Here is a 57671-nt window from a genome sequence, read left to right on the forward strand (position 1 = left end):
AAAATAAGGCAGAGACAATATTAAATTGCCCTGCCTAACGTGCATGGAATAAATTCCTGCTTCTGAAAGCGTAATTTATAAAAATATTTAATCTTTTACTTGACTTTTAACACAGCACCTTGGGTTAATTTTTTCTCTACGCAAAAATAATTCCGGCCATATCACTAACCCAAGGTTTCAACCTTGGGTGGCCAGGACTTGGCGTGAGCCAGGCTTTAGCCATCTACATTTTCACCCGAACTCCAAAAAGTAATTTATTAACAAGATAATCGTCCTGAAGAATTATCTTTGCAGGAAAGTTTCTTTTGAATAAATACCATCAACATGCTTACCAGAACCGTAAAAATCAGCAATGTTACCAACCTGTCTGACGCCCGTTATTGCGCTGGTATGGGTGTTGAAATGCTGGGATTTTCTATCGATCAAGATTCCCCAAATTATATATCTCCAAAAAAATTCGAAGAAATTTGTTCGTGGCTGGCTGGTGTACAGCTGGTTGCCGAAACAAGTCAGACTGATCCCGAATTACTTATAAAAGCACTGGCCGATTATCCGGTACATTATGTTCAGGTTGAATCTCCGGGCCTGTTAACTTATCTGCAAAGTGAATTAAGTTTACCTTTAATTCTGCGGGTTAGTGTAGATACATACGATACCAGCGATATTTATTCCATTTTAAGCCGTTACGGAGATTCCGTTGCCTATTTTCTTTTGGAAAGCGATGCCAATACACCGGTGACTGAAGAGTGGATTCATGTTTTATCAGAGATTTCAAAAGAATATCCAATATTGATTGGTTTTGGCCTGGATGATGAAATTACTGTTAATAAACTAACCGAAACTTTCCCCGAGATTGGCATAGCCCTGCGTGGCAGCGAGGAGATCAGACCAGGTTACAAAGATTTTGGCAGTATGATGGATATTCTGGAAGCTTTGGAAGAAGAATAATCTTAATAATATTTGCATTACCTGATTGAATCTCATTGGTTAAACAAAAAGTTTGGGTGATAATTAAAGTCGGTTTATCATAAATCACTTCAAATTACCATTTAACACGATTACTAACCGATAATAAACTTCCCGCTTGCAGTATCTTGTATAACCCACTACCTTTGATTACAACATAAACGTAAACAACGAAATGGAAAAGAAATTGCACCGCATACCCGATCAGGCAGTATTTGGAGGAGTTGCTTCCGGAATTGCCCAATATTTACAAATAGATGTAGTTATCGTTCGCGTTTTATTTGTAGTTATGTTATTTCTTCCAATACCCCCAAGTTTTGGATGGACTGGAATTCTATATATAATTTTGTGGGCCGTACTACCGACAGGAACGGCAGATGTGCACAACTTTGATACCATAGCAAGCAAGCCTCACGATCCGGAAGCGGAGAAAAAGCGCTCAGAACAGACTATAAAAATTCTGGGCGGGGCTTTGGTACTTTTTGGCATTTTCATGCTGGTTGATGATTTTCCTATCTGGTATGAAATCAAACCATACTTTTGGCCGGTAGCATTAATTATTGTTGGCGCATTTCTAATTCTTCGTCAGAGAGATAAGGAACACGAAGCGAATTCAACAGTATATCCTACTACACCACCACCGACAGAACCTGTGCAACCAGATCCGTTCACTCCAACACCTGATCCGAAGCCTTATACGCCATTTGGAACAACGGAATCGACACCACCAAACACTTTCCCCCAGGACCCTAACAATCCAAAGGAAAACGGAGATGATGATATTATAAAAGTGAATTAAAAAATTGAGTTGAAAAACTTCAGAATAAGGCCGTAGCTCTGCTACGGCAAAACTCTCAACCCGGCGGCAACCGCTTTCCACTTTCAACCATTCAGCCATGAACTTTAAAAATATTTTCTGGGGCATAATTCTCATCATGATGGGATCCCTTTTTCTGGTCGAAGAATTGACCGGCTTTGATTTCAAAGGCTTTTTCTGGCCTATAATCCTGATTATTTCCGGAGCATTATTGCTTTTGCGGAATTACATAAACTCCGATACTAACCACTCAAATATTTAATTGTTATGAAAAATTCAAAAAGTATTTTCTGGGGTGGAATGCTCATCATCATTGGTATCGTTTGGCTGATGAGGAAACTTGATATCTTTTTCTTTCACTGGGATGCGATCTTACCATACTGGCCGGTTCTGCTAATTTTGGCCGGGATTTTGTTAATCCTGACAAATAAATACACGGCTGCCAGAGGCCTTGTCGGGTTGCTGATTGTGCTTGCAGTATTTGGTGGCTTAACAAGTCGCACGAGCAGGGTTTTTAACAATGACCGGGATGACTGGAATTTCAATTGGAATGATCATGACAATAATTGGGATCACGACGATGACGACGATGATGACAATGATGAAGGTGATAACGACGAAGATAAAGACAGCGACTACGAGGAAGACAGTGACAGCCAAAAAGAGGGAAGCTACAAAAAGCCGGTGAACAATTCGTACCAATATGAAATGGAAGATTTTATCCAGAAAGCAAATTTTAACCTGGAAGGCGGAGCTGGTACTTTTACTTTGAAAGGAAATACAGACAAGCTGTTTGAAGCGGATACCCGTTCATCTGTGCTTGGTTTTTTATCAAATACTTCCATTAATAAACTGGCGAATTCCGCTACGGTTAATTTAAAAATGGAAGACGGTAATGTTAAACTTAACAAAGGTGAATTGAGCAACAAGGCTGATATTGAGTTAAATACAAAACCTGTCTGGACGATAGACCTGGGCCTTGGTGCCGGAAGCGGGGATTTTGATTTGAGTAATTACAAAGTTGAAAACCTGAAAGTCAGTACCGGAGTAGCTGATCTGGATATTCGTCTGGGAGACAAACTTGATAATTCAAATGTTAAAATTGATGCCGGCGTTGCTTCTCTCGGACTTGAAATTCCAAAAACCGTCGGTTGTGAAATCAAACTGGATGGCGCACTTAATCTGACTTCTTTTGACGATCTTGAAAAGATCAATGACAAACTTTACCGTTCTCCGGGTTTTGATCAGGCAACGAAAAAAATCATGATCAGTTTTGACGGAGGTTTATCAAAAGTTAAAATAAAAAGATATTAATATTGAGAAATCCTTCCGGTCGCGGGAGGATTTTCTTTTTTAATTATATGATTGCCGGTATATGCAGTTTTACAAAATTTTGGTTTTTCTAGGTTTTTCAATTTCGTTTCCACTATCAGCTCAAAAAAAACCAGCCGGTAAGATTTCATCCGTTGAGCAAAAAATACTTGATCAGGGACTGGTGAATATTCAAACGGAGAATCCTGATATCCTGGTTGAACTTAAATATGCCACTCCCGACAACTTCATGAAAAAGAATGTTTACGGAGAGCTTACACACGCTTACCTTCAGCCTGAAATGGCTCAACGACTTTCCAGGGCAAGCTCATTTCTCCAACAGGAAAAACCGGGTTATAAATTACTGGTATATGATGCTGCGCGTCCAAATTCTGCACAATACAAACTTTGGGATGCATTGGACGATTTAAAAATTCCTGCACGATCAAAAACCCAGTATGTGGCGGATCCTGAAATCGGTTCCAATCATAATTTTGGCTGCGCTGTTGATTTGACCGTTGTAGATGAAAAAGGCTCGCCCCTGGATATGGGGACGAAATATGATTTTTTTGGCCCTCTCGCCTATCCCCGCTCCGAACAGGAAATGTTAAAACAAGGAAAGCTTACATCAAAACAAATCGCTAACCGGAATATTCTCCGGAAAGCGATGATTAAGGCAGGATTTACTGTTAATACGACGGAATGGTGGCATTTTGACGGCATGTCAAAAAAACAGGCACGCGCCAGATACGGGATGATAAAATGATGATTTCATGGCTAATAAATTCTTGAAAAGGTAAAACATCCTATTCTTAAATCAGGACAACCAGTCCCGACTTTACCCCTATTCAACAAAAAATTTATTTCTTATAGGGGTAAAAGCATTTCCGCTTGTCATGTTTAAAAAGAAATTTAAACCGTGGCAGCAACCGCTCTTCTCAATCCGGATTTTATAATCGAAAGAGATTATCTACTTTTGGCCGAAAAACAAAAGAAGAAAACTGTGCAAACTTCTGATCCGGAAATTGTCCAAGCTATAAGACGTGGAGATGAGGCTGCCTTTGAGCGGACTTTCCGTTTCTATTATCAGCGTTTATGCAATTATGCCAGTTCTTTGCTCAAAGATGCAGAGGACGCGGAAGAGATTGTACAAACCGTTTTTATTACAATCTGGGAAAAACGTGAAGATCTTGAAATTACACTTTCACTGAAATCATATCTATACCGCGCCGTTCATAATCATTGTCTGAACCGCTTTAAACATGCAGCCGTAAAGGACGCTTACCGGGAATATTCGGTTAATTATTTGCCTCAGTCATATGAATCCGTGACAGAAGTTATTCATGCCGACGAGCTTTCAGAAAGGATTGAAAAGGCAATACGTAAACTACCCGAACAATGTCAGAAAGCTTTTCGAATGAGCCGCTTTGAAGAATTGAAATACCAGGAAATTGCTGATCAGCTCAATATTTCAATCAAAACTGTTGAAAACCAGATCGGAAAAGCACTCAAAATATTACGTTCCGAACTGGCCGATTATCTGCCTTCTTTGCTTGTGCTGGTTTATTTTTTATATCAACAGTTAATCCAATCGTAACCATGAACAATTCTCATGACCACATTTCGGATGAGCTGTTAGCACGCTTCCTGGCCAAAACTGCCACACCGCCGGAAATTGCTGAAGTAAATGACTGGCTGAAAAGCGCTCCTGAAAATCAAAAAGAACTTGCTGCTTTTGAAATAATCTGGGAGAAAACTGCTGCCTTACATGATGACCATATCAAGGTAGATATAGATGCGGCATGGAACAGGGTGCGCCTGCAAATGAAAGCAAATGGTTCTGCGCCGGCATCAACAGAGAAAAAAAATGATGTTTCAGATCAGGAAACGATCATCAGAGATTTCCCTGCAAAGAAAAAATTCTATTTCCCGGTATGGATGGCTGCGGCTGTTTCCCTGACTGTGCTAGCTTTGGGGTGGTTTATTTTCAAAACGCAATGGAATAGGCCGGAGCAAATTCAGAGTGCTACAACAAACAATACCGGCGAAACTACTTTACCTGACGGCACCAGGGTATTTTTGAATTACAACTCTTCAATAAGTTATCCTGAAAGTTTCTCGGGAGATCTGCGGTCTGTCACTTTAAAAGGCGAAGCATTTTTCGATGTAAAACCAGACGCTTCTCATCCCTTTGTTATTGACGCAAATGGAACAATGGTCCGGGTTTTAGGAACATCTTTTAATGTTAAGGCATATAAAAAAGAACTTGTCAGGGTGGATGTAAAAACAGGAAAAGTACGGGTATCCAAAAACGACAAAAAGATTGAACTTGTGAAGGGAGAGAGCGCGGAAGTGCTGAATGACACACTGAAAAGTATGCGCGCCGATGTCAATATTATGGGCTATAAAACGCAGGTTTTCGATTTCAATGCAACGAATCTCGGCGATGTAGTAAATACGTTGAGAGAAGGTTATCACTCAGATATTCGTTTATCAAATCAAAAACTGGCACAATGCCGGCTCACGATCAGTTTTCAGAAAGAGCCGCTTGATGCAACCCTGTCGGTTATTGCAGAGACATTGGAATTACACTTGCGGAAAGAAGGGAAAATTTACTGGCTCGAAGGTGCTGGCTGCCAGTAAAAACTTAGTAAACCTGCAAAATTTCTGATGTATTGAAGACATTTTACTATATAATATTCCTGACCATTACCAGTTTTTTTACCCTGGCCACTACGAAAGTCCAGGCGCAGGAATTGCTGGAAAAACGTATTTCAATACGTGTAACAAATCAGCCTCTTGACAATGTCTTACGACAGATAGAAAGTCTTGGTGGATTTAGTTTTTCCTATAATCCGGATATTATTGAAATTAAAAGCCGGGTTTCTATTAACGTTACAAATCAAAGTATACGCGAGATCCTGAATGATCTATTTAAGGGGAAGGTGATTTTCAAGGAGCGGCACAAGTATATAATCTTAAACAGAAACACAAAAAAAGAAGATGAAACTCCGCCAAATTTTAATTTGAACGGCTATATCATAAACAAAAAAACGGGTGAAAAACTAGCCAATGCCAGTATTTATGAACCCGTCACACTAGCCTCGACCATTAGTAATCAATATGGCTATTACCGGATCCGTCTGCCAACAAGTCCCGCATCTGTCCGTCTGGAAATCAGGAAAGATCAATTTATTGGGCAATCCGTAATTATTTCAAACCGGAGAAATACTTATCTGCCGATACTGTTAAACCCGGACACGCTTAAAGCACTGTCATTTAGACAATTAAATATCGTTACAAAATCTGATTCAATTAACAGTCCAAAAATAGAAATTCCCCAGTTTGAATATATTTCAACAACTTATGTGTCGCCTGATACCATAATAGAAACTGATTCGCTTCGCTTACAAAACAAATTACGCGTGACCTACCACCGCGTCCGTAAGGATTTCAGCAGTGCTTTTGCTTCCGCGAAACAAGCAATTAATACAAAGAATATCACGGATACCTTGTATCGGCCTGTTCAGTCATCCATTTTACCATTTATTAGTACCAACCGTGAGCTTAGCGGGAATGTTGTAAACGATTTTTCATTCAATATTTTTGCCGGCTACTCGCTAGGAACAAATAAATTGGAAATCGGTGGATTGTTTAATGCAGACCGCGGACACGTGAAAGGCGTTCAGCTGGCTGGGATCGGCAACTTCGTAGGTAACAATGTTACAGGATTTCAATATGCATCAGCGCTCAATGTTGTCATGGGCAATGTGATAGGGCTTCAATATTCAACCTTATTGAACTTTACAGGTGGCAATTTTAAGGGCGTCCAGTGGGCTGGTGTAGGAAATGTAATGTTGGGAGAATTACGAGGATGGCAAATTTCGGGTGCTTATAATTATGCAAAAAGAGTGAAAAGCGGTCATCAGCTTAGTACTGTCAATTATGCTGATTCCTCCGAAACCACACCCATTGGTTTTTTTAGTTATGTTAGAAAAAATGGTTACCGCCGATATGAGGTTTCCACAGATGAATTCAATTATTTCAATACAACATTTAAAACGGGAATGAAGGCGTTCTATAACGTTTTCACCATAGGATTTAACTGGAAAATTGCAAACAAACCTTTTGGCAGTATTGGTTATGGATTTGGAACGGCCGCTAATCTGGGACGTGGATGGATGTTTAACGCAGATATAACAGCCAATGCTGTTGCCATTGATAAGGCTAATTTAAAAAGTCACAACGCCGCAGGTTTATTCCGGCTGTCTACTGCCATTGAAAAGAAAACCGGCAAACGCTTTTCCATTGCATTCGGACCTTCTCTGAATTTGTTAACAGGAAATGAATTTGGGACTTCTTACGACACCAGAAATCGTTTATCAACCTTTTGGATTGGCGGAAAACCTGATCCTGGGAAGAAGAATTATGGGTGGGTAGGATTTCAGATTGCTATAAGGTTCCGGGATAAGTTATAAGATTTTTAAGGTTTCACGCAGAGCATAAAAGATAAAACGGAAAGGGCGCAAAGTTTTAAATTTCTGTGCCCTTCCCGTTTTTTTATCTTTGCGTCTTTGCGTGAAAGCGTGAAACCCTTTAAAACCCAATTCTACCTCTCCCATATCTCCCTCTACTTCCATTCGCATAGTAACGCAGCTCTTCAAGTTCTTTCTCAAAGCCACCGGAAAGAATCGGGAAACGGCACCAGGAACGTGGGTCAAGATTTAAATCATCGAGATGGAAAGATGGCGCATAACGCTCACGTTTCCACTGATTCCGGCTCCATAATTTGAAAAACCGCTCTGTCCAGCCAAGTATCTGAGATTCAGAATAAACTTCCTTGTATCTGACAATCATATTTTTGTAACAATCAACCGGAGATTTTTTATCTCTTATTGCCACTTTCTCCAAAGCATCCAGAAAATCATACGGCATAAGATCAGCTTCATCCGTTTGGTTTAATTCCAGTGGACGAAGTTCCGCAGTTGGTTGTAAAGAATTTACCTTTTTAAGGCCTTCAATCCTGATATGTTTTCCTTTCACCTCACAACCAACCGTTTCCAGCCAGCGCAGCCATTGACGCAGATAATGTTTGTCGATCCCGGCAAGAGGACTTATACTTCCGGCTGTATCACCATCCATGGTCGCATAACCAACGGCAACTTCCGAGCGGTTTGACGTCGCAAGAAGTAAATGATTTGACAAATTGGTAAGCAACCAAACGCCCGGAGCACGCACCCTCGCCTGAATATTCTGCAACGCAATGTCGTCAGTATCCCAGGACAATTTTCTGTTAATCTGGTCTTCAATTAATCCTTTATAGGTTTCAACCAGTCCGTTTATGTTGATATTATAAAAAGTGGAACCAATGGATTCTGCGAGTGTCTGCGCAGATTCCAGCGTATCACTGGAACTATTATCCGTTCCCTGGTAAATATTATGCACCAATGCCAGCGCCAGTTCTTCCTCCGTTTTGGCCAACTGGATTTCCTTGATATAAGAAAGTTTTTCCTTAAACCGCTCCAAACCGATACTTTCATCAGCCAGGCGAATCATCAAACCGCACAATGCCGTACAGGCACATGAATCTGCACCACCGGAAAGCGAAATTGTAAAACCATTTGACCGGCTCTTTCTTAAATAATCAAAAAGTCCTAAGGAAACTGCGCGGGCAAATTCTTCTTCTTTCAACGCACCGCCTTTTTCAAAAGCTTCCAATTCAGCAATTTGTTGTGGAACAGGATCGATTTCAGGAAAGTCGAAACGAGCCGGAACACGCCAGGTTTTATCTTTTATGGACGAAGAAATTTTATTTTGAAGCTGATTTAAACGCGTATTGTCAGTATCGACAACCGCGGTAATGATCAAATGATCCTCATAACTGAAACGATCGCTGGTAACAAGCATTTCGCCGTTGGAAGCAATCATCGCATCACCATCATAAATGGCTCTTCCGGCTTCATTTCCCAATAAATTGGTATAAATATAGCTGCAACCAAAAGATCTGGAACCATCTAAAACAAGTCGTTCACGTGTCAGAAATTTATGGAAAGCAAAATGACTTGCACTTGGATTTAAAATAATATCAACACCTCTTTCATAGTGACGGCGTCCCGGACGGTTAGAAACCCAGGCATCTTCACAAATTTCAAAGCCGATTTTCACTCCCGAAAGATCGAAAATAACATCACCGATAGGATACAAAATCTGATCAATTTCAATACTTTCTACCAAACCAGCAGGCCAGGGACGAAACCAGCGTGCTTCATAATGTATTCCATTATTAGCCAGATTTTGCTTGCAGTAAAAACCGATGATCTGTTTATTGGCAATCAGGCAGGCCGTATTATACAAGCTGTTATTATGGCGGACCGGCAAGCCAACCGCAACAACAATTCCAGCCGTTTCACTGACAATTTCATGCAGACATTTAAGTGCTTGTTCTGCCAGATCGGCGGCGAAAAAATAGTCTTCACATCCATAACCGGATATACACAATTCTGGCAAACAAATCAGGCTCACATCCTGCTTTTTAGCCTCTCCTATCGCCTGAATAATATGTTTGGTATTGGATTCCCACGCCATAGGTGTTTGATTAACAACACCCGAAGCAACTTTTACAAATGACATAATGAATGATCCGGTTTGTGATCTGCAATTTGGACTCTACAAATCTAATTTTCTCCCAACATAACAAAAAAAAGATGAGAAGAATTGAATAATGCCACTTCAATTAAATAGGTAAAAAACAACGATGTACAGTTTGATATAAATAATCATAATAAATAAAATAATAATTATAAAATGATTATTTTTATACCAATATGTCTCACCAATCTTTCACACTTATGAAACCATCATTATGCCTGCTTTACATTTTGTTATTTTTGTGTGTAACGCTTTCCTGTACTAACGAAGAACCGGAATTAAAAAAAACAGTATTTACGAAAGATGAAGCGCTCCGTTCAATCCAGTCACAATATCTTCACGTAACCAAAATTGAAAGAAAAGCAGGTAATGAAACAGTTGATCTGACAAATGCGCCAGAATTTGAACCTTACCGAAAAGCTCTTTTTTTTGTATTCCGACAAGGATTTATTCTTATTTTATCAGGTAGTGAAATACCAAACACCAAATTTGCTCCATCAGCAAAAACATTTTTTTTCTCAGATAAAATCCCACTGCCTTTAAACCTCGAATATTACTGGGACGACGCAGCCGGAACCGTTGTAACAAAAAGCAATATAGGTTCAAGTACGGTTCCTATCCCGTTTGAGAACCCTGCAAAACTGGATTTGGCAAGTATTGTGACCTATCCCACACTCGCCGCTGCCCAGGCCGCTGCAATACCACCCAGTCTTAAATTTACTGTGGATCTAACAGACCCAAAACTTGGCCCTGTAACTTACGCATATACTCTGAAACCGGTTTGGTCGTATGAAAAAGTTGGTGACATACCTAACTATTATAACTTCGTGATGTTTTAAGTAATATTACTTTTTTTGATTATCGTGCAGCATAATAATGTTTCATAAAATATGAGATCAGCCAACATCGGCTGATCTTTTTGTTAAAACCCGTAAAATCAATCTTCTTTTAACCAACAAAAACTCCCTGATCACGGAAGCTGTTTTCATCTCGCTCTATTTTTTACCTACTTTTGCAGATATCTAAATTTAACCAGTCCGATTTCTTTGCAATTTCCTTCTTTTATCGCCAAACGCATCCGGAATAATGAAGCCGGCTCATTTTCAGCAACGGTCTCACGGATTGGTGTGGCCAGTATTGCTATCGGCGTCGCAGTTGGTATTATATCCTTCGCAGTTTTAATAGGTTTTAAAAAGACCATTCAGGAAAAAGTTTTTCTATTTGGTGCCCATATCAATATAACGGCTTTTGCCCAGGGAAATGCTTATGAAGAAGGTGCAATAAATATCAAAAATCCGGTTTCTGATGCCTTGAAAACAATGCCGGAAGTCAGTCACTGGCAGGCTGTGGCGCACAAATCCGGAATTTTAAAAACGCCCGATGAAATCAAAGGTGTGGTATTAAAAGGTGTAGGAAAAGATTATGACTGGAGTCTCTTCAAAACTTCATTGGTCGAAGGAAGATTAATTGGCTCAAAAGATTCCTCTTCTATCAAGTACGGCTATTCTTCCGAAATTCTGATCAGCCGCAAAATTGCTTCACAGTTAAGGTTAAAATCAGGTGACGAAGTCATTATGTATTCCTTACAGGATCCGCCAAGACCGAGAAAACTTACGATTACCGGCATTTATGATACCCAAATGGAGGAATTTGATGACAGACTGGTTATAGGTGATCTCAGACTGGTTCAGCGACTGAATGGCTGGGGAGCAGATTCCATTGGTACTTATGAGATTTATTTAAAAGATTTCAAACAACTGGATCAGGTTGCTTTTGAACTGAAAAAAATACTTCCACCAGCAGTTTATCTTCAAAAGGTAACAGACACATTTCGTCAATTATTTGACTGGTTATATTTGCTGGATAAAAACACAGCCGTTTTTCTGACGCTCATTTTATTTGTTGCCTGCTTCAATATGATCTCCATATTACTGGTCATGATCATGGAAAGAACGCCGCTAATCGGACTTTTGAAAACACTTGGAAGTCCAAACAAGCAAATCAGAATGGTGTTTTTGCGCGTGGGATTGTTTATGGTGCAGCAGGGATTATTGATCGGGAATATTGCAGGACTGGCCTTTTGCTGGTTACAGCATCAGTTTAAAATCATACCTCTGGACCCGGTTAACTATAATATGGACACTGTCCCTATCGTTTTTGACTGGCCAACTTTTTTGTTGATCAACATAACAACGATCATCGTTTCCGCACTCATTTTGATGATCCCGACATTGATCATTACCAGAATCCAGCCAATCAAAGCGCTTCTTTTCAAGAAATAACTGTTGGGTTACACAGAGAGCCACAGAGTTTAGGCGAGATACACAGAGTTTTTTATTGTCTCAAATTATAACTCTGTGTACCTCTCATTTTCTCTGTGGATCTCTGTGTAACCTAAAAAATCACCAGATCACCTTATTTAATAACTCAGCCGCCTTCAGAAGCGTGTCGTCATTTTTGGCGAAACAAAATCTTAAAACCCCGAAATTAGTTTCTTCACCATAAAATGCTGAAAGTGGGATCGACGCCACGCCGGCTTCCTTTGTAAGTCTTTCAGCCAAAAACAGATCATTTTCTTCCGACAGATTTCTGTAAGATACATTTTGAAAAAAACTGCCTTCTGATGGTTTTAAAATAAATCCTATATCTTTTATCGCATCGATAAAAATGTTCCTTTTCCTTTCATAAAAAGCCGAAAGACTCAAATAATGATCAGGTTCTTTCAGGAATTCTGCGATGGCAAATTGAAATGGCGTGATGACACTGAAAACCATAAACTGGTGTATTTTTCTGAATTCAGCAGTAAAATCTTTTGGAGCCAGGCAGTATCCAACTTTCCATCCCGTCACATGAAATGTTTTCCCAAACGAACCGCATAAAAATGTTCTGGATGCCAATGATGGGATCGACGCAGCAGAAACGTGTTTTATATCATCAAAAATAATATGTTCATAAACCTCATCGCTTATCACAAATAAATCATTTTCCTCGGCCAGTACTGCAAGCTGTTTTAAATCCGGTTCCGTCCAGACTTTCCCGGTCGGATTGTGTGGTGTATTAATAATGATCGCTTTTGTTTTAGTCGTCACTTTTGACCTGACAATCTCCCAGTCGATATGGTCATATTGCGGATCCAGCTTTACGAAAACAGGAACTCCACCACTCATTTCTATGGCCGGGACATAACTATCATATGCCGGTTCAAAAACGATCACCTCATCTCCCGGATTTACAACCGTAGATATTGCCACGTAAAGTGCTTCTGTTGCGCCGCTGGTTATAGTAATTTCCGATTCAGGATGATATTCTGTGTTTGTTGCAGCAAAAACCTTCTGCGAAATCGCCTCCCTTAATCCCATCACACCGGCCATAGGCGCATACTGGTTTTTGCCCTGGCGTATATATTTATCAACCAGTTTCTGCAAATCCGGAGAGCAATCAAATTCCGGAAATCCCTGTGCAAGATTTATTGCCTTATGATCTTCGGCAAGTTTAGACATGCGGGTAAAAATAGTAGTACCAACTTTGGGCAATTTTGACTGAACTGCTGATGAAGCGGAAGGCATAAATTTGATGGCAGATTAATTGAAAACAGAACCGGCAATCCGGCCCGTTCAAATATAATTGAAACAGCCAGACCGCCGGTCCCGGAGGATATATTTAATGAATTTATTTTTTCTCTTTCCAGTAATAAACCGATTTCAATAATTCTTTTCGGTCAGGCGTACCGTCAAAATTGTCATCAACAAAAACATAGGATACTTTTCTATCCTTTCCGATCACAAATAATGAAGGGGTGAAAACTTCTTCCGAAATTCCTGCAATACGATCCCAGATCGGAGAGGTTTCTGAATATACGCCATACGATCTTGCGACATTGAAATCCTTATCATGGATTATGGTAAAGTCGAGATTCAGCTTTTTGGTAATACGTGCAATTTCCTTTGGAGATTCATTGGTTAGTACCAAAAGTCGTCCGCCAAAAGCTTCGATTTGCGGAGCAAGTTCCTGCAAAGCTGCCAGATGTTTTGGCGCATAACTTCCCCAGCACGGACAGTAGAAACTCAAAACAAGCGGATTGTATGCAATCAATTCCATTAATGATCTGGAATCGTCAGCAACAGAAAATCCGGAAACGGAAGTTACCTGCACTCCGTCGACTGATTTTAAGTAAAAAATTGGAGCAAAGTCGCCGGCTGCCAAATCCTCCGCACGCTCTTCCGATTCTCTTTCTTTTAGCTGAATGGTAGAAATATTACCCAGCTCGTCTTCGATTTCGTAATACATAATCGTTAGGGTTGTGTACCTGTTTGAGTTTCTGATTACAAATGTATTATTAATCTATTTAATCTACAATATTTATAGACTTTTAATTTGCAAAGTTTTTTCCTAGTAGAAAGAAGATTCATTTTTGTTTACATATTATTAAAAGTGCCAGCAAATAATATCAACCCTGCCTACCATTTTATCTGACACCAACATTATGAAACGTAAACTTCTACTACTCACTTTTTTTGTTCTTAATCTTTCATTTATAAGTCATGCACAATCCGTAAACTGGCGGGAAATTTATCCGGGTGTCTGGAAAGGTGTTGTTGGCAAACCGGATGTTTACAATTTGTTAAATTCGGTAGAAGTTCAGCCATCAGCTGCGCTTCAAAAATTATCAAAAGCCCCTTTTCCACTTAAAAATGAGGAAATAGTTGTCGAAGTAAAAAACGGTAAAACCTATCTGCGTTTTCCTTTGGAACGAAATGAGCAGCTTTATGGCTTCGGTTTAAACTTCCAGACTATCCACCAGCGCGGCAGAATCATGCAGCTGCATGTCGATCATTATGGAAAGTCGGATAACGGTAGGACCCATGCCCCTACCCCCTTTTATATTTCTTCTCTGGGTTATGGCGTTTTCGTTAATTCGTCGAAATATATTGATGTGTATGCCGGTTCTTCGGTCAGGAAAGACAGTAAAAATCCGCCGGAAGTACAGGACAGAAATACGGATGACAACTGGAGTGCGCACCCTTATTCTGATGCGGTAGAAATGCTGGTTCCGGCAGAAGGGATTGAAATGTATGTATTCGCAGGCCCAAAGCCGGTTAATGTTATTGAGCGTTTTAATTTGCTTGGCGGCGGTGGGTGTCTGCCTCCAAGATGGGGACTGGGATTTACTCAGCGCGTCAATCGTTTGTATACCGACGAGCAGGTAAAAGCGGAAGCCAAAGCATTTAAGGACAAAGGTTTCCCGCTGGATTTTATTGGACTGGAACCTGGCTGGCAAAGTAAATCCTATCCTTGCACCTTTGAATGGGACAAAACACGTTTCCCGAATCCGGAAAAATTTGTAAAAGAAATGGATGCGGTGGGTGTGAAAATCAATTTATGGACGAATCCCTATGTATCGCCAGATGCGGAAATTTATTCAAAAATAAAACCTTTTACAGGATCACATACAGTTTGGAATGGTATTGTCCCGGACCTTTCCATGCCGGAGGCCAGAAAAATATTATTTGATCAGTTTGAAAAAGAACATGTAAAAATTGGTGTGAGCGGTTATAAAATTGATGAAGTGGATGGCTACGATTCCTATGTTTGGCCGGATGTTGCGACCTTTCCTTCGGGTCATACCTCTGAGCAAATGCGCCAGACCTACGGACTATTGGTTCAGAAATATTCCTATGAAATGTTCAGGAAAAATAACCGCCGGACTTATAGTTTAGTGCGCGGTTCCAACGCAGGCGGTTCTTCTTTTCCCTATGTGATCTATAACGACAATTACAGTCATGAGGATTTTATAACAGCTTTAATCAACAGCGGTTATGCCGGCGTGTTATGGACGCCGGAAGTACGTGCATCAAAAACAAGTGAGGAATGGTTGCGAAGATTTCAGACCGTTTGTTTTTCCCCTATGGCGATGATCAATGCCTGGGCGAGCAGTACCCAACCCTGGACTTTCCCCGAGGTGGCTGAACAGGTGAAAGAAGTTGCGCAGCTCCGGATGCGGATGATGCCATACTGGTACTCCACTTTTGCAAAATACCACTACGAAGGAACGCCTCCTTTCCGTGGTATGAGCCTGGAAGAAGGATTTGGAAGCGATTTTACAAAAGAAAAAACCGCTACAAATCTGGAAGAAAATCCATACGAAGAAGCGACTTCCAAAGAAGTGAAAGACCAATATATGGCTGGTGAATATTTGCTCGTGGCACCGATGTTCACCGGCCAGACTTCAAGAAAAGTAATATTGCCAAAAGGAAAATGGTATGATTTCTACAATGGAAATTTTGTAGGTGATGGCCAGGTTATCACGATTACGCCCGGACTTGACAGAATTCCTGTTTTTGTAAAAGAAGGCGGAATCATACCAATGATGCCACCTTTGTTACATGCGCCAAAAGCTGGCGAGAAGGTAGATCTGGAAATTCGTGTTTATGGTAAAAAACCTGGCGTATCCAGATTGTATGATGATGACGGCGAAACTTTTGCTTATGAAAAAGATCAGTATTCCTGGCGGGATTTGATCGTTGAAGACAAAAACGGAGTTTTGAAAGGAAGAATTTCAGAACCTGAAAGCGGCAAACCCAATACGATCGGTAGAGTGAAATGGCACTTTATTACCAAATCAATCAAATAATATTCAGATTTTTAAAATTAAGCGTGATATGCTGAATAGAAGAATTATTGCGTAGCACATCTTTGGTAATAAATTCCGGATAAATACTTCCGGGATTTATTGTCTCCACTTCTTCCCAATGAAACAATAGCTCCGTCTTTTCCTCAATAACAACAAAATCATCCTGACTTTCGAGACCGGGGATTTCCATCTGGTAATAAAAACCGATTTCATGATGTTTGATGCTGTTGTATTCGAAAAAATTTTCAACAACCCAAAGCAGATTTCCAACACGAACGGATTTGCCAATTTCTTCCATCATTTCACGTAAGAGCGTTTCTCTGGAAAATTCAAACATATCAACCCTACCACCGGGAAGACTCCAAAAATTATCCGTTGGCGTTTTATGAAGTAATAACTTTCCATTTTGAACAGCAACACCGGCTACCCGAAAATTAAAAAGTGCATTTTCAACAGGAAGACAAATCGTGGAAGAACCGTTCATGCATTAATTTGTACTAGGAAACATTTACCGTTTTTCCGGCAGTAGATTCGCGGATGGTCAAAGAGGTTTTCAACGATCTGCTTTCGAAAATAGCAGGTTTTTTAGGATGTTCAATCAATTTGATTAAAAGCTCAGTCGCCTGATTTCCCATATCCATAGCTGGTTGAACAACGGCTGTCAGCGGCGGATTCAGCAATTCGGCTACACCAATATTTGTAAATCCGACGATAGCGATTTCGTCCGGAATCCGGATATGTTTACGGTGTAAAACAGAAAGACAACCTGTGGTAATCCTGTCGCTGGCTGTGAAAATTGCATCCGGCACTTCATCCATATCAAGCAATTCCTGAACGGCCGTTTCATTTTCAGTCACAACCATACCGCCGTGGTGGCAGTATTTTACATAAGATTCATCAAAAGGAATACCATGATCCTCCAATGCTTTTTTATAACCCGCGAGCCGCTCCATCGTGATCGACAAATAGATTGGGCTCGTAATATGTGCTATTTTCCTTTTGCCGGTTTTTATCAAATGTTCCGTGGCCTGATAACTTCCCCCAAAATTATCCGCAACAATTTTATGTGTATCAACTTTTTTGGGGACGCGGTCGAAGAAAACAATCGGAAGACCTTTATCAAGCAATTCTTCAAAATGTGAAATATCTGTTGTCAAACTTGATAAAGAAACCAGCAAACCATCAACTTTTCTGGAAACAAGATAATTTGTATTGGCAACCTCACGCTCATAAGATTCATGACTTTGAAAGATCACAACATGATAACCCATATTGTAGGCAATCGACTCAATGCCATTAATCAGCTGGGAGAAAAAATTATTGGCAATTTCAGGAAGAATGACACCGATGGATTTGCTCTTACTGTCACGCAAACTTAATGCAATGGGATTAGGCCGGTAATTCATTTTCTCGGCATATTCCAAAACGAGTTTTTTGGTTTCAGTATTGATCTCATAACTGTTCCGCAACGCACGGGAAACCGTGGAAGTGGATAGATTTAAGGCTCTGGCAATATCTTTTATGGTAATTGTTTCCAAAGAATATATATGTTTATTGCAATTTATTCCTGAATTAACGCTACAAATCCTTTTGATTAGTGAAGATACAAAATAAGACAGTCAATCTGCAACGATCCTTTTGCAAACTTCTGATTTGAATCAATGGTAACGTTCCCGATAACGATTGCACAAAAAAAGGCTTGTCATTATTTGATGTTACTGATTATTAAATCTAAACTCGTTAAAATTCATATTTGTTTTCCGGTACATTCTTTTTTAATAATCGAAATATTGGAAAAACTACAAGACCCATTTAGATGAATAGTACAAATTTATTTGACCTGACCGGAAAAACTGCGCTGGTAACAGGTTGCAACCGGGGAATTGGCAAAGCAATGGCCGAAGCATTGGCCGAAGCAGGCGCAGATATCATTGGTATTTCGTCATCTCTTCCCACCACCGAAAGTGAAATCCAGAAATCAATCACAGCAATCGGACGAAGATTTTTTGCATACCAGGTTGATCTGGGAAATCGTGAGAGTCTATATTCTTTCATTAAAAAAGTAAAAGAAGAACATAAGACAATCGATATTCTGGTGAATAATGCCGGTATCATTCTTCGTCAGCCTGCCGCGGAACATTCGGATGAATACTGGGATCAGGTTTTGAACATTAATCTGGACGCACCTTTTATCCTTTCGCGTGAATTGGGGAAAGAAATGGTCGCCAGAGGTTATGGTAAAATTATTTTCACCGCTTCCCTTCTCACTTTTCAGGGTGGAATTAATGTGCCTGGTTATACAGCTTCCAAAAGTGCGATCGGCGGTCTGGTGAAAGCCCTTGCCAATGAATGGGCTGGAAAAGGTATCAATGTCAATGCCATTGCTCCTGGATACATCAACACGGATAATACCGAAGCATTAAGAAATGATCCGGTTAGGAGTAAATCGATTTTAGACAGAATTCCTGCCGGAAGATGGGGAATTCCGGAAGATTTTAAAGGGCCGGTTTTGTTCCTTGCTTCCGATGCTTCCAACTATGTAAACGGAACTACTTTGACAGTGGATGGTGGATGGATGGGGCGATGATTTTGAATGAGTGAATGATAGAATGAGTGAATGATAGAATTTTGGCTCGGCCGAAGTAGAAGATACTAGAATTTATATAAAGTGCTGTTTTGTAAAAAGCTAACAGCTAATTACTAACAGCCAAAATCTAAAATTATGGAAATCAGATTTGAGAGTAGCCGTAAGGAAGTTTCGCAGATGGATACTGAAACTTTACGTGAGAATTTTTTAATTGAAAATATTTTTGAAAGTGATAAAATAAGCTGGGTTTATTCGCATTATGACCGCGTCATGATCGGCAGTGCCATTCCGGCCACCGCTCCCCTGACTTTGGAAACTTTTGATTCCCTGAAAAGTAATTACTTTCTGGAAAGACGGGAAATTGGTATAATCAATATCGGTGGCGACGGAAAAGTCACGGCTGACGGAGAAGAAATCGCCATCAGTAAAATGGGTTGTATTTATATCGGAAAAGGAACGCAGAAAGTGACATTTTCCAGTGAAGACAGTGCAAATCCGGCTGCATTTTATTTGTTGTCATCTCCTGCGCATCATACTTATCCAACCCGCTTGTTTACCAAAGAAGATGCAACGCCGGTAACAATCGGAAGCCCGGAAACTTCTAATCACAGAACAATTTACAAGTATATTCACCTGGACGGAATTCAAAGTTGTCAGCTTGTGATGGGACTTACTGTATTACAAACGGGTAGTGTTTGGAATACCATGCCGTCGCACGTCCATGACCGAAGAATGGAAGCATATCTGTATTTCGGCGTCCCCGCAAATCAGAGGGTTCTGCATTTAATGGGTGAGCCTTCTGAAACACGCCATTTGTGGGTTGCCGATCGCCAGGCCATTATTTCGCCGCCATGGTCAATACATTCCGGATGCGGAACTTCAAATTATTCTTTCATTTGGGGAATGGCCGGAGAGAATAAAGATTACACAGACATGGACGCAGTTGCCATAAGCGATTTGAGATAATAATCCAGAAACGGAAAGAGTTTGGAAAGTCTGGTGACTTTACCAAACTCTTTTTTATTGGTTTAATACCAAATACATTTTTTTCAATTTGAGCATATTTTTATTTAAGAATACAACTTCGGTTCTGTTTGGAGATAAAATAAAAAATCATCCAATAAAATTAAATGACTGGCAACGTTCCCGATAACGATTGCGCAATAAAAGACAATTTTTTATTTGATAATTATAATTAATAGCTCTAAACTAGACATCTTCGATTATTGACCTATTTATAACGGCATTGTGAGTTATAGGAAAAAGTCAATTATAACATTGTGCAGAACACCACAATAATCGTAGAAACGAGCAATAAACTTGTGTATATGAAAAAGTTGCAGCGCACCGAAATATTTACAGAACACGCAATAAACTTTCAAAATCAGAAAGGTGCAGCGCACCAAGATACTTGTAGAAAAAGCAACCAAGATTTAAAAAATCAAAAAGGTGCAGCGCACCGAAATATTTGTAGAACACGCAATAAATATTCAAAATCAAAAAGGTGCAGAGCATCAAAATTCTTATAGAACACGCAATAAATACTCTAAATCAGAAAGGTGCGGAGCACCGTAATACTTGTAGAACACGCATATAAACTTTCAAAATCAGAAAGGTGCAGCGCACCGTAATACTTGATCAACCAACCATGGACCAAAGAGGAAAACAATTTATAACCGATTCAGATATCGATTGGGAAGATTTGGGCGGAGGCGTGAAACGAAAAATTATGTCTTACGATGAAAATGTAATGATGGTAAAAGTCGCATTCCAAACAGGCGGAATTGGCTCCCTACACAATCATGTACACAGACAAATCAGTTATGTGGACAGCGGCATTTTTGAAATTACAATACAAGAAAATAAAAAAATCCTGAAACAGGGAGATGCTTTTTTTATCCCACCCAACCTTGTTCACGGCGCTTTTTGCATTGAAAAAGGAACGTTAATTGACATTTTCACCCCATACCGTGAAGATTTCATATCGAAATAATCTTACTACTCATCATTTGACACTTAAAAATGAAATTCACTATCCAGATTCTCAAAACATCGCTTTTTTGTTCAATACTTTTTCTTTCGGCGACACAAACCTTCGCGCAAAATACTCAGGCCAAAGCAGCCAATGGAAAACAATTTATTGTGGATGCGGACATTCCTTGGCAAGACCTTGGCGGCGGATTGAAGCGCAAGATCATGTCTTATGACGAAACGATGATGATGGTGAAAATTGATTTTCAAAAAGGTGGAATAGGAACACCACACAAACATGTACATACCCAAATGAGCTATGTTGTCAGCGGCGTTTTTGAGGTTACTATCGGTGATAAAAAACAAATTATAAAACAGGGCGATGGCTTCTATATTCCTTCCAATGTGATGCACGGGGCAGTTTGTCTGGAAGCGGGTGTTTTGATTGATATGTTTACACCCATGCGTGAAGAATTCGTAAAATAAAATCCTCCTCTACGCATTTATCAGATTTTAAAAGAGCAATATTATTCCTTTCCGCATGAAACCAACGCTTACATTTCTACTTTTTTGTTTTTTATCAATAACAGCCAATGCTCAGGCTCCGTGGTCACAACGGATGGCAGATTCCTTTATTACCCGAAATAAAGATTCAATTCTGGTAGGAAAAAGTACACTTACGCGCTGGGATTACGAACAGGGATTGATGCTGAAAGCAATAGAAAAAGTTTGGTACAGAACAGGAGAAGGTAAGTATTTTGAATATATCCGTAAAGATCTTGATCAATATGTGAAAGAAGACGGAAGTATCAGAACTTACAAGCCTGATGATCTGAATCTGGATAATCTTCCTCCGGGCAGAGCTTTATTAACTGCTTATCAACAAACACAACCGGGTAAAGAAAAATATAAAAAAGCGGCAGATCTTCTTTGGAGACAACTGGAAGAGCAGCCCAAAACCAAAGAAGGCGGATATTGGCATAAAAAACGATATCCAAACCAGATGTGGCTGGATGGGCTTTTTATGGCGGAACCGTTTGCGGCAGAATACAGTCTGCTGTTTAATCATCCTGAACATTTTGACGACATCGCCAGACAATTTGAGTTGATTGAAAAACATGCCGTTGATACAAAAACGGGTTTAATTTATCATGGTTACGACGAAAGCAAAGAACAGAAATGGGCAGATAAAAAGACCGGAGTTTCGCCGCATTTCTGGGGACGGGCCGTCGGCTGGTATGCAATGGCCCTTGTAGAAGTGCTGGATTATTTCCCAAAAGACCATCCCAAACGCGCTGAATTGATAAAATACCTTCAAAGGCTGGCACCGGTCCTGGCAAAATATCAGGATAAAAGTTCAGGCTTATGGTATCAGATTGTTGATCAGGGCAGTCGTAAGGGGAATTATTTTGAAGCTTCTGCATCCTGTATGTTTGTTTACGCTTTGGCAAAAGGAGTGCGGCTAGGATACATTCCCGCCACATATGCCGCGACCGCCAAACGCGGTTATGAAGGAATATTGAAAACATTTATCGTTAAAGAATCCGACGGATTGATCACTATTGACAAAACCGTTAGCGTCGGCGGGCTTGGCGGCACACCTTACCGCGATGGCTCATACGAATATTACCTCAGCGAACCGATCCGTAAAAATGATCTGAAGGGAGTCGGGCCATTTATTATGGCCAGTGTTGAAATGGAAATCGCTGCTGAAAACAATATTGGAAAAGGCAAAAAAGTGGCTCTGGATTATTACTTCAATCACGAATTCAGAAAAAATGCTACGGGCAAACAAGAGCCGTTTCATTATACCTGGGAAGACCGCCAACATTCCGGCTTCTGGCTGTGGGGAAATATTTATCGTGATCTGGGCGCTGAAACGGTATCCATCCCGGCCGCTCCAACGACTGAAAATTTAAAGAGAATCGATGTGTATATCATCGTAGATCCAGACACAAAAAAAGAAACGAATGCGCCAAATTTTATTCAGCAAAAAGACATTACGGAAATCGAAAAATGGGTAAAAGCAGGCGGCGTTTTAATGCTGATGGCTAATGATACTTCAAACTGTGAAATACCACATTTCAATGAATTGGCGAAAGTTTTCGGTATTCAGTTTACTAATAAGAACAGGAATATGGTGCAGGGAACGCAATTCGAACAAGGACGAATTGACGTAACTACGGACCGGAATATTTTCACTTCGGCAACGAAGTTATACATCAAAGAACTATCACCGCTTTCCTTAACAAATAATGCAAAATCTGCCTTGACAGATCATGGAGATATTATTATGGCAGTTTCTAAATACGGGAAAGGAACCGTATTCGCGATTGGTGATCCGTGGATCTATAATGAATATCTGGATGGAAGAAGAATTGACAACAGCTTTCAAAACTTTGATGCTGCGAAAGAACTTTCGATCTGGTTGTTAAAACAATCTGTAAAAAATTAAAAATGAGCCGTTTATCATGATCAAGATTTACAAATTATGAATCAATTATTTCGTGAACATTTACGGCGGCTGCGGAATAATCCTGACGTGATCGTCCCGGATGACTCTATTTTTCAATTACCGGAGAAAATCATTCAGTTTGGAACTGGTGCATTTCTCCGTGGATTGGCCGATTATTATGTAGATAAAGCCAACCGTCAGGGAATTTTTAACGGCCGGATTGTCGTCGTTAAATCAACAGATCAGGGTGATTTAAAAGCTTTTGAACGGCAGGATAATTTGTATACCCTTGTCATGAAAGGCGTTCAAAATGGAAAGCTGGTAGAGGAAAACATTATTTCGTCTTCAATCAGCAGAGTAATTTCAGCCAAAAACCAATGGTCGCTGGTGCTGGATTGCGCAAGAAATCCGGCTATCAAAATTGTATTTTCCAATACCACAGAACTTGGCATTCAATTAGTTCAGGACGATATTTATCAATGGCCACCAGTTTCGTATCCGGGAAAATTGCTTGCGTTCTTATATACCCGTTTCAAAGCATTTGGTGGAAATCCGGATGCCGGACTTGTCATAGTTCCTACTGAACTGATCTCTGACAATGGAAAAAAACTGGAATCCATTGTACTGGAACTTGCTCATAGAAACGGACTGGAAAGCGCCTTTATCGACTGGCTCGAACAGTGTAATTCGTTTTGTAATTCTCTTGTGGACCGCATCGTTCCGGGCAGGCCGGATGATTTTGTAAAAAAGGAAATTGAAGAGCAACTTGGTTACAAAGATGACTTGATGATCATCTCGGAATACTACGGACTTTGGGCGATTGAAGGTGATAAAAAAGTAAGAGAAATTCTATCATTCAGTCAGGTAGATCCGGGCCTGATCATAGAACCCGATATTGAGTTATACCGCGAATTAAAACTTCGGATATTGAACGGAGTGCATACTTTGGGCTGCGGACTGGCGTATCTCAGCGGTTTCCCAACGGTTGCCGAAGCCATGGAAGATGAATTATTTTCTGCTTTTATAACCAATTTAATCCATAACGAAATTGCTGTCGCTATTCCTTATCCGGTTAGTACCGAGCGGACACAAAAATTCAGCAAGTTGATTCTGGATCGTTTCAGAAATCCGTATATCGGGCACAAATGGATTAATATTACACACAATTATTCTGCAAAAATCACTTCCCGGGTTGTTCCCTCATTTATTGAATTTCACAAAGAATATGGCGTTGCACCTGAATATATGACTTTTGGTTTGGCAGTGTATATCTTTTTCATGAAGGCTGCCAGAAAAGACGGTGACAACTATTACGGACTTTCCAATGGAAATTATTATCTGATCCATGATCAAAAAGCCGCTTATTTTTACCAAAAATGGCAACTATCTTCCTTATCTGAAATGGCGCATCTGATACTGAAAGATGCATTTGTTTGGGGGACTGATCTTACAAAATTGGGGGTATCTGAGGATAATGTCGTCCACTATTTAGAATCTCTGGTCACCTTTGGCACTGCCCAAACATTGGCTGAGTTTCTAACAAAAGCTGAATACGCCAAAATATAATTTATAATTCCAGTCACTCTATCCCGTCGCAATTATGCTTACAACCGAAATTCCGAAAATGGAAACCCAAATGACGAAGTACCGATGGCGTATTGTAGCTCTCTTGTTTTTTGCCACTACGATCAATTATCTGGACCGACAGGTTCTGGGCTTATTAAAACCAGCACTTGAAGCTGATTTTGCCTGGACGGAGAAGGATTTTAGTCATATTGTAATGGCTTTTCAGGCTGCCTATGCGGTTTCACTTATTGGTTTTGGGGCTATTATTGATAAAATCGGTACCAAACTTGGTTATATTATTTCGGTTATAGTATGGAGTATAGCGGCCATTTTACACGCTGCCGCTACCGGGACAATGAGTTTTGGGTTTATGCGTGCCTTACTTGGATTGGGAGAAGCGGGGAATTTCCCGGTCGCGATCAAGGCAACGGCAGAATGGTTCCCCAAAAAAGAAAGGGCACTGGCAACGGGTATTTTTAATTCAGGAGCTAACATTGGAGCTGTTGTCGCACCCATCATGGTTCCTTGGTTATTGGGATCATATGGCTGGCAGGAAGCGTTTTTGATCACCGGAGCACTTGGTTTTGTGTGGTTAATTTTCTGGTTTATTTATTATGAAGTTCCGGCAAAACAAACCAGGATCAACCAGGCTGAATTTGAATATATTCATAGCGATAACGAACCGGACACCAGCAAGGAAGCTCCCGTAAAATGGCTTGATCTTTTCAAAGTGCGCCAGACCTGGGCTTTTGTTTTTGGTAAAATGCTGACGGATCCAATCTGGTGGTTTTTCCTTTATTGGCTTCCTTCTTATTTTGCAGAGGCATTCAAATTAAACCTATCCAAGCCAAGTCTGGAACTGGTAATTGTTTATACTGCAACAACCATTGGAAGCATCGGCGGTGGTTACCTGTCAGGAGCATTGATTAAAAAAGGCTGGCCCATTTTTCGTGCGCGAAAAACTTCTATGCTGATTTTTGCATTTCTGGTTACCCCAATTATGCTGGCTCAATATACAACCAATATATGGCAGGCAGTATTTCTGATTAGTTTGGCTGCGGCCGCTCATCAGGCCTGGAGTGCTAATATTTTCACAACAGCTTCTGATATGTTTCCTAAAAAAGCAGTGAGTTCTGTGGTTGGTATCGGTGGAATGGCCGGATCAGTAGGCGGGATACTTTTTCCGCTTATGGTAGGTATTATTCTCGACAATTATAAAACGGCAGGAAATATTGGTGCCGGTTATAATATTATTTTCATAATTTGCGGTTTTGCATATCTGCTTGCCTGGACTGTAATGCACTTTTTTGCACCAAAAATGGAACAGGTTAACATTTAGTATAGCTCTAAGCAAACGCCTTTCATTCCTGAGTTTAAAAACATTTTAACGAATTATTTTTTTGTGAAATTATGAAAAAAACATTTTTTGTTGCTGCATTTTTCTTGTTTTCAACTCTGATCACATTTGCACAAAGTGCTGATGAAAAAGCGGTTGGCCAAGCGATTGAGAAATTAAGAAAAGCAATTGTAGATGCAGATGGGGCAACTTTAACCAAATTAACATCTCCGTCATTGTCTTACGGACATTCAAGTGGCCTTTTGGAAGATCAAAAAGAATTCGTTCGCGCCATTACCAGTGGAGAATCACATTTCACACGTATTGAACTTTCAGATCAGACAATCTCAATTTCAGGTGATGTTGCCATTGTTCGTCACAAATTAATGGGTGATACGCATAATAAAGGTAAAGAACCGGCCGCAGTGAAGCTGGGCGTATTTTATGTTTGGCAAAAAATGAAGGGGAACTGGATTTTACTTGGAAGACAGGCGTTTAAGTTGTCATAATTTATCCAGATCGTTGGGCAATTCGTCCTCGTTGGGGCATCAGTAGGGGCAATCCCTTGTGGTTGCCCTGGTTCCAGTATCCAAAAAATTATTATTAGCAGTTGGGGAAATCCCTCGTGGTTGCCTTGGTTCCAGTATCCAAAAAATTATTAGCAGTAGGGGCAATCCCTCGTGGTTGCCCTGGTTCCAGTATCCAAAAAATTATTATTAGCAATTGGGGCAATCCCTTGTGGTTGCCCTGGTTCCAGTATCCATAAGGTTATTTCGGTATACGTATTATCCAATTCAATATCTTTAGGGGATTGAGAGATTTGGGCGACCACAAGGGTCGCCCCTACCTGAATCTATCTTCATTCCATCTTTTTGGATTTTCAATGATGTAATTGGCTATGTTATTTAATGCAATTTCGTTTCGGATTATATGTTCGTAATAATTACGCTGCCATAATCTTTTATTAAATTTTGGCCAGTTAGCGGTTTTCACACCATGAATGTACTTTACGGTCGTGATGGATTTAAAAGCGGAAATGATGTCTCCTATCGTTGGGGCAGTCACTTGGGTATCCGCTGAGGTATCCGTTGGGGTGATCCCTTGTGGTCGCCCTGGCCCTTTCTCTTCGAAATTGTGGTTGCTTGTAGGAATATCCGGAGAATTCCGGGCGACCACAAGGGTCGCCCCTACCAATTCCAAAATCGCATGAAAATGGTTTGGCATTATGACAAAATCGTGCAGGCGGATATTAAGAAAACGATCAGACAGATTCATCCATTCCTGTTCAATCAGTTTTCCAGCTTCATTTAGAATTAATTCACTATTAATTATTTCGCCAAAGAAATATTCACGATCCTGGCAACAACAGGTTACAAAGTATAATCCTTCCTGGGAATAGTCGTACGTGTCTAGTCGTATTGACCTGCGGTGATGAATTTTTGGATCGTAGTAACTCATACATTTCACAAATTTGAAACAGTAAAAGTTACTGACGCAGATTTGTCAAAAAGTAATGACTTTCTGATTTAAACACTTAACAGTTATACTCAATAAACCTCTTCAAAAATCTATTTTTCATCATACACTTTCAACGCTCCCTTGTAAAATCCTGTCAGCTGTTTACCGGCGAGATCTTCTTTACAATCGAACGTGATGGTGTAATCATTCCCATCTTTTTTTACGATAACTTTCCCTGACATAATTTCGTGGAATTCACCTTGTGAAGTGGAGTAATTGGCGTTAAAAACGGTGTAGGAGTTATTAAACGTCTTTTCTTTATAAGTGAAATATGGGTCGAATGTATATTCGCCATCACCTAATATGGTAGAAGTGGGACTGAATATTTCAAAATACACCGTATGGCCTATACCAGATGTTGAATCAATTTTCCCTCCGCTTTCGTGAATTTTTATACCAGAGGAGTAAAGGAATAAAACCTGTGCATTTACTTGACTTGATGATAATTGACCAAAGTACAGAATAAGACCGCTGGATAATTCAAACTCAGTACCATCATAAGTAACGATATTTTTAGGAACTATCTCATCGTCTTTTTTACATCCAAAAAAGATAAAACAGACAAGGACAAGCAGATAAAATGATTTAGTAAAGTGCAACATAGCGTAATGTGGGTTAGAGATGAGTAATGTCAAGCGTACTGTTTAGTATATATAAGAATAGAATTCTTTTAGTACTTCACTCAATCATCTTCTAACATTCTGCTTCTAATCCGGAGCTCTTTCCCAATGTATGGAGATGTAAAAAGGCATTCGGATTGTAATAATTCTAACAATCTGAATGCCTGGAAAATATTTGAAATATATGTTAATGAGCCATAAATTATACTAATATACTCATTTACAAAATCTTAATATTAAAACTTATAAGATAATATAGTTAATGTGAAGGCCTGTCTGGGGCGGGAGCCGAAGCATGGTAGTCATTCTGAATAATTTCGGCATATTTATCCAAAAGCTCAATCACCTTATCTCTTTGTTTTGAACGGACCACCAAACCAACATGATATTCTTCATCCATTCTCCAAACAATTTCCGGATCATTAAAAACCGACATATCCGGCCATTGCTGACGGGTAAGTGATATGATAATTCCTGAATATTCTTTCCGAACCGGTGGCAATTTGAAACTTTCGCCATTTGCTTCAGCTGTTTCCATCTTCGCCCATTCTTTCCATAAATTGATGCCGGAAGAAGCCTCAACCATTTCGGATAAATGCGCGCCTCCGACACGGGAAGAAGTTTCTAAAAAATAATATTTCCCGTCATCTTTTGAGCGGATCACCTCTGTATGTGAGGCGCTGTGTCTCAATCCAAAAGCTTTCAAAACATCAATAGAAATCGTTTCCAGTGCGTGTGCTTCTGAGGAATCAAAAGGAACTGTGACCGATCTGAAGATTCCGCCACCATGCGCTACGTCAAACGGAGGAGCCAGATATTTACTGTTCCATGAAAAAATCACCCGCCCATTCATCGACAGAGAATCAACATGATAGACATCCCCCGGTTTGAATTGTTCCACCAGATAGGCATGACGCTTATCACCAAGCTCATGAATTGTCTCCCACAATTCTTCGCGGTTATGCATTTTTTTAATACCCGTAGCCGAAGCTTCTGAACGAGGTTTGATCATCCAGGGACCCGGATGTTCGTCTATAAAACGGTTGATAATATCATCATTAAAAAGCGCACAAAAACCCGGGACCAAAATTCCTGACTCCAACGCCTTGGTACGCATGGCCAGTTTGTCACGGAAATATTTCCCGGTGGTTTGTCCCATACCCGGAATCCTGAAATATTCACGGATCAGAGATGCTTTTTCTACATCAAAATCATCAAGCGCCACTACGCGATCAACCATTCGGCTGCGCATGACATACGCAAGGCCGGTGACGACCTCGTCCATATTATATGTTTTATCTTCTCCTTCTTCTATGTAAAAAAACTCGTCGACCGATTCACGCGCCCAAGGTTTTTGATCCAGTTTTTTAGCCGTCAATAAGTAAACCGTATTACCTGCATTTTTGCAGGCTCTCAGAAAATCATTCCCTTTGAAATAAGTGGAAATACATAGAAAAGTTAAAGGACGCGCCATAAAAGTAGATTAATGTGATAGGTATGTATGCCAAATTTTCCAGCTCCGGAAACTTTGCATGAAAAACTTCCTTTCTCAAATCTAACAAAAACAAGCTACTAATCAAGTAAAGCCGCAGTTAAATTTACGTCATTTTAAAATTTAGAATAATAGTCTGAAATAATTGAAATTAAAGCAAGCCATTATTTATTTTTAACCAAACGTGTATTACAAGGCTGATAAATAATTTCTTAATAAACGGATACCAAACGCTGTTCCGGCTCTTCCCGGAGCAAATTCTGCTTCGCCAAAAGCCATTCCGGCAATGTCCAGATGCGCCCATTCAAGATGCTCATCTGTAAAGACTTCCAGAAATTTCGCAGCTACGATAGCACCAGCCAATGGTTTTCCATGATAGTTTTTCAGGTCAGCAATGTCCGAAGAAATCTCTTCCTTATATTCATCCCAAATCGGTAAACGCCACAAACGCTCACCTGTTTTTTCTCCTGATTTTATCAAATCGGCAGCCAGATTATCACTTGAACTAAAAAGTCCTGCTGCCTCATAACCAAGCGTTTGAATGACACTTCCCGTCAAAGTCGCAAGGTCAATGACTACATCCGGCTTAAATTCTCTTACGGCATAACTAATTCCATCCGCCAAAATCAACCTTCCTTCCGCATCCGTATCAATCACTTCAATTGTTTTTCCTGCGTAGGAATTTATTACATCACCCGGTTTCATGGAGGAGCCGTCTGTGGAATTTTCGGTGGATGGAATTATGCCGATAATCCTGACAGGTAATTTCAATTGTGCGGCCAGTTCAACCATTCCCAGCACGGCCGCCGCACCGCCCATGTCACTTTTCATCAAGTGCATACTGGCAGAAGGTTTGATGGAAATACCTCCGGTATCAAAAGTGACACCTTTTCCAACCAGCGCAATTGTTTTTTGATAAGATTCCGGTTTATATTCGCTGACGATCATAACCGGCGGAACATCACTTCCTTTACTGACCGAAAGCAACGCTTCCATGCCAAGTTCTTCCAGTTTATCTTTATCAAAAACGGTAACCTTGTATCCGTTCTTCTCACCGGACTCAATGGCCCAGTCACCCAATATTTCCGGGGATTTGTAATTTGAAGGGGCATTCATCAAATCCATGATTCGGATTTGGGTCAACGCCGTTTTATGTGCAAGATTTATGGCTGTTTCATTTTCCTCAGAAACTTCATCAACCAAAATGAAAAGTTTGCCAGTTTCTTCAAAAAAGTTACTGAAAACTTTCGGCTCTGATTTGTAAAGCTGAATGTTATACCCGCCTAAAATTAAACCGTTGACAGCGGCTTCAATCCAGTCTGCGGATTTACCTTTTGCATCCAGAACGATCTGTTCCGGCCAGCGGTCTTTACGTTTAAAGAAGAGCGAACGGAAGATTTTCAGGATGGCAGGAATTTTCGGAGTTTTCCCCAGACCTAACCAGATTTCACTTTCCAAAGGCCACCAGATTTCTCCTTTCTCAGCCTTAAAAACCTGCTGATTTTCCGGCTCTGAACCGGACTCGAAAGTGCGAAGTAGAAGTATGTTGGCTTGTGCTTCTATGGTTTGTATCAAATGCATATCAATTCAATTTGTAGTTTGGCATTAATTCAAAGCTAAGCATAGTCCTGGCTTAATTTAAATTTCATGAAAATTTATTGAAACAAACAGGAGAGTACGGGAATGTAAGCAAACTTTAAAAGATCACATTTGTGATTAGAAATAATACCATTTTTGACTAATAACCAAGAAAATATATGTGTGCAAAATGTCTATCAAAACAATTTATATACCAGGGAATTATTCTTTCCTCATTATTGGCCGGGTACGCACAAAATGCTGTTGCTCAAAGAAATGAAACAAAGGCGAATGATTCCAATACACCATTACACTTATTACAGCCGGATTATCCGGTGCCTTATGGTTTGGTGAAAAAAGAAAGTATCGTCAATGATTTAAATCGTATTCATGCATATTTAGACAAGGTCACGCCTACTGCTTTTGTTGATACAAAAACAGGAAAAACAGTTACAGATCTTACCAAAATCGATCAGAATACAGCGTTGCAAAAAGGTGATTACCGGATTGTGAGTTATGAATGGGGCGTTACCTATTCTTCTATGCTACTGGCGAGCCAGGTTACCGGCGATCCAAAATTTAAAGAATATGCGGATAAGCGACTTCAATTTATTGCAGAATCTGTTCCTTATTTCAAAAAGACAAGTGCAGAACACGCCGATTGGGGTACAGCCGGACCGCTGCGGGGATTAGTAAATCCACATGCGCTGGACGATTGCGGTGCCATGTGTGCGGCGATGATCAAAGCAACCAGAGCCGGAACAACGGGAGATTTCCGTCCGTTGATCGATAGCCATATTGATTATATTTTAAACAAAGAACACAAGTTGAAAGATGGTTCGTTGGCCAGAAACAGACCTCAGCCAAATACGATCTGGCTTGACGATTTATTCATGGCGGTACCGGCTTTGGCACAAATGGGAAAATTGACAGGAAATAAGAAATATTATGATGAAGCCGTAAAACAGGTTTTGCAAATCTCCGGCAGAATGTTTGACAAAAGCAAAGGTGTATATATGCATGGCTGGGTAGAAGGCATGACCGAACATCCGGAATTTCACTGGGCCCGTGCAAATGGCTGGGCGATTCTGACAAAAGTGGAGTTGCTGGATGTACTGCCTGCAAACCATCCCGGACGGCCAAAAATTCTTGAACTATTAAAAGCACATGTCCGCGGCCTGGCTTCTTACCAATCCGGTTCAGGTTTCTGGCATCAATTGCTGGACAGAAATGATTCATATCTGGAAACTTCCGCAACTGCGATTTATGCTTATGCCTTTGCAAAAGCAATCAACAATGGCTGGATCGACGGCCTTACTTATGCGCCGATGACACTTTTGGCATGGAACGCCGTTTCCACAAAAATTAATAAAGAAGGGCAAGTGGAAGGCACCTGCGTTGGAACCGGAATGGGATTTGACCCTGCATTTTATTACCACCGCCCCATCAGTCCCTTTGCAGCACACGGTTATGGCCCCGTAATCATGGCCGGCGCAGAAGTGATTACATTATTGACCAATAAGGCATTTGAAATCAATGACAGTTCTCTTCAATTGTTACAGAAAAAATGAATTCGTGTAACCTATAAAGAGCCAAAAAGGGAGCCAGACGCAAAATCTGGCTCCCAGTATATCAGAATATTCTAAAAAATATCTCGGCAAATCATTAACCCTTAACAATTAATCGCACCGGCGACCCGGCCTTAATAATTATTATTCAACTCCGCCTTTCCGCGTAGGGCTCTTAACCGCTGGCCAGACACCAGGCTCACCTTTTGCATTAGAAGGAAGGACACTTTTTTCGCGGGAAGTTCTAGCAGGATCTTCACTGGCCTGATAAGCCATAATGGCTGCTAAAATTGCATTGCTGCGGACATCATCAAAAACGATTTTGTCATAAGTATCACGGTTGGTATGCCATGTGTAATTTCCGTAAGACCAGTTTAAAGAGCTCAAAGAAAACGCAGGAGCACCAGCTGCCACAAACGAAGCAAAGTCAGATCCGCCAGCGCCCGGGGCACCAGGAAATTTCGTTTCAATCGGAGCTTTGATTGCATCCGGAACCTTCGACAACCAGCGTGTCAGATAATCATAAGCATTCAAAAATCCTTGTCCTGATAAATTGACAACACGGCCCGTTCCATTATCCTGATTGAAAACCGCCTGAATGTTTTTAACAATTTCAGGGTGATCTTCAACAAAAGCGCGGGAACCATTCAAACCTTGTTCTTCACTTCCCCAATGCCCAACCAGAATCGTTCTTTTTGGATTTGGATATACTTTTTTCAAAATACGCATGGCTTCCATCATCGTCAAAGTTCCGGTTCCATTATCTGTTGCGCCGGTACCGCCATCCCATGAATCAAAATGCGCGGAAAGTATTACATATTCTTCCGGATTTGTGCTTCCTTTGATTTCGGCAATGGTGTTGAAAGTTGGTACCAAACCGTTTTCCTTTGAATCAGCCTTTACACTGATTTTTGGTGTATGACCAGATTCTGCCAGACGATATAACAAACTATAATCTTCCAGGGCGATATCCACCGTTGGAATCTTCTTGGTTGATGCACCAAAGATTTTATTAACCCCAAATCCTTTTGACCATAATGACCCAACAACGCCTGCTGCGCCGGCTTTTTCCAAAGCTGCCGGAAGTGTACGTCCATTATATCCGGTTTTGGCAATACGTTTTGTCCAGGCTTCCGTCTGTGCATCACGTTCTTTTTTCATTTTGTCAAAAGATTCCTTGGTTGCAAATTCCTGCCAGTTATAGTCGGGACGGCCTGTGGGCTGCAACATACTTGTCATCACAAATTTGCCTTTAACAGAAGGAAGCCATTTTGCAAAAGCAACAGAATCAGCCAGATCCGGAATTATGATAACCTCAGCAGTTACCGTTTTCCCTCCTGTCGAAGGGCTCCATGCCAGCTGCGTTCCTTCCAGAGATTTCACTCTCGGGTAAACCATATCAATGTGCGAAGCGCCCCGCTCCCAGCCTCTCCATTCTCCCCATTTTTCATTTTTCGCAGAAATGCTCCATTCTTTGTATTTCGCTACTGCCCAGTCGTTTGCCTGCTGCATTTGTGGCGAGCCGACGAGGCGTGGCCCAATCACGTCCATTAATTCGTGCGCCAGTTTTTCCAGCTGCGAATTTTCTGTCGCTTCTTTTACAATGCCTTCCACAACAGGATCTTTTGTTTGCGCCTGTGTTAATGTGGAGGTGATCAATAGTAACCCCAGTGAAAGCCCGGATAGTTTTTTCATTCTTTTATGATCTTTTGGTTTTGGTTTATGTTTCTAAATTATGAATATTGTTTCAACAACCAATTGATTCCCCGAATGTTACTTTTTCGTCATTGAATAACCTTATTCTTGCTGTAAAGTTGGAGTGAAAATATCCGAATTTTCCTACCACGCAGCTCATCAAAAAGTGATAGAAAATTTTTCTGCCCTTCTGCTTTAATTTAACAATGCGCGTGTTGCCACAAAAAAGGAGAATCTCTCGTATTCCTATTTATCATAAACCAAAGATTTTCCTATGAAAGAGCAAATCAGGACATTATTGGCAACGAATTCCGGCCTGCCGTTTCAATCTATCACAGACGATGCCAATCTTTCACGTGATCTGGGACTTGACAGCCTCGATACCGTTGATTTAATTTTACAGATGGAAGATCAATTTAAAGTTTCTATTCCTGATGAAGATTATCCCAAGCTGCAAACGGTGAAGGAAATCAGTGAATATCTGCAAAATAAAATGGCTGTTATTGCTTAATATAATTGAGGCTTATCCTGAATCGGGTAAGCCTTTTTTCGAAAATTTCGGTGGTTTTTCCCAGAAAAAGCTCCAAAGTATTTAATCCCTTTTTACAAATTTTGTACTAGCCAGATGGCTTAGCCGTCACCTGTTTATTGCATGAATTCAGTACTTCCAGGTCCAACTCCGTCAGGAGTTTCCTTATCCTTAAATCATCTTATTAATTGCGATAACACAGATAATTCCAGGAGGCTCCGAAAGGAGCCAGGAAAGATCTCTTGTTCCCGTTTTCTATAAACAGGAGGCTCCAAAGGAGCCATTAAGATGTTTAATTTGGTTAATGTTTATAAATCAGTCTTGAAAGAATTCCAATTCCAATCCATAAATTTAAAAGTTGCAAGACGTCTTAGCCGTCACCTGTTTATAGCATGAATTCAGTACTTCCCAGGTCCAACTCCGTCAGGAGTTTCCTTGAATCATTTTATCAATTGCGATAACACAGAAATTCCAGGAGGCTCCGAAGGAGCCGGGAAAGATAAACTGTTGCCGTTTCTATAAACAGGAGGCTCCAAAGGAGCCATTAAGAAGTTTAATTTGGTTAATGCTGATAATGCAGGCTTGAAAGAATTCAAATTCCAATCCATAAATTTCGAAGTTTCAAGACGGCTTAGCCGTCACCTGTTTATAGCATGAATTCAGTACTTCCCAGGTCCAACTCCGTCAGGAGTTTCCTTGAATCATTTTATTAATTGCGATAACACAGAAATTCCAGGAGGCTCCGAAGGAGCCGGGAAAGATAAACTGTTGCCGTTTCTATAAACAGGAGGCTCCAAAGGAGCCATTAAGAAGTTTAATTTGGTTAATGTTGATAATGCAGGCTTGAAAGAATTCAAATTCCAATCCATAAATTTCGAAGTTTCAAGACGGCTTAGCCGTCACCTGTTTATAGCGGGAATTTTGGGCTTATCTAAGTCCAACTCCGTCAGGAGTTTCCTTATCCTAAAATCATCTTATTAATTGCGATAACACAGATAATTCCAGGGGTCTCCGAAGGAGCCAGGAAATATATCCTGTTGCCGCTTTTCTATAAACGGGAGGCTCCGATGGAGCCAGAGAAAATATATCCCTTTACCGTTTTCTATAAGCTGGACGCGGAGCCAGATAGAATTGAATGCAATAAAACCCTTATTTCAAATAACGCCTCTTAAACTCAGAAGGATTTTCACCTTCCACTTTTTTAAACAACTTATTAAAATAAGATAAACTCTCAAAACCAACTGCAAAACATGTTTCTGAGACCGTTTTGTCCTGTAATAAATAATTCTTCGCCTGATTGATACGATACTGATTAACAAAATCCGTAAAAGTCATTTTTACATTTTTCCTGAAAAATCTGCAAAAAGCAGCGGTGGTAAGATTAACCTGCTCTGCAATAAAATTCACATCCGGTTTTTGATCAAAATGTGTTTCAACATATTTATAAATTGAATCCATCCGTAACTGTTCTTTTTGCAGCGATTTATTTCCAGCTGGTGTATTATTTAAAACGCTTACCTGATTAGACGTTGCCAATATTCTTAAAATTTGCAGAAGCGAAATCAGCTGATCAAAGTGATCAAGATCAGGCAAAACTTTTAATCTCTCTCCAACAATTTGTTTCGTTTCCCCCGAAAAGGATAGTCCAAAATGAGATTGATCAAACAGTTTTTTAATCGCCGCAAATTCTGGAATTTCCAGAAAATCTTTTCCCAGGAAATTTTCCTTCATTTGAATAATCACCTGCTCGCATGAAGTTCTTACGCCGTAATCAAAATTCAAATGAGGAATATTTGGTCCGATGAAAACAAGGTCGCTTCCTTCATAAATCGAAGTATGATCTCCGACATGCCGTGTCCCGCTGGTTCCTTCCACATAAACAATTTCATACTCAGGATGAAAATGCCAGAGAAAAGTATCATTCAGGCCGGGTGTTAGCAGGACTTTAAATGAACTTCCCTGATCGGGCGCGATTTCCTCTCGAACAATTTTCATTTTGCTGTTGGCTTTTAGCAGTTAGTATAGCCAGAATTGTCTTTTTTGAGAATGCCAGGCTGTCTAATAAATATTTCGTCTCTTTTTTGCCAATTCCGGATTAAAATTTACCAAAAATATCAATAGAGAGCAAATAGTGGATATTGGAGCGGTGGATATGACGACTCCTTATAAAGTAACTTTATCCTATTAAATCACACAAAAATATCATTAACAATGGACCATAAAATCATGGCACCAACGATGGTGCCCAATAACACCCATAAAGATATTCCGGGAAATCCATCCACTGCGAAATCAAGCAATGTCAAACTGAACGACCGGAGTAATGGAAAACCACTTGGTTTATTGACCGAGGAGGACTGGCAATTCTGGATCACGAATGGCTACATTGTGATCAAAGATGCCGTTCCAAAAGAACAGGTTAAAAAGCTGGCAGATTTTCTTTGGGAATTTGAGGAAAAAGATCCGAATGATCCGGAAACCTGGTATGCGCCGCCACGTGCAGAAATGAAAATGAAAGAATTAACTAATACCGGAATGGTTGAAGTTTATAACCATCAGTATATGTGGGACAACCGTCAGTTTCCAAAAGTGCACCAGGCGTTCACTGATATTTGGGGAACGGAAAAGTTATGGGTCACAATTGACCGTGCCAATTTGAATGTCCCATTGCGGCCGGGCTTTGACTACAAAGGTTTTATTCATTGGGATTATGATCCGGAAACAAAACCGCAAAATGTTCAGGGTGTTTTGGCTTTGGCGGATCAGGATGATGAAAATATGGGTGGCTTTCAATGTATTCCTGAATTGTTCAGAACCTATGGCACCTGGAAATTGACACAACCCGAAGACCGCAATCATTTCCAACCGGATACTACTGGTTTTGAATTGGTTAAAGTAAAAATGAACGCGGGAGATCTGTTGATTTTCAATAGTTCCCAGCCCCATGGAATTCGTGCAAACCGAAGTAAAGACAAAGTTCGCCTTGCTCAATACATTGCAATGATGCCTGCGCAGGAAGAAAATGAAGAATTACGTCAATGGCGGATTAATTCGTGGAAAGAAAGACAAGCACCGGAAGGTTATGCTTTTCCGGGCGATCCCAGAAATTGGGAAAAAACAAAATATGGAACCGCTGAGCTATCCGAATTGGGGAAGAAATTGTTGGGGTTGGAAAAGTGGTGATTAGTATTGCAGAATGGACCTGTAATTTTTGTTACCAAGGTCTTGACTCACAGTCTCAAACTCGATCTAATTTTTCAAAATTCCGATGAAAGTTAAATACGATAAAGAAACTGATATCCTTTATATCAAACTGAGCGACCTTGCGATTGCGGAATCCGATGTTGACAAAAAAGGCGTAATCCTGGATTATACGGCGGATGGACAATTAGCTGGTATAGAAATACTGGATGCATCAAAGTCCACTATACAGCCATCGAAACTGGAATTCGAATCTGTATAATACGATTACATTTTCTGTAATCCCTTCACAGGATACTTAAAATCAAATTTCAGTCACAAATAGTTAATCTACATTGGGAATTATTTATTCCTGTGGCCGTTCTTTATATATACTATTGATCAAGAAAAAACATCAGGATGTCAGATATAAAGCTGGTTGCAACAGATATGGACGGTACGCTTCTCAATTCGAAACATGAGTTAAGTGATTCTTTTTTGCCGGTATTCAGAAAGTTAAAAGAGCAGGGAATTATTTTTGTCGCAGCAAGTGGCAGGCAATATTACAATCTTTTAAAAACGTTGGATGAGATAAAGGACGAGGTCATTTTTGCTGCTGAAAACGGAAGTTATGTCGTTTATCAAAATGAAGAAATCCATGTGCAGGATATGGATCATCAGATTGTAAAGGAGCTGATCATAAAATCCAGAAGTATTGGCGGAACTTATGCCGTGATTTGTGGGAAGAAAAAAGCTTATGTAGAAAGCAATGAACCGGAATTTATTGATCACCTGAAATTGTATTTTGAAAGATATGAAGTTGTTGACGATTTGTTAAACGTCGAAGATGATCAATTTCTGAAATTTACTTTATGTGATCTGGCTGGTTCAGAAGGCAATAGTTATCCGCATTACAAATATTTGCAGGATGCCTATCAGGTAAAAGTTTCCGGACCAATATGGCTTGATATTTCTCATAAACAAGCTAACAAGGGGAAAGCCATGGAGGTTTTGCAGGCAAAATTTGGCGTAACTTTTGAAGAAACCATGGTCTTTGGCGATTATTTTAATGATCTGGAAATGCTTCAAAAAGGCTACTACTCCTACGCAATGGCCAACGCGCATCCGGATATCAAAAGCGTAGCAAGATTCATAGCCAAAAGTAATGATGAAAATGGCGTAGTTGAAGTGCTCTCTGCCTTGGTTAACCACACCATTACGACAGAATAATAAGATAATTTAATAGAAATCCGTCGGATTCAGCAATGTTTTAATTTAGATCAGTTGCTGAATCCTACGGATTTTATATAATTATTAAATCAGCTCGGATTCATAGCTGCCAGAGCATCCGCCGGGGATGTATGGAATAATTCGAATATCTGTGCTGTTCTGCCCACATGAATTTCATATGTATCACTTTCCAATGCCTGCACCAGATCTTCGGCAACCTGCACTGGTGATATTCCATTCGCTCCTCCAATTTCCTGAGAAAAATCTGTATTTACTAAAGGAGGCATTAATTCAAAAACTTTAATGCTTGTTGATTTTGCCAAAGCGATGCGCAGCGACTGACTATAAGAATGCAGAGCGGCTTTACTCGCTCCGTAAGTAGCCATCACATGATTTGGCACAAAAGCCACAATGCTCGAAACATTTACAATCGCAGATTCTTTCTGTGCACCTAGCAGGGATAGCAGTTTTTCATTGATCCGAAGAATTGAAAGATAGTTGGTCAGCATTTCCTCGCCTGCCTTTTGAAAGATACCTACTTCTTCTGTCAGCCTGGAAAGATGTGCTTTTCCAGCGTTGTTAATCACAATATTAAGTGTTGGAAAATCCTTTGTCAATATCTCAATCAGCTGATCTACCTCATCTTCTTTTGTAACGTCATAAGCATAACCTATCACGCCCGGCAGTTTGGAAAGAGCGCTATCCAATCGTGTTTTGTCCCTTCCGGTTATAATTACTTGATTTCCTTTTTCTGACAACAGTTTTGCAATTGCAAAACCAATTCCTGCACTTCCGCCAGTGATTAGAACTGTATTATTTATCGTTTTAATTTTATTTAATTTAAGTTATATACTGATCGGTATATGTAAGTTTAAAAAATAATGTTACTTCTGATGATCTAAACCATACACATCAGGAATAACGATGTAAAAATATACCGATTGGTATTATAATGCAAATTTTATCGAGAAAATATTTTAACTTTCTGTTAATGAAATACAAATAATTAATCTGGCCGTACCCATGGTGATCTTCGACATATAGAAATGGCCTGATTCTTTCAAACCAGGCCACCTATTTTATTCCTCAAAGCTAATTTCTTATTTGGCACTTACACGCCAGATCGTGCCACCGGAATCATCATTTACTAATAATGAGCCATCTCCCAAAACAGCAATCCCGACGGGACGGCCATAAACTTTATCTTCATTTTCAATAAAACCAGTTAAAAAATCTTCCGGTTTTCCTGATGGTTTTCCATTTTTAAATGGAACGAAAAGAACTTTGTATCCTGAGATTTTTGACCTGTTCCAAGAACCGTGCTGACCAACAAATGCACCATTATGATACTTTGAAGGGAATTCTGTTTTGTTATAAAATGCAAGCCCTAATGACGCCGTGTGAGAACCCAGCGGAACATCAGGCACAATCGCCTTGGCAACCAGGTCTTTTCCTTCACCTTTCATTCTTGGATCCGGGTGATTTCCGAAATAGGAATACGGCCATCCGTAAAATCCGCCTTCTTTTACACTCGTTAAATAATCCGGAACAAGTTCATCACCCAGTTCATCACGCTCATTCACAGCTGTCCAAAGCGCGTTAGTCCCGGGGGCCCAACCCATTCCAACGGGATTTCTCAAACCACTTGCAAATACTTTTTCGCCCGTTCCATCCGGATTAATCTGTAAAATATTAGCACGACGTTTCTCATTGTCCATACCATGTTCTGCAACATTACTGCCAGAACCAACTGATACATAAATTTTTGAGCCATCCGCACTCGCTAATAAATTTCTGGTCCAGTGGTTATTATACCCACCCGCAGGCAATTCAAGAATTTTTTCCCCTTTTCCGGTAATTTTTGTATCACCTGTTTTATATGGATAACGTGTTACCCCATCCGTGTTTCCAACATAGAAATAGTTTTTAAGGATCAGCATACCCAGCGGCTGTTTCAACTTTTCCATGAAAACCTCCTTTATTTCAGGTACACCATCTTTATTTACATCACGAAGTAATGTAATCCTGTCGGCACTTTTTTTGGTTGCCGACTCAGCTACAAAAACATCTCCATTGGGTGCTACGTAAGACCAGCGTGGATTATCAAGTTTGTCGGCATATTTTGTTACAACAAAACCTTCCGGAGCCTTTGGCATTTGCCCATCTTTCCAACCTTCAACGTCCGGTCGTTTTTCCGAAGATTTGGTTGCAAAAGGTGCAGGCAAATTCAGGCTGTCCACAGCCGTTTGCACTTCTGTCTGAACAGTATCAGCACCGGATTCAGCAACTTGCTTTTCCTCTTTTTTACTGTTATTACAGCTGAACAGTGTAATACCTGCAAGCGTGCAGAGCGTCATAAAGTGAATCTTTTTCATAAGTTGATGATATGTCTTAAAAACAAAAGCATCAGCCATGCTTATGACCGATGCCATGATACATTAAATAATAATGCCAACGGATTCTTATCAAATCAACTCATTAATTTTCCTTTTAAAACAGGTCTCGTGTCTTTGGTTTTCCCCAAAATTGCCAGACTTCTTAAAAATTCCGTCTCAATTCCCCCTTCCTCAAACCTGCATTTAACAACTTCATAATGCGCGGATTCGATAAAACGCCAGGTCATTTCGAAAGTCTTGTCATCTGTCCACGCCCCGCTAGCGGCAATTTTAGTTTTTGTTTCACCCGGAATAACCGTTGCAGTAAGTTTTAAAGGAACAATATTCAGGTCGGTTATACCGATTTTCCACTTATTAATTCCACAACTAATTACATGTTCACCCTGCGCGTCTTTCATTTTAAAATCGCACCCACCTTCTTTAAAAGTTAGTGAAACTGCGCTAACCGCCAGAGAATTTTCCCCGATACTAAAACTTTTACCACTAACAGTACTGACCAGCTGTGAAGTTGTTTTCCCCTTTTCCAACGGAACTGCCAATGTCGATAATTTTTGTTTTAACTGGCCTGATGCCAGCTTGTCAGCTGCTGTTGCAGTGCTTTTAATTGCAGGTAAAATATGATTCCAAACCTGATCCAGGATTCCCTGCATATCCGAAGTCTCACTGGTGATTGCCACCACAAGATCTTCTTTTGGTATAACAATACAATATTGCCCATATGCACCATCGCCACGATATGCATCATGCCTGCAACGCCAGAATTGATATCCATAACCTTGCAACCAGTCATTTTCTTCTTTTTTCCTTGATCCGCCTTTTGATTGAACCTCAAAACTGGTTGCGTCCTTTATCCAGTTTTCGGCAATAATACGTTTCCCGTTCCACATACCTTTTTGTAAATACAGCTGCCCAAATTTGGCGATGTCCTCGGTTTTCAAACGTAAACCCCATCCGCCGGTATTGATACCGTTAGGATCTACCTCCCAGTCTGCGCCTTCAATGTTTAATGGTTTAAATAGTCGGGGCGTTAAATAGGCCAAAACTGTTTGTCCCGTCAATTTCTGGACGATCGCGGATAACATATAAGTCGCGCCGCTGTTGTAAACAAAAAACGATCCCGGCTCGTGGTCTACGGGTAGCGAAAGGAAACTTTTCACCCAATTTGTATCCTTTCCGTTTCTCAGAGAAGGTGTACTATCGGTATCATGGCCGGTTGACATGGTCAATAAATCTTTCACACGCATCGCAGCCAGATTTGCACTGATCGTAGCCGGAACGTCCTTTGGAAAGAAAGAAACCACTTTATCTTCCACTTTTAATTTTCCTTCGGCAACCGCTAAACCCACGGCTGTGGAAGTAAAACTTTTACTCAGCGAATAAAGTGTATGCTTTAAATCCGGCGCATAAGGTCCCCACCAGCCTTCGGCTACCACATTTCCGTGGCGCACAACCATGATACTATGCAAATTGAGCTTATCTGTTTCAACCGCATTTACAAAATCAAGTATCCCCGAAGAAGCGATGCCCTGTGTTTCCGGCAAACTTCTTGGCAATTGTAATCCCGGAACTTTTGCAGCCCAGGATGCCGTCGGAAGCTGACTGATCAGCCCAACTGCAAGAGCGCCAAAACCTAATTTTTCTAAGAACTCTCTTCGATCTAGTACCATGATTGCAGGGAAATAAAGTCTGTTTGATATATTTATTCAATAGTAAAATGTCAGATAGAAACGATGATTTTCCTGGTATGGAAAGATGATAGCTGGCTTATTGGTATATTTACACCGGCCTTTGGCACCTTTTATCTTAACATTACAAAATCATATGTCTTTCAAAACGCTCGGCTTATCCGAACCTTTATTAAAAACCATAGCAGAACAAAATTATACTCAACCGTATCCGATTCAGCAGGAAGCAATTCCGGCGATTCTGGCGGGAAAAGATATTTTGGGAATCGCTAAGACAGGTTCAGGAAAAACCGCAAGTTTTGTTTTGCCGATTCTTGAAATGTTTCAGACCAAAAGTGCTCCGAAAAACCGTTTTATAACCGCCCTGGTTTTGGTACCAACCAGAGAACTTGCTGTTCAGATTGGCGTCGTTTTTCAGACATTTGGAGAAAAAATGCCTAGAAAAGTAAAGTCTCTTGCGATTTACGGAGGTGTTTCTATCAATCCGCAAATGATGGCTTTGCAAGGTGTTGAGATATTGATCGCCACGCCGGGAAGATTACTGGATTTGTTATCGTCAAAAGCACTGAACATTACGGAAACGGAAATTCTGGTTTTGGATGAAGCTGATAAAATGCTGAATCTGGGATTTGCGGATGAAATGAAGGACATCTTTTTTCTGCTGCCTAAAAAACGCCAGAGCATCTTGTTCTCTGCAACTCTGGGGGATGAAGTTGAAAAAATCCACAAAAGTATACTAAGAAATCCGGTTACGATAGAAATTGAAGAGGAAGAACAAAACCTCGATCTGATCAAACAAAGCGGTTATTTTGTTGATCCTGAAAGAAAAGGACCATTGCTTCGCTACCTGATCAAAACGGGTGAAATGAAACAGGTTCTCGTTTTTGTTTCTTCAACGAGAACAGCGGATAATCTTGTTGATAAATTATCAAAAAACGGCATACAGGCGGCAGCAATGCATAGCAAAAAAAGCCAGGGAGCAAGAACGGAAGTTTTAAATAAATTTAAATCCGGAAAACTGACGGTGATGGTCGCTACGGATCTGGTTTCCAGAGGTATTGATATTCAGTTTTTGCCTTACGTGATCAACTTTGAATTACCCCGTTCACCGAAAGATTATATCCACCGGATTGGCCGCACAGGCCGTGCCGAAGCAACGGGAGAAGCCATTTCCCTGATCATTCCCGAAGATGCACATCATTGGAAAATCATCCAGAAAAAGATGGGAAAACGGGTTGAAATGACTGAAACTTTTGATCTGGATTTGATGGGGTTTTAATTGGGCTGTCGGCGGTCGGCTTTCGGCTGTCAGATTTGAGTTATGACAACTTTTTCTTGTGACAACGATTTTTGACAACTGAAAGCCAATACAGGAGAGCGCAGGAAGGTTTGCGAAATTGCTACCCTAATTTTACGTCCGGACAAAAATTATTGTCCTTCAATTTAATTTTCAATTATGGAAAGGCGTGAAGTTCTGGGAATATTACTTGCAGGATCTGCATTATCAAATGTCTGGGCAACAGATACTGATTCATCCAAAATTGATAAAAAAGAACTTCTCAAATCGCTTCGTCTTGCGAATGACTATTTTGTAAAAAAGTGGCCGGACACTGGCAAATCCATCATCACAAACCGTGAAAGGCCAAGTAATATCTGGACACGTGCTGTCTATTATGAAGGGTTGATGGCACTTTACCAAATTGATCCACAAAAAAATTACTATGATTACGCCGTTTCCTGGGGTGAAAATCACAAATGGGGATTGAGAAATGGTATTCAAACCAGAAATGGCGATGACCAATGCTGCGGCCAGACTTATATTGATCTTTACCTGATTGATAAAAAAGAAGAGCGGATTAAAGATATTAAAGCTTCTATTGATTTGATGGTTGATTCTGAAAAGGTCAGCGACTGGACGTGGATCGACGCGTTACAAATGGCTATGCCCGTTTTTGCCAAACTTGGTGTTATAAGATGACCGCTATTTAGAAAAAATGTATGCGCTATACACACATACAAAAACCAAAGAAGGCGGTTCCGGCTTGTATAATCCTGATGAAAAACTGTGGTGGCGGGATAAGGATTTTTTGCCTCCATACAAAATCCCCGCGGGCAAAAATTGTTACTGGTCGCGTGGAAATGGCTGGATTATCGCTGCGCTTGTCCGCGTACTGGACATTATGCCAATAAACGCTCCTCATCGCGCCGAATATGAGAAAATGCTTTTAGAAATGTTGGCTGCTCTGGCGCCTTTGCAACGTACAGACGGTTATTGGAATGTAAGTTTAACCGATCCAACGGACTTCGGCGGCAAAGAATTAACAGGTACTGCGCTGTTTATTTATGGAATGGCATGGGCAATTAATAATGGTTTAGTCAAAAATAAAACATACAATTCCACTATCGTAAAAGCCTGGAATGCGCTTCAGACAGAATCATTACATCAGGACGGTTTCCTGGGTTTTGTACAGGGTACCGGCAAAGAACCCAAAGACGGGCAACCTGTTAACTACACCAGCATACCAGATTTCGAGGATTACGGATTAGGATGCTTTTTGCTTGCGGGAAGCGAGATCTACAAAATGAAATAATTAAAGTGATCCGCGGCGGATCATGAAAAATGGATTTTTCACTTTGGTCTGTTCTTTGTTCAAGATCAAAGCAGCAGCCGTGCGGCCCATATTTTCAAAATCAGTTGTGACCACGGTAATGCCCAGTAACTCTTTCAATGTAGTCTCATTAAAGGAAATCAAGCCTATTTCCCTTCCCATTTCATAAGTCGACTGCCTTGTCTTTTTTACGAGTTCAGCAAGATCATTTTCCTCAACCACGATATAGGCAGTTCCGCGTGAAAGATTTTCGTTATGAATATCTTCAAGGATATCATATTCCTTGTTGTAATTAATACAATAATTCCGAAAGCCTGTGATAATTTCCTTTGGATAATTCCCGTCAAACGGAAATACCAAAACCAGCCGCTGATACTTTTCCATCAGATCATTGGCACTCTCCAGTGCGCCAAAAATATCTTTATCAAAACTTTGATGAATGCTCGATACCGGCTTGTTTAACTCAGGAATTTCACGATCGAGCAATACCAACTGTGAAGATGGAATTGTTTTTAAGATGCTTACATAATCCTCTTCCTCAGTTTGATCAAAATGAGGCATTATCACATAATGGTTATAATTACCGAGATTTTTATCAATAATCTCGCGGAAACGTTTTACGCTGTAATGATGAATTTCCAGATCCACAATGGCATTGTCTCCCAAAGCCCTGATGAAAGAATAATAAATTATTTTCTTGTAAGAACTCAGTTTGTTAAAAACTAACAAAATCTTTTCTTTCTTTTCCTGACTGGATTGCACATAATAACCTTTCCCCTGTACGGAAGTAATATATCCTGTATTCCGTAGTTCACGGTAAGCTTTCTCGACTGTATCCCGCGCCAGTAAATATTCTACACTTAGTTCACTGATGGATGGAAGCTGTGTGCCCTTTTTTAAAATACCACGTTCAATATCACTTTTGACAGACTTCACGATCTGCTTGTATTTTGGCATTTTATCTTCCGGATCAAATTGCATTTGAAAGCCGTTTTCACGGTCATCAAAATAAACATCTTTGAAAACAAAACGCTGGGTTACCAGGTTAGCACGGGCCGTGTTATATCCTGTCATTTTTTTACTGTTTATTTAAAATTACTAATAAGGCGGCAACTCATATTCTTGTCAAAACATGATCGACACTGTATATTAGTCAATAAATAACCTGTAAAATGCAATTAAGGTAAGTATTTTAATGCAAACGTTATCGGGAACGTTGCCAAAAGTTTTTTAGGAAAAGTAGCTTCTTCCTTATCTTAAAATGGACAAACAAAATCCTTCACCGGTAAAATTTTTCCGGCTTCTATATTAATTAAGATTTGTAGGTTATTTTTTGCGGGAAGTGTTCATCGTCAGGCGCACACCCAGACTAATGTTAACAAATTCTCTATCCACACCACTATTGACGTTGAACATAGCAACCGAGGGCGTATAGCTCACATAACCCTTCACATTTTTACCTCCACCGCTAAACCGGAAAGTTGGCTCCCAATATACTGATAACTCATTGAGCGTATTTTGCAGGTTTCTCAAATAATATTCATCCCGATCCATGCCGTCAACTAAATTGGAATAACCAAGTGAGTGGCGAGCTCCGGAAAACCGCGAACCAATACTGAACTCCAGATTTTTGTTCGGATGTGTAAAACTCAGAGAGGGCTGAATAAAATATTTATCAAGATGAATCTGCGCAGTCTGATCTATTGTATAAAATACCTTATAGTCACCTTTTCCTGCACCTGCATACACTTCAAAAACCCAGTTTGTATTTTCTTCCAGTTTGGTAAAATAGCCAAGTGCAGCTTCCAAATACTGACTACGCGATTCCCTTCTCTTAACGTAGGCCGATTCTTTTGTACTTATACTGCTGGTTAATGCTCCATTGACCATGATGCCAACATGATTCAAAGGCGCATAAGCCAATTGTACATCAGCTCCTCTCATGACCAGACCGCCACCTAAACCTGCGTCCAGTCTGATGTCATTTTTTTCTCTGATATTTGGAATATTGCCTTTATTGGGCGAGTAATAATAAGGAGAACAGCTGCACAACATCACAGTTGCACAGGCGGTTAGGGCAGAAATTATTTTCATGGCTATTGTTTATATCAAATGAGAGATTGGCTTTCTGTCATTCGAATATAAACAATGTGTAACCAAATTATACCAAAATTTATCGAAATTATTTCATTTCCTGACAGTAGCCAGTTTTTTGATATCGCTTTTGGTTCCCAGCCAAAATGCAATTTTTTGCCTGTTCCAGGTATAGGAAACAGCAACGGAATCTCCCCAGCTGATAATCGCAGGATAGGAGAATTCATCTGTCTTTTTTCCTGTTTCAATATCGATTTTTTCAGGCCATGTTTTGCCATTATCAAACGATAAAGCAAGTGATAATGGCGAACGAGAACCCCAATCTTTTGCATCAGGATTGTAAGCCAGTACAAGGGTTCCGTCTTGTACTTTCGTCACATCAATACCACTATTGGGGTTAGGAAGTTTTGAGCTGGCAATGGTAGACCAGGTTTTTCCATAATCTTCCGAATCACTACGACCGATGATTCCACCGGTCGTACGGACCAGCATGTGTACTTTCCCCGGTTGAGTTTCCCAAAGCGTTGGCTGGATCGCCCCTTTTCCTTTTATTTCAGTGGTATCGATTTTTAAGTGCGGAGAAGCAATCCAGGTTTTACCTTTGTCTTCACTTCTGTCCACAAAAACTTCCCAGCGTTTATATTCATTGGAAGCTCCTGCCAGCCAGGTCCCGTTTGAAAGTTCGATCAATTTATCTTTAACCGGCCCTCTTCCGCCTTTATCACCCGGAACAAGTTCATAGGCTTCCGACCAGGTTTTCCCGCCATCAGCTGATTTTTTCACCCAGGTTTCCCAGTAAGGGATTGTTTTTCCAACTTTGAAATACAGGTAAATGGTACCATCCGGCGCATTCTGCAAAACCGGATTCCAATGTGCATCTTCTCTTATTTTCGCCACCTCAACAGGCGCGCTCCATTGACCGGGACGACCTTTGGAAAGCCAGATTCCAACATCAGGATTTTTTTCCTCCGTACCGCCAAACCACGCCACCAGAAACTGTCCGTCTTTAAGCCTTACCAGAGTTGAAGCATGACATTGTGGAAATGGACGGTTATCGCCAAAAACGAAATCTTTGACTGGTGTAACATTTGCGGAAGAAGTTTCCTGTTGGGTAGTACAGGCTACAAACAAAGCGATTGTAAAAAGCGAAGCGGCAAAAAAACGATAGTGTAAAATCATATTTAAAAATAAAATCGAAAATCAGGTAAGTAGTCTCGTTTGAAGTACCCGTTTTGGTACAAAATGGGCCACTACTTTAAGTTCTTTTTCAATGCTTCAATCACAACGGAAGGAGATTCTTCTTCGTAAAGTATGCTGTAAACTGCGGTGGTGATGGGCAGATCTACGTGCAAAGTTTTATTCAATTCATAAATACTTTTCGTTGCATAATAGCCTTCGGCGATCATTTTCATTTCAAGCTGAGCCGCTTTTACACTATATCCGCGCCCGACCATATTACCAAATAACCGGTTTCTGCTGAATTGGGAATAAGCAGTCACCAGTAAATCTCCGAGATAAGCGGAAGTGCTCAATTCCCGCTCCCGCGGATCCAAAGCAGTTACAAAATGACGGATTTCCTGCATGGCATTGGAAACCATAACCGCCTGGAAATTATCTCCATTGCCTAAACCGTGGGTAATGCCGCAGGCCAATGCAATAATGTTTTTCATCACCGCCGCGTATTCCACACCATAAAGATCGGCCAGTGGATGTGCCGTTACAAACCGGCATGTCATCAATTTGGAAAAATCTTCTGCACAAACGGCGTCCGTGGAAGCGATGGTGAGGTAGGATTGTTTTTCTAGCGCAACTTCCTCTGCGTGACAAGGGCCGGCAATAACCGCTATATCTTTTAGCGGAATGCCAAACTTTTCAGAAACCCAGTCGGTCACCAGAATATTCTCTTCCGGAATCATTCCTTTGATTGCAGAAACAATGCGCTTTCCTTTCAAATGAGACTCATTCAGATCCTGTAATGATTCCTGAACAAAGGCAGCGGGAACGGCAAGAATTACAAAGTCAGCGCCCTTTACTGCATCACGGGTTTTCTCGAAAACTTTAACTTTTTTGGGAGATAAATAGACATCACTCAAATAACTCGGATTGTGATGAAATTTGCGGATATGCTCAATATCTTTTCCGTTTCTGAGCCACCAGCGAATCTGGATATTTGGCTGTTCACACAAGATTTTTATCAGTGCCGTCGCCCAGCTCCCTCCTCCTATGACCGCAATTCTATTATTATTTAAAAAACTCATGTTTCCATTGATACTTTTGAGCTTTCTTCTTCTAAATGAAAAAGAAATAAACCAAAAACCTTACTTCTGACCACTACCGATAAAAGTAAATAATCGTCAAAAGTAAGGCTTTCTATCAATTCAAAAGCAATCTTAATTCACTCCCAGCTTCATAATTTTTCCATTGGCATAATTGGCAAAATAAACTTCGCCTTTGGAATCTTGCCCGAACGTAGAAATCGAGCCGCTGATTTTCATAAGAAGCGTATTGGCTTTCACCATATTTCCATCCAATTCCAAAGCCCAGATACGGCCGCTGGCGTAATCGCCGTAGATATATTTCCCTGCCAAACTTGCGATGGCTGAACCCCGGTAAACATAACCGCCCGTAATGGAAACATCGCCCTCCGCTCTTCCATAATCAAAAACAGGCTCGATCAGGCCGGTCGCCTCACAATTGGAAGAAGGACTATAACAATTTTTGCCTTCCTTGATCTTCCAGCCGTAATTACCCCCTTTTGTGATCAGGTTTATTTCTTCTTTTACACTTTGACCAACGTCTGCCGCAAAAAACCGGTCAGATCCGGTATCAAAACTTATCTTCCATGGATTTCTCAAACCGTAAGCATATATTTCTTCAAAAAAACCTTCCGTATTTCCTGCAAACGGATTATCTGCCGGAATTCCATAATTCCCTTTGGTTGTGGCATTCACATCAATACGCAGTATTTTCCCCAAAAAGGTTTTCCTATTCTGCGCATTGTTTTGCGGGTCACCGGCACTTCCACCATCTCCGGCAGCAATATATAAGTAACCATCTTTACCAAATTGTAACGAGCCCCCTTTGTGATTGGTAAAGGGCTGATTGTAGGTTAAAAGAATAGTTTCGCTGGAAGCATCTGCCATATTTCCCGTTGATGGATTGGCTTTATAACGCGCAATGACTGTTTGTAACGGATTGCTTTTTGTGTAGTTTACATAAAAATAACCGTTTGTTTTAAAGTTCGGATGAAAAGCTAAACCCAAAAGTCCAAGCTCGCCACCAGCATTGACCTTGCTTTTGATATCCAGAAATGTGGAGCTGGAAGAAACCGCGCCGTTATTATCAAAAACCTTGATAACTCCGGCTTGCTCAACTACAAACATCCGGTTTGAGGAGTCTAACGGGGCTTTTATTTCAACAGGAGAAGTAAAGGTCAAAGCCGGAAAAGCGTCGATGGCCGTAATCGTTTTATCAGGTCCGTTATCAACTTCGGTTACTTCCTTATCAGAAGATGAACAACCGATTGTAAATCCTGTTAAGGCCAATACTAATGAGATGTGAGTGATTTTCATGACGTTACTTTTTTCTAATTGAACGTCATGAGGGAGGAAATGTTTTGGAAACTTTTAATTAGCTTAAATTCTAATTATGAAAACAGTAAAACTGCTTAGTATTATCTTATTATCACTGTTCCTCATCCTTTTCATTTGTTTTGAATTTTTTGTTTTTCCTACACCTTTTGTTCTCGGGAAATTTGGTGACAAATTTGAGGTAACCAAGGTTTCAAAGGATACTGTTTTTCGATGGGAAAGATTCAGCCCTTTTATTAATCGAATAAAGTGGAACACCGTGGGCTTCGGTATTCCATTTACCATTAAAGCGAAAGGCAATATTGATGATTCAGCAAAAATTTATTTCCAATATATTGGCCATCCCGGTAACTCATCTTACTCCTGCATACTCCCAAAAGGAAAGGTGGATACAACTTTTTATGGGGAAATTTATGCTGATGAATGCGAAGTCGTTTATTCGCATGGTAATGTAAAAAACGGAAATCTTAAAGTAAGTTTTGAACTGGGTCGCCATAAGAAATAAAATTGCTCATTTAGATAACAAAACTATTTATTCACTTTAACTTTCAATAAAATGACAACCTCAGAAGTAGCCAACAAACTGGTAGAACTTTGTCGCCAGAACAAAATTGATGTAGTACTTGAAACGCTTTATGCAGATGATGCTCAAAGTATTGAAGCCAGCGACATGATGGGTCCCCGTGTAGTGGAAGGTCTGCAAGCCATTAAAGCAAAATCAGCTGCATTTGACGCTAGTGTAGAAGAATTCCATGGCGCTGAAATATCAGATCCTATCGTAGCCGGTAACAGCTTTTCTCTTACCTGGACATTGGATGCGACGTTTAAAGGACGTGGAAGAATGAGTATGGAAGAGGTTTGTGTTTATCAGGTTAAGGATGGGAAAGTTATTTTAGAGCAATTCTTTTATTGATATTGATTAGTACAAACAACGAAGTCCTGAACCGATAAATCATTTCAGGACTTCGTTGTTTGATTAAAAAGCCAGATTCGTATAAAAGGAATGATAAGCGAAGCTATTGCACCAAATGCTTCCAAATCACATCATAAACATCAACAGCCTCAATTTCTTTCGTCTGAGGCTCGTCTGTAACCAGAATCGGGAAATATTCGCGTGGCACATTGACACTTCCATGTGAGCCTTTCACAAGCGTAGCATCCAATGGAATAACATCCATCAGATATCGGAATCCTAACAATTTTCTTCCCAGTTTGTAGCCTGCGCGAAGTTTGATAAATGGATTTTTTGGATCCATAAACATTTCCACAGGATCGTAACCCGGCTTTTTAAAAATTTCAACAAGATGTGCGAAATCTGGTGCTTTGGCATCATCCAGCCAGTAATAATAAGTAAACCAGCTATCCGGTTTCGCCACTACAACGATATCTCCGGAACGGTCATGGTTTAAATGAAATTCCTTTTGCTGCTCCTTATCCAAAACCAGATCAATGCCCGGCGTAGCCTTCAAAACTTTGATAACCTGATCTTTTACCGTTGGATCATTCAAATAAACATGCGCAATCTGATGATCTGAAGCTGCAAATGCCTTTGACGCGCCCGCATCCAGCAATTCATACCAACGTTCAGTTCTTACCGAGATTAATCCTTCATTCCGTAAAATCCGGTTGATGTCAATATGATTGTTAACGGGATTAATTCCGTATTCAGAGAGCAGAATAATGCTGGCATTTTTCGCTTCATAAAATGTTACCAGATCTTCTACAATCTTATCAATTTCACCTAATTCCTTACTGATCTTCGAAAAATCCGGGCCAAATTTTTGAAGACAATAATCCAGATGTGGAAGATAAATAAGCGTTAAAGTTGGGTTATGTTTGTCATCAACATACATGGAAGCATCAGCAATCCATTTGGTTGATTTGATATTGGCATTCGGCCCCCAAAAACTAAAAAGTGGAAACTGGCCAAATTTTTCTTGCAGTTCATCCCGTAATTCCGGTGGATAAGCATAACAATCCGGCGCTTTTACGCCATCTGCATGATATTGCGGACGTGGTGTTACCGAAAAATCAGCAGTTGAATACATATTATACCACCAGAACATTTTCGAGCAGGTAAAAGTCGGATCCGCTTTTTTGGCAGCATCCCATATTTTGTCGGCCTGAACAAGTTTGTTTGATTGTTTCCAGAATTTTATTTCTGAGTCGTCCTTATCATACCAGCCATTTCCCACGATACCGTGATCAACCGGCCATTTTCCGGTGATATAGGTGGATTGAGAAGTAGTAGTAACTGCAGGAAGAACCGGCTTTATAGCAGTAAGATGACGTTTTTCAACATATTTTTTCAAAAATGGTGTATGCTCTCCAATTAAATTAGCACTAAGCGCAACGATATCGATGACAACGGTTTTTTTCATTTTGATCTTAACTTCAAAGTTAATTCAGTAACGAATGTATCAGTAGTGCTATGCCCAAAAACAGGAGGCTCCGAAGGAGCCAGGAATCTTTGGGAAAGCAAATTATTTCTATAAACAGGAGGCTCCAAAAGGAGCCAGAATATTCCAAACAACTAATTTTTTTCCAGAAATAGCAAGTTTCAAATTGCCACAAATTATTTGGTTGTAAATGATTTTTAAAATACTAACTTCCAATAGGCCCTAAATATTTCTTAGTAACAATTCCCTTCCAGAAATAAGAAGCGCGATAAGATTAAATTTTGTAAGAATGGCTATTCTTACAAAATTTAAGGAGTTGAAAAGTTATAAATTACTAATTATTCAAGACCGGACCTACTCCACCACTAACAATTAACCCTTAACAATTAACAATTCTTTCACCCATTCCATTTCCCGCACAATCGAATCTCCAATTGGTTTTTGAATATCTTCCGGCAGAACTCCCCAGGTATAGGTTTCTACTTCCAGACAAGGAGCGAAAGGTGCTTTTTTGTGCATTTCCAGAGTTTTTAGGATTGCATTTTGTGTTGAATCAAGTGCACCATAGGACTCGATAAAAAGCGGGACATGGAAATGTACACGCCATTCCTTCTGTTCGCCTTCTTTATAATCTTCCAAAGCTTCCGGCAGATCGGGATAATATTTTTTACCTTCGGTTGTTTGAGCGACCACCTGATGGAGATAGACCGGTTCGTCAAACGCTTTAATTGCTTCGAATTTTGTTTGTGGATTTGTTGAAAAATCAACCTTCAAAGCAGAACTTACCTGAATTCTTCCCACTTTTATACCTATCTCATCAAGTCGATTTAAAATATCTTCGGGCTCTTCAAAAGCCACGGCGGCATGACAGATATCGTAGCATAAGCGGATGTAATGCAAAAGTGTTTCTTTGCTTTTTTCTTCCGAAAATCCATATTTATCATTCAGATAATCGATTCCTGTCGGAAGCAGATCATCGCGATACCAGTTTACGAAATCAACCGTATTGTCCAGAATTCCGTCTGGTTCAGGTTCAATATGGAGGTGCATTACCTTACCGGATTCTTTTTCAATCGAGATCAGATGATCTATGATGGTAAGAATATTTTTGGTCGCTATATTGATCGTATTACGTTTTGCTTCTTCTGTTTTCCACCACAAACGGTATGACAATGGAGGTGTCGAAACACCGCCTTCTGTATCTTCCGGAAGAATTTGAGACAGGATTGTAAAAAGACGTTTGGTATATTCCACACGGTCAGTTGTTGTCCAATCCGGTGTATGCACGTCATCTTTTACACGTGTTGCATGAAAGCCACCGTATGGAAAACCATTTATGACAGTGATATATACATTGTTTTCTGTAAGCCAGCTTTTGAATTCCGCCAGACGTTCGGGCTTGATAAGCTCAATTGAGGCGTCATTGGCAAGCCTTAACCCGAGCGCGAAAGGTTCTCCGGGAGCCAGTCGTTGCCTGATATATGGAATATTTTCTTTTAAAGCTTTAAAATGATCATCCCATTTCTCACCGGGATGAATATTACTGCAATAGGTTAAATGTCCGAAAGGGGTGATCATACTTTTAGGTTTAGGGAATTACAAATTGGGAATCTGATAAGATTTTTTAAAAGGCTGTTAACCTTCCGTCAAAACCTTTTTTTCAGAAATGTATTTTTCAAGAACATCAACCGATGCTGCGATGATATCAGCATCCATTTCATGAACCTCAACTCCTTTTCCAATTTTTTCCAAAAGCATGATAGTCAACCTGCCGCCTAAATGTTCACGGAATTCCTGTAAGCCATTTCTCAGGTTAATTTTATCATTTTCAGCGAGTTTGATATGATAAAGATCAAAACCAAGTTTCACCAGAACATTATAAATCCTATCCAGGTCCGCATCCGAAAGCATACCTATTTTATTGGCATACACACAATCCAGCGCAATACCGATTGCAACCGCTTCCCCATGGCGAACTTCAAAATCAGTAAGATATTCAAGTTTATGCGCCGCCCAGTGACCAAAATCCAACGGACGGGAAGAACCGAATTCGAACGGATCCCCACTTCCAATATGTTCGGTATGCATTTCTGCACAACGATGAATCAGGTATGACATTACAGTTTCATCACGATCTGCCAAAGCCGTTACATTTTCTTCAATCCAGTCAAAGAAAGAAGCATCTTTGATCAAAGCCACTTTTATCGCTTCCGAAATTCCTGAACGCCAGTCACGGTCATCCAATGTATTTAGATAAGTAAGATCATTGAACACGGCAACCGGCGGTGCAAATGTCCCCAGGAAATTTTTCTTCCCATGGAAATTGATACCGTTTTTCACACCAACACCAGAATCGTTTTGTGATAAAACAGTGGTAGGAATCCGGATCAGTTTAATACCTCTGTGCGACACCGCGGCCGCATAACCAACCAGATCGAGAACGGCTCCGCCACCGATTCCAATTACAAAAGAGTGACGATCGACGCCATATATATCAACGGCCTGTGCCAGTTTTTCAAACAAATCGGGATCGTTTTTCGACGCTTCTCCGCCTGGAACAACGATCACGTCTTTTGCCAACTGGATATGTTTTACCCGCGTTGCAAAATAGTTTTTGATGTCATCCATTAGTCCCGGATGAAATGAAAGAAATCCCCCATCTACCACAACCATTACTTTACGCTGAAATCCTTGTTCTGTATAAGCGCTGAAAAAATCGCTCAACAGGTTATTGGTTTGATCAAAAAGGTTGTGTGTAAAAAAAATAGAATAGTTATACTCTACTTTAAAGCTCTGATTTATGGTTTGCATCTTGAAAAAACAATAATGGATGACTGAATATCAGGAAGACTTAAATCTTGTCATTTTCCCTGCATTCTATTATTTTATGTTACCGCGAAAACGCGGGCTAAAAGTATTGATAATGGTAATAAAGCTAAAACGGCCAAAGCAACCGGCCATAACCCAAAGGCCATACACCAGGAAGCATTCATTACAATCAGTGATAAAACACCTGCTTTAACCGCCTTACCAATTAATGGTCCAATCGGATTTTGAATTGCGTTATACAACGGCCGGCCAATTAACCAGGCATGTAAAAGAACGAACGGCAGTGCAAAAAGCACATTTCCCTGCCTGTCTGCAATCAATAATTGTGCCGCCAGAACGACCATATAAAGAAAAACTGCAATATAAAGTGT

The 57671-nt window shown here is 40.3% G+C and carries 50 protein-coding genes and 1 pseudogene (1 of these 51 running past the window's edge); 28 read left to right on the forward strand and 23 right to left on the reverse strand.

Annotated features, from left to right (window positions below):
• The first annotated feature begins 324 nt into the window (after positions 1–324).
• The 8 genes from LXL81_RS23790 to LXL81_RS23825 all read left to right on the forward strand — a co-directional run bounded on the left by LXL81_RS23790 (position 325) and on the right by LXL81_RS23825 (position 7572).
• A complete protein-coding gene (locus LXL81_RS23790; protein WP_234649573.1) occupies positions 325–948 on the forward strand; it encodes a hypothetical protein in 624 nt (207 codons plus the stop codon).
• Between the two features lie 193 nt (positions 949–1141).
• A complete protein-coding gene (locus LXL81_RS23795) occupies positions 1142–1765 on the forward strand; it encodes a PspC domain-containing protein (RefSeq protein WP_234649575.1) in 624 nt (207 codons plus the stop codon).
• A 97-nt stretch (positions 1766–1862) separates the two neighbouring features.
• Positions 1863–2045 (forward strand): LiaI-LiaF-like domain-containing protein, encoded by a 183-nt coding sequence (locus LXL81_RS23800; protein WP_255713896.1) that lies wholly within the window; start codon positions 1863–1865, stop codon positions 2043–2045.
• Positions 2046–2050: 5 nt separating this feature from the next.
• The gene (locus LXL81_RS23805; protein ID WP_234649577.1) at positions 2051–3097 is read left to right on the forward strand and encodes a LiaF transmembrane domain-containing protein; all 1047 of its coding nucleotides are present in this window, start codon (positions 2051–2053) and stop codon (positions 3095–3097) included.
• A gap of 61 nt (positions 3098–3158) precedes the next feature.
• Positions 3159–3860, forward strand: a complete 702-nt coding sequence (locus tag LXL81_RS23810; protein ID WP_234649578.1) for a M15 family metallopeptidase — start codon at positions 3159–3161, stop codon at positions 3858–3860.
• 210 nt (positions 3861–4070) lie between these two features.
• Positions 4071–4691 carry an RNA polymerase sigma-70 factor gene (locus tag LXL81_RS23815; protein ID WP_234650090.1) on the forward strand — a complete coding sequence of 207 codons (621 nt, stop codon included), beginning with the start codon at positions 4071–4073 and terminating at the stop codon, positions 4689–4691.
• 2 nt (positions 4692–4693) lie between these two features.
• On the forward strand, positions 4694–5737 hold the full coding sequence (locus tag LXL81_RS23820) for a FecR family protein (protein WP_234649580.1): 1044 nt from the start codon (positions 4694–4696) through the stop codon (positions 5735–5737).
• Positions 5738–5769: 32 nt separating this feature from the next.
• The gene (locus tag LXL81_RS23825; RefSeq protein WP_234649582.1) at positions 5770–7572 is read left to right on the forward strand and encodes an STN and carboxypeptidase regulatory-like domain-containing protein; all 1803 of its coding nucleotides are present in this window, start codon (positions 5770–5772) and stop codon (positions 7570–7572) included.
• Between the two features lie 118 nt (positions 7573–7690).
• Here LXL81_RS23825 and nadE read toward each other — a convergent pair whose 3' ends face one another.
• The gene (nadE, locus tag LXL81_RS23830; protein WP_234649584.1) at positions 7691–9724 is read right to left on the reverse strand and encodes an NAD(+) synthase; all 2034 of its coding nucleotides are present in this window, start codon (positions 9722–9724) and stop codon (positions 7691–7693) included.
• A 218-nt stretch (positions 9725–9942) separates the two neighbouring features.
• Between nadE and LXL81_RS23835 the strand changes: the two genes are divergently transcribed.
• The gene (locus tag LXL81_RS23835) at positions 9943–10581 is read left to right on the forward strand and encodes a hypothetical protein (protein ID WP_234649586.1); all 639 of its coding nucleotides are present in this window, start codon (positions 9943–9945) and stop codon (positions 10579–10581) included.
• A 207-nt stretch (positions 10582–10788) separates the two neighbouring features.
• Positions 10789–12024 carry an FtsX-like permease family protein gene (locus LXL81_RS23840; RefSeq protein WP_234649588.1) on the forward strand — a complete coding sequence of 412 codons (1236 nt, stop codon included), beginning with the start codon at positions 10789–10791 and terminating at the stop codon, positions 12022–12024.
• Positions 12025–12144: 120 nt separating this feature from the next.
• Here LXL81_RS23840 and LXL81_RS23845 read toward each other — a convergent pair whose 3' ends face one another.
• Both LXL81_RS23845 and LXL81_RS23850 read right to left on the reverse strand, forming a co-directional pair.
• Complete coding sequence (locus LXL81_RS23845; RefSeq protein WP_234649590.1) at positions 12145–13308, reverse strand: methionine aminotransferase; 1164 nt, start codon at positions 13306–13308, stop codon at positions 12145–12147.
• 103 nt (positions 13309–13411) lie between these two features.
• Positions 13412–14029 carry a redoxin domain-containing protein gene (locus LXL81_RS23850; RefSeq protein ID WP_234649592.1) on the reverse strand — a complete coding sequence of 206 codons (618 nt, stop codon included), beginning with the start codon at positions 14027–14029 and terminating at the stop codon, positions 13412–13414.
• Between the two features lie 196 nt (positions 14030–14225).
• Here LXL81_RS23850 and LXL81_RS23855 point away from each other — a divergent pair, with 196 nt between their 5' ends.
• On the forward strand, positions 14226–16373 hold the full coding sequence (locus LXL81_RS23855; RefSeq protein ID WP_234649594.1) for a TIM-barrel domain-containing protein: 2148 nt from the start codon (positions 14226–14228) through the stop codon (positions 16371–16373).
• Here the strand turns inward: LXL81_RS23855 and LXL81_RS23860 are convergent.
• Both LXL81_RS23860 and LXL81_RS23865 read right to left on the reverse strand, forming a co-directional pair.
• Positions 16366–16857, reverse strand: a complete 492-nt coding sequence (locus tag LXL81_RS23860; RefSeq protein ID WP_234649596.1) for an NUDIX hydrolase — start codon at positions 16855–16857, stop codon at positions 16366–16368. The two genes, LXL81_RS23855 and LXL81_RS23860, sit on opposite strands and share 8 nt — an antisense overlap.
• Positions 16858–16870: 13 nt before the next feature.
• Entirely contained in the window at positions 16871–17911 is a 1041-nt protein-coding gene (locus tag LXL81_RS23865) for a LacI family DNA-binding transcriptional regulator (RefSeq protein ID WP_234649598.1), read from the reverse strand.
• A 278-nt stretch (positions 17912–18189) separates the two neighbouring features.
• On the opposite strand from LXL81_RS23865, the gene kduD reads away from it, so the two are divergent.
• The 8 genes from kduD to LXL81_RS23905 all read left to right on the forward strand — a co-directional run bounded on the left by kduD (position 18190) and on the right by LXL81_RS23905 (position 26797).
• On the forward strand, positions 18190–18960 hold the full coding sequence (kduD, locus tag LXL81_RS23870; RefSeq protein WP_234649600.1) for a 2-dehydro-3-deoxy-D-gluconate 5-dehydrogenase KduD: 771 nt from the start codon (positions 18190–18192) through the stop codon (positions 18958–18960).
• A gap of 135 nt (positions 18961–19095) precedes the next feature.
• Positions 19096–19926, forward strand: a complete 831-nt coding sequence (gene kduI / locus LXL81_RS23875; RefSeq protein WP_234649602.1) for a 5-dehydro-4-deoxy-D-glucuronate isomerase — start codon at positions 19096–19098, stop codon at positions 19924–19926.
• Between the two features lie 682 nt (positions 19927–20608).
• Positions 20609–20953 (forward strand): cupin domain-containing protein, encoded by a 345-nt coding sequence (locus LXL81_RS23880; RefSeq protein WP_234649605.1) that lies wholly within the window; start codon positions 20609–20611, stop codon positions 20951–20953.
• A gap of 29 nt (positions 20954–20982) precedes the next feature.
• Positions 20983–21417 (forward strand): cupin domain-containing protein, encoded by a 435-nt coding sequence (locus tag LXL81_RS29190; RefSeq protein WP_310589611.1) that lies wholly within the window; start codon positions 20983–20985, stop codon positions 21415–21417.
• Positions 21418–21472: 55 nt separating this feature from the next.
• Positions 21473–23386 carry a glycoside hydrolase family 88 protein gene (locus LXL81_RS23890; protein ID WP_234649607.1) on the forward strand — a complete coding sequence of 638 codons (1914 nt, stop codon included), beginning with the start codon at positions 21473–21475 and terminating at the stop codon, positions 23384–23386.
• A 36-nt stretch (positions 23387–23422) separates the two neighbouring features.
• Entirely contained in the window at positions 23423–24952 is a 1530-nt protein-coding gene (locus LXL81_RS23895) for a tagaturonate reductase (RefSeq protein WP_234649609.1), read from the forward strand.
• Between the two features lie 70 nt (positions 24953–25022).
• Positions 25023–26291: an MFS transporter gene (locus LXL81_RS23900; protein WP_234649611.1), complete on the forward strand. Its 1269-nt coding sequence runs from the start codon at positions 25023–25025 to the stop codon at positions 26289–26291.
• 71 nt (positions 26292–26362) lie between these two features.
• Complete coding sequence (locus tag LXL81_RS23905; RefSeq protein WP_234649613.1) at positions 26363–26797, forward strand: nuclear transport factor 2 family protein; 435 nt, start codon at positions 26363–26365, stop codon at positions 26795–26797.
• A gap of 334 nt (positions 26798–27131) precedes the next feature.
• Here the strand turns inward: LXL81_RS23905 and LXL81_RS23910 are convergent, their stop codons facing one another.
• The 4 genes from LXL81_RS23910 to LXL81_RS23925 form a co-directional block, all read right to left on the reverse strand.
• Positions 27132–27746: a transposase gene (locus tag LXL81_RS23910; protein WP_234649615.1), complete on the reverse strand. Its 615-nt coding sequence runs from the start codon at positions 27744–27746 to the stop codon at positions 27132–27134.
• Positions 27747–27856: 110 nt separating this feature from the next.
• Positions 27857–28408: a hypothetical protein gene (locus LXL81_RS23915; RefSeq protein WP_234649617.1), complete on the reverse strand. Its 552-nt coding sequence runs from the start codon at positions 28406–28408 to the stop codon at positions 27857–27859.
• Positions 28409–28685: 277 nt separating this feature from the next.
• Entirely contained in the window at positions 28686–29900 is a 1215-nt protein-coding gene (locus LXL81_RS23920) for an acetyl-CoA carboxylase biotin carboxylase subunit family protein (protein ID WP_234649619.1), read from the reverse strand.
• 207 nt (positions 29901–30107) lie between these two features.
• On the reverse strand, positions 30108–31499 hold the full coding sequence (locus tag LXL81_RS23925) for a M17 family metallopeptidase (protein WP_234649621.1): 1392 nt from the start codon (positions 31497–31499) through the stop codon (positions 30108–30110).
• A gap of 176 nt (positions 31500–31675) precedes the next feature.
• Here LXL81_RS23925 and LXL81_RS23930 point away from each other — a divergent pair, with 176 nt between their 5' ends.
• Complete coding sequence (locus tag LXL81_RS23930; protein ID WP_234649624.1) at positions 31676–33067, forward strand: glycoside hydrolase family 105 protein; 1392 nt, start codon at positions 31676–31678, stop codon at positions 33065–33067.
• Positions 33068–33208: 141 nt separating this feature from the next.
• Here the strand turns inward: LXL81_RS23930 and LXL81_RS23935 are convergent, their stop codons facing one another.
• Positions 33209–34759, reverse strand: a complete 1551-nt coding sequence (locus tag LXL81_RS23935; protein WP_234649626.1) for a M20/M25/M40 family metallo-hydrolase — start codon at positions 34757–34759, stop codon at positions 33209–33211.
• Positions 34760–35033: 274 nt separating this feature from the next.
• Between LXL81_RS23935 and LXL81_RS23940 the strand changes: the two genes are divergently transcribed.
• Entirely contained in the window at positions 35034–35270 is a 237-nt protein-coding gene (locus tag LXL81_RS23940) for an acyl carrier protein (RefSeq protein ID WP_194118821.1), read from the forward strand.
• A 1167-nt stretch (positions 35271–36437) separates the two neighbouring features.
• Here the strand turns inward: LXL81_RS23940 and LXL81_RS23945 are convergent.
• A complete protein-coding gene (locus LXL81_RS23945) occupies positions 36438–37283 on the reverse strand; it encodes an AraC family transcriptional regulator (RefSeq protein ID WP_234649628.1) in 846 nt (281 codons plus the stop codon).
• 216 nt (positions 37284–37499) lie between these two features.
• On the opposite strand from LXL81_RS23945, the gene LXL81_RS23950 reads away from it, so the two are divergent.
• The 3 genes from LXL81_RS23950 (at position 37500) to LXL81_RS23960 (ending at position 39698) form a co-directional block, all read left to right on the forward strand.
• Positions 37500–38471 (forward strand): phytanoyl-CoA dioxygenase family protein, encoded by a 972-nt coding sequence (locus LXL81_RS23950; protein ID WP_234649630.1) that lies wholly within the window; start codon positions 37500–37502, stop codon positions 38469–38471.
• An 85-nt stretch (positions 38472–38556) separates the two neighbouring features.
• A complete protein-coding gene (locus tag LXL81_RS23955; protein ID WP_234649632.1) occupies positions 38557–38751 on the forward strand; it encodes a DUF2283 domain-containing protein in 195 nt (64 codons plus the stop codon).
• Between the two features lie 137 nt (positions 38752–38888).
• Complete coding sequence (locus LXL81_RS23960) at positions 38889–39698, forward strand: HAD family hydrolase (protein WP_234649634.1); 810 nt, start codon at positions 38889–38891, stop codon at positions 39696–39698.
• An 89-nt stretch (positions 39699–39787) separates the two neighbouring features.
• Here LXL81_RS23960 and LXL81_RS23965 read toward each other — a convergent pair whose 3' ends face one another.
• From LXL81_RS23965 to LXL81_RS23975, 3 genes are all read right to left on the reverse strand, one after another.
• Complete coding sequence (locus tag LXL81_RS23965) at positions 39788–40528, reverse strand: SDR family oxidoreductase (RefSeq protein ID WP_234650095.1); 741 nt, start codon at positions 40526–40528, stop codon at positions 39788–39790.
• Between the two features lie 270 nt (positions 40529–40798).
• On the reverse strand, positions 40799–42073 hold the full coding sequence (locus LXL81_RS23970; protein ID WP_234649636.1) for a sorbosone dehydrogenase family protein: 1275 nt from the start codon (positions 42071–42073) through the stop codon (positions 40799–40801).
• A 95-nt stretch (positions 42074–42168) separates the two neighbouring features.
• Positions 42169–43761 (reverse strand): serine hydrolase, encoded by a 1593-nt coding sequence (locus LXL81_RS23975; protein WP_234649637.1) that lies wholly within the window; start codon positions 43759–43761, stop codon positions 42169–42171.
• 154 nt (positions 43762–43915) lie between these two features.
• On the opposite strand from LXL81_RS23975, the gene LXL81_RS23980 reads away from it, so the two are divergent.
• A complete protein-coding gene (locus tag LXL81_RS23980) occupies positions 43916–45058 on the forward strand; it encodes a DEAD/DEAH box helicase (RefSeq protein ID WP_234649639.1) in 1143 nt (380 codons plus the stop codon).
• Between the two features lie 177 nt (positions 45059–45235).
• Positions 45236–46370: pseudogene (locus LXL81_RS23985) on the forward strand (glycoside hydrolase family 88 protein).
• Here the strand turns inward: LXL81_RS23985 and LXL81_RS23990 are convergent.
• The 5 genes from LXL81_RS23990 to LXL81_RS24010 form a co-directional block, all read right to left on the reverse strand.
• Positions 46371–47462 (reverse strand): GntR family transcriptional regulator, encoded by a 1092-nt coding sequence (locus LXL81_RS23990; RefSeq protein ID WP_409013961.1) that lies wholly within the window; start codon positions 47460–47462, stop codon positions 46371–46373. It lies immediately after the preceding pseudogene.
• Positions 47463–47714: 252 nt separating this feature from the next.
• A complete protein-coding gene (locus LXL81_RS23995) occupies positions 47715–48482 on the reverse strand; it encodes a hypothetical protein (RefSeq protein WP_234649641.1) in 768 nt (255 codons plus the stop codon).
• Between the two features lie 93 nt (positions 48483–48575).
• Positions 48576–49661 (reverse strand): exo-alpha-sialidase, encoded by a 1086-nt coding sequence (locus LXL81_RS24000; protein WP_234649644.1) that lies wholly within the window; start codon positions 49659–49661, stop codon positions 48576–48578.
• 71 nt (positions 49662–49732) lie between these two features.
• On the reverse strand, positions 49733–50740 hold the full coding sequence (locus LXL81_RS24005; protein ID WP_234649646.1) for an NAD(P)H-dependent glycerol-3-phosphate dehydrogenase: 1008 nt from the start codon (positions 50738–50740) through the stop codon (positions 49733–49735).
• 132 nt (positions 50741–50872) lie between these two features.
• Complete coding sequence (locus LXL81_RS24010; RefSeq protein ID WP_234649648.1) at positions 50873–52054, reverse strand: sorbosone dehydrogenase family protein; 1182 nt, start codon at positions 52052–52054, stop codon at positions 50873–50875.
• A gap of 76 nt (positions 52055–52130) precedes the next feature.
• On the opposite strand from LXL81_RS24010, the gene LXL81_RS24015 reads away from it, so the two are divergent.
• Both LXL81_RS24015 and LXL81_RS24020 read left to right on the forward strand, forming a co-directional pair.
• Positions 52131–52577, forward strand: coding sequence for a hypothetical protein (locus LXL81_RS24015; RefSeq protein ID WP_234649649.1), 447 nt, complete (start codon positions 52131–52133; stop codon positions 52575–52577).
• Between the two features lie 51 nt (positions 52578–52628).
• The gene (locus LXL81_RS24020) at positions 52629–52985 is read left to right on the forward strand and encodes a nuclear transport factor 2 family protein (RefSeq protein ID WP_234649652.1); all 357 of its coding nucleotides are present in this window, start codon (positions 52629–52631) and stop codon (positions 52983–52985) included.
• A 103-nt stretch (positions 52986–53088) separates the two neighbouring features.
• On the opposite strand, the gene LXL81_RS24025 is transcribed toward LXL81_RS24020, so the two are convergent.
• The 4 genes from LXL81_RS24025 to eboC form a co-directional block, all read right to left on the reverse strand.
• Positions 53089–54453 (reverse strand): alkaline phosphatase family protein, encoded by a 1365-nt coding sequence (locus LXL81_RS24025; RefSeq protein ID WP_234649653.1) that lies wholly within the window; start codon positions 54451–54453, stop codon positions 53089–53091.
• Positions 54454–54843: 390 nt separating this feature from the next.
• The gene (gene eboE / locus LXL81_RS24030) at positions 54844–56049 is read right to left on the reverse strand and encodes a metabolite traffic protein EboE (protein WP_234649656.1); all 1206 of its coding nucleotides are present in this window, start codon (positions 56047–56049) and stop codon (positions 54844–54846) included.
• 57 nt (positions 56050–56106) lie between these two features.
• On the reverse strand, positions 56107–57282 hold the full coding sequence (locus tag LXL81_RS24035) for a 3-dehydroquinate synthase (RefSeq protein ID WP_234649658.1): 1176 nt from the start codon (positions 57280–57282) through the stop codon (positions 56107–56109).
• A gap of 74 nt (positions 57283–57356) precedes the next feature.
• On the reverse strand, positions 57357–57671 hold the end of the coding sequence (gene eboC / locus LXL81_RS24040; RefSeq protein ID WP_234649661.1) for a UbiA-like protein EboC. Its footprint extends 555 nt past the window's final position; the window shows 315 of its 870 coding nt (coding positions 556–870); its start codon lies off the right edge, out of view; its stop codon occupies positions 57357–57359.

The organism is Dyadobacter sp. CY356, assembly GCF_021440195.1.
Lineage (GTDB): Bacteria > Bacteroidota > Bacteroidia > Cytophagales > Spirosomataceae > Dyadobacter.

Coding starts and splice junctions, on each gene's coding strand:
- LXL81_RS23800 (WP_255713896.1), top strand. CDS start 1,863: ATGAACTTTAAAAATATTTTCTGGGGCATAATTCTCATCATGATGGGA.
- LXL81_RS23855 (WP_234649594.1), top strand. CDS start 14,226: ATGAAACGTAAACTTCTACTACTCACTTTTTTTGTTCTTAATCTTTCA.
- LXL81_RS23930 (WP_234649624.1), top strand. CDS start 31,676: ATGTGTGCAAAATGTCTATCAAAACAATTTATATACCAGGGAATTATT.
- LXL81_RS23990 (WP_409013961.1), bottom strand. CDS start 47,462: ATGACAGGATATAACACGGCCCGTGCTAACCTGGTAACCCAGCGTTTT.
- LXL81_RS24025 (WP_234649653.1), bottom strand. CDS start 54,453: ATGAAAAAAACCGTTGTCATCGATATCGTTGCGCTTAGTGCTAATTTA.
- LXL81_RS23790 (WP_234649573.1), top strand. CDS start 325: ATGCTTACCAGAACCGTAAAAATCAGCAATGTTACCAACCTGTCTGAC.
- LXL81_RS23970 (WP_234649636.1), bottom strand. CDS start 42,073: ATGAAAAAGATTCACTTTATGACGCTCTGCACGCTTGCAGGTATTACA.
- LXL81_RS23945 (WP_234649628.1), bottom strand. CDS start 37,283: ATGAAAATTGTTCGAGAGGAAATCGCGCCCGATCAGGGAAGTTCATTT.
- LXL81_RS23850 (WP_234649592.1), bottom strand. CDS start 14,029: ATGTATTACGAAATCGAAGACGAGCTGGGTAATATTTCTACCATTCAG.
- LXL81_RS23890 (WP_234649607.1), top strand. CDS start 21,473: ATGAAACCAACGCTTACATTTCTACTTTTTTGTTTTTTATCAATAACA.
- LXL81_RS23845 (WP_234649590.1), bottom strand. CDS start 13,308: ATGCCTTCCGCTTCATCAGCAGTTCAGTCAAAATTGCCCAAAGTTGGT.
- LXL81_RS23975 (WP_234649637.1), bottom strand. CDS start 43,761: ATGGTACTAGATCGAAGAGAGTTCTTAGAAAAATTAGGTTTTGGCGCT.
- LXL81_RS23960 (WP_234649634.1), top strand. CDS start 38,889: ATGTCAGATATAAAGCTGGTTGCAACAGATATGGACGGTACGCTTCTC.
- LXL81_RS23810 (WP_234649578.1), top strand. CDS start 3,159: ATGCAGTTTTACAAAATTTTGGTTTTTCTAGGTTTTTCAATTTCGTTT.
- LXL81_RS23940 (WP_194118821.1), top strand. CDS start 35,034: ATGAAAGAGCAAATCAGGACATTATTGGCAACGAATTCCGGCCTGCCG.
- kduI (WP_234649602.1), top strand. CDS start 19,096: ATGGAAATCAGATTTGAGAGTAGCCGTAAGGAAGTTTCGCAGATGGAT.
- LXL81_RS23835 (WP_234649586.1), top strand. CDS start 9,943: ATGAAACCATCATTATGCCTGCTTTACATTTTGTTATTTTTGTGTGTA.
- kduD (WP_234649600.1), top strand. CDS start 18,190: ATGAATAGTACAAATTTATTTGACCTGACCGGAAAAACTGCGCTGGTA.
- LXL81_RS23795 (WP_234649575.1), top strand. CDS start 1,142: ATGGAAAAGAAATTGCACCGCATACCCGATCAGGCAGTATTTGGAGGA.
- LXL81_RS23995 (WP_234649641.1), bottom strand. CDS start 48,482: ATGAAAATAATTTCTGCCCTAACCGCCTGTGCAACTGTGATGTTGTGC.
- LXL81_RS23820 (WP_234649580.1), top strand. CDS start 4,694: ATGAACAATTCTCATGACCACATTTCGGATGAGCTGTTAGCACGCTTC.
- LXL81_RS23905 (WP_234649613.1), top strand. CDS start 26,363: ATGAAAAAAACATTTTTTGTTGCTGCATTTTTCTTGTTTTCAACTCTG.
- nadE (WP_234649584.1), bottom strand. CDS start 9,724: ATGTCATTTGTAAAAGTTGCTTCGGGTGTTGTTAATCAAACACCTATG.
- LXL81_RS23920 (WP_234649619.1), bottom strand. CDS start 29,900: ATGGCGCGTCCTTTAACTTTTCTATGTATTTCCACTTATTTCAAAGGG.
- LXL81_RS23860 (WP_234649596.1), bottom strand. CDS start 16,857: ATGAACGGTTCTTCCACGATTTGTCTTCCTGTTGAAAATGCACTTTTT.
- LXL81_RS23910 (WP_234649615.1), bottom strand. CDS start 27,746: ATGAGTTACTACGATCCAAAAATTCATCACCGCAGGTCAATACGACTA.
- LXL81_RS24000 (WP_234649644.1), bottom strand. CDS start 49,661: ATGATTTTACACTATCGTTTTTTTGCCGCTTCGCTTTTTACAATCGCT.
- LXL81_RS23950 (WP_234649630.1), top strand. CDS start 37,500: ATGGACCATAAAATCATGGCACCAACGATGGTGCCCAATAACACCCAT.
- LXL81_RS23915 (WP_234649617.1), bottom strand. CDS start 28,408: ATGTTGCACTTTACTAAATCATTTTATCTGCTTGTCCTTGTCTGTTTT.
- LXL81_RS23895 (WP_234649609.1), top strand. CDS start 23,423: ATGAATCAATTATTTCGTGAACATTTACGGCGGCTGCGGAATAATCCT.
- LXL81_RS23805 (WP_234649577.1), top strand. CDS start 2,051: ATGAAAAATTCAAAAAGTATTTTCTGGGGTGGAATGCTCATCATCATT.
- LXL81_RS23955 (WP_234649632.1), top strand. CDS start 38,557: ATGAAAGTTAAATACGATAAAGAAACTGATATCCTTTATATCAAACTG.
- LXL81_RS23980 (WP_234649639.1), top strand. CDS start 43,916: ATGTCTTTCAAAACGCTCGGCTTATCCGAACCTTTATTAAAAACCATA.
- LXL81_RS24020 (WP_234649652.1), top strand. CDS start 52,629: ATGACAACCTCAGAAGTAGCCAACAAACTGGTAGAACTTTGTCGCCAG.
- LXL81_RS24010 (WP_234649648.1), bottom strand. CDS start 52,054: ATGAAAATCACTCACATCTCATTAGTATTGGCCTTAACAGGATTTACA.
- LXL81_RS23900 (WP_234649611.1), top strand. CDS start 25,023: ATGACGAAGTACCGATGGCGTATTGTAGCTCTCTTGTTTTTTGCCACT.
- LXL81_RS24035 (WP_234649658.1), bottom strand. CDS start 57,282: ATGCAAACCATAAATCAGAGCTTTAAAGTAGAGTATAACTATTCTATT.
- LXL81_RS24015 (WP_234649649.1), top strand. CDS start 52,131: ATGAAAACAGTAAAACTGCTTAGTATTATCTTATTATCACTGTTCCTC.
- LXL81_RS23935 (WP_234649626.1), bottom strand. CDS start 34,759: ATGAAAAAACTATCCGGGCTTTCACTGGGGTTACTATTGATCACCTCC.
- LXL81_RS29190 (WP_310589611.1), top strand. CDS start 20,983: ATGAAATTCACTATCCAGATTCTCAAAACATCGCTTTTTTGTTCAATA.
- eboE (WP_234649656.1), bottom strand. CDS start 56,049: ATGATCACCCCTTTCGGACATTTAACCTATTGCAGTAATATTCATCCC.
- LXL81_RS23925 (WP_234649621.1), bottom strand. CDS start 31,499: ATGCATTTGATACAAACCATAGAAGCACAAGCCAACATACTTCTACTT.
- LXL81_RS24005 (WP_234649646.1), bottom strand. CDS start 50,740: ATGAGTTTTTTAAATAATAATAGAATTGCGGTCATAGGAGGAGGGAGC.
- LXL81_RS23880 (WP_234649605.1), top strand. CDS start 20,609: ATGGACCAAAGAGGAAAACAATTTATAACCGATTCAGATATCGATTGG.